Origin of the sequence: Nocardia pseudobrasiliensis NBRC 108224 (genome assembly GCF_001613105.1) — a bacterium.
In the GTDB taxonomy this organism is placed as follows: domain Bacteria; phylum Actinomycetota; class Actinomycetes; order Mycobacteriales; family Mycobacteriaceae; genus Nocardia; species Nocardia pseudobrasiliensis.
The window spans coordinates 1-57671 of sequence record NZ_BDBS01000051.1; the positions used below are offsets into that span (position 1 = coordinate 1).

Below are 57671 nucleotides of genomic sequence, written 5' to 3' on the forward strand. Positions count from 1 at the left end.
CGCCGCGGGCGCGGGCGGCCTGGGCCCGGCTCGGCGAGTACACCTCGGGCTTGGGCAGGCGCAGCAGTCTGCTGAAGCGTCCGTCCTGTCCGGCGTGCAGCGCCGCGACGGCCTCCGGTTCGTGCCGCGCCGCGCTGGCGATGAGCCCGAACATGAACAGCGTGATCGCCAGCGACGAACCGCCCGCCGAAACCAGCGGCAGCTGCAGACCGGTCACCGGCAGCAGGCCCACCACATAGCCCATATTGATCAGCGCCTGTCCGGTCACCCAGACCGTGGCGGTCGCGGTCATCAGGCGCAGGAACGGATCCACCGACCGGCTCGCGATCCGCAGCCCGGTGTAGACGAACAGCGCGAAAAGCCCTAGTACCAGGGCACATCCGAGGAAGCCGAGTTCCTCGCCGATGATGGCGAAGATGAAGTCGTTGTGCGCGTTGGGCAGATAGCTCCACTTGGCCCGGCTCTGACCCAGCCCGCGTCCCCAGATCCCGCCGTCGGCGAGCGAGAACAGCGCCTGCCTGGCCTGATAGCCGATGCCCTGCGGATCCTCACTGGAATTGAGGAACGCCCGCATGCGATCCGAGCGGTATCCGGCGGTCAGCGCCAACACGCCCGCGGCCACGACGCCGGAGATTCCGATCGTCACGAACAGCCGCACCGGCAGTCCGCCGAACCACAGCAGCGCCGCCAGCACCAGACCCACCGCGATCGTGGTGGACAGATTGGGTTCCAGCACGATCAGCAGACACACCAGCAGACCCGCCGGAACCAGCGGCATGAGAATCTCCCTGTAGGAGGACTTCTCCGTACGCCGCGCCGCCAGCAGATGCGCACCCCACACGATCAGGGTGACCTTCACGATCTCCGACGGCTGGATCGAGACGAATCCCAGATCGAACCACCGCCGCGAACCCTGCACGCGCGAACCGATTCCGGGAATCAGCACCAGCACCAGCGCCAGCACCGAGATCGCGAACACCGGAAACGAGATCCGCCGCAGCATGCGCAGCGGAATCCGCAGCGCCACATAGAACAGCACCACGCCGAGCACCGCGAACGCCGCCTGCTGGATGAACAGCGCATACGCCGATTTGTCGGCCGTATACGCCTCGACGCTCGACGCCGAGAGCACCATCACCAGCCCGAGCGTGGTGAGCAGGGTGGCGATGGTGACCACCAGGTGGAAATCCGCGAACGGGCGCGCGAGCCAGGCACCGAACCAGGTGCCGGAGGGCTTGCGCGCCGGGCTCACTGCGGGCTCCCGATATCTCCCTCGTCGAGCGCCTGCACCGCCGCGACGAAACTGCGTCCCCGGTGGGTGTAGTCGGCGAACATGTCCAGCGACGCCGCGGACGGTGCCAGCAGCACCGTGTCACCGCGTCGGGCGTATCCGGCGGCGACGCGGACCGCACGGGCCATCACCGCGTCCGCACTGTCGAATTCGGACGAGAATTCCGCACCCATCCCAGCATCGTCACCCGAAGCCAGCTCGACCACGGGGACATCGGGCGCGTGTCGCGCCAATGCCGCCGCGAAAATCGGTGCGTCCTGGCCCAACAGCACGACCGCGACGAGTCGTTCGGCGACCTCCTCGACCAGATCGTCGATATGCGCGCCCTTGAGCTGACCGCCCGCGATCCACACCACCTGCTGATGGGCCAGGATCGAGGTGCGGGTGGCGTGCGGATTGGTGGCCTTGGAGTCGTCCACGAATTCCACGCCCGCCAGCTCGCGCACGAACGCCGCGCGATGCGGGCCCACCTTGTGCTCCTGCAGGCCCTCCTTGACGAATTGCGGTGCCACGTCGATGGATCGGGTCAGCGCGGCCGCGGCGAGTGCGTCGGCGACACCGGCCGGGCCGGGCGGGCTGATATCGCCCACCTCGGCCAGGATGGCGGCCTTGGTGAAGGCGCGGTCGAGCAGTTTGCCGTCGACCACGCCGAGTTCGCCGTCGGCGGGCACGCCGACGCGGAAACCGACCGTGCGGCGCGCCTTGGACTTTCGCGCCAGCGCCGCGGCGACCGGATCGTCCAGGCCCACCACGCCGACCCGTCCGGTCAGCGCGCGCGCCTTGGCCGCGGCGTAGGCGTCGAGCCCGCCGTGCCAATCCAGATGATCCTCGGCCACATTCAGCACCACACCCGCCTCCGGCCGCACCGAGGGCGCCCAGTGCAGCTGGAACGACGACAGCTCCACGGCCAGAATCTGCGGACCCGGATTGCGCCGCAACGCATCCAGGATCGGCAGCCCGATATTGCCGCAGGCGACGCTGGCGATTCCGGCCGCGCGCAGGATGGCGTGGGTCATCTGGGTGGTGGTGGTCTTACCGTTGGTTCCAGTGATCACCAGCCATTTGCGCACCGGGCCGTAGAGCCGCGCCTGATCCACCCACCAGGCGAATTCGACGTCGCCCCAGACCGGAACGCCCTCGGTGACCGCCGAGACCAGCACCGGCGAATCCGGCCGCCAGCCCGGGCTGGTGATCACCAGCGCGAAGCGGTCCAGTGCGCCGGGCTCGGCCAACTCGTCACCGGTGGCCGTGGCCAGCCCCAGTTCGGCGGCCTCGGCCATCGCCTTCTCGCCGGCGTCGGTGACCACCGGACGGGCGCCGATGTCGCGTAGCGGCTCGATCAGCGAGCGACCCGACACCCCCCATCCCGCGACGAGAACGTCACGGCCACGCAGAAATTCGAGCATGGGCCCCGGAGATCGCAAGGCCCGCGGATTATGTTCGACCATCGCTGCTGTTACCCGACCTGAGAGAGGTATTCGCTGTAGAACAAGCCCAGTCCGACCGCCGAGGCGATGCCGGCCAGCAACCAGAACCTGATGATCACCGTAGTCTCGGCCCATTTGCTGAGTTCGAAGTGATGGTGGAAGGGCGCCATCTTGAACAACCGATTGCGTGTGGTCCGGAAGACCGCCACCTGCAACACCACCGACACGGTCTCGGCGACGAACAGCGCGCCGATCACGATCATCAGCAGTTCGGTGCGGGTGGTGATGGACAGTCCGGCGATCAGGCCGCCGAGGGCCAGCGAGCCGGTATCGCCCATGAAGATCTTCGCGGGAGCCGCGTTCCACCACAGGAATCCGACGCACGCCGCCGCACCCGCCGCGCACACCAGCGCGAGATCCAGCGGATCGCGCACGTTGTAGCAACCGGCCTCGGCCTTGACCTCGCAGGCGTGGTAGTACTGCCAGAACGTGATGATCACGTAGGCGCCCAGCACCAGACTCATCGAACCCGCGGCCAGACCGTCGAGTCCGTCGGTCAGATTCACCGCATTCGACCACGCGACCACGACCAGGCAGACGAAGGCCAGGAAGATGATCACGCTCATCGAGACGGTGTTGATATCGCGGACGTAGGACAGATGCCTGCTGGCCGGAGTTCGCCCGCCCGCGCCCGGGAATTGCAGCGCCAGAACGCCGAAGACGATCGCCGAGGTCAACTGGCCGATGTATTTACCCGCGGCGGTGAGGCCGAGATTGCGCTGCTTGCGGATCTTGATGAAGTCGTCGACGAAGCCGACCGCGCCCAGCGAGGTCGCCAGGCCGAGCACCAGCAGCGCCGAAACCGACGGGCCCTCGGCGCGGTAGCCGATGCCGATCAGATGTGAGCCCAGATAGCCGGCCCACATACCGATCAGGATGGCCACGCCGCCCATGGTCGGGGTGCCGCGCTTGGCCTTGTGGCTCTCCGGGCCGTCGATGCGGATCTCCTGGCCGAAGCCGCGACGGGCGAACATGCGAATCAGCAGCGGCGTCAACAGGATCGATACCGCGAGCGCGATACCCGCGGCGAACAGGATCTGTCTCATCGGGCGTCCTCCGTGCTCGATGACGACGCCTGCGGGCTCTCCACGGTTGCGCGGGCTGCCGCCTCCGAGCCTGACGCGGACGTCGCGGCTCCGATCAGATGCTGGGCCACCGCCCACAGACCGATGGAGTTCGACGCCTTCACCAGCACCACGTCATCGGCGGCCAGTTCGTCGTCCAGCAGAGCGATCGCGGCGGCGATATCGGGAACCAGCACCGACTCCTCGCCCCACGAACCCTCCATGACCGCGCCCTGATGCATACCGCGCGACGGACGCCCGGTACCGACGACGATCAGCCGGTCGACGTCCAGCCGCACCGCCAGTCGGCCGATGCGATCGTGTTCGACCACCGATTCCTCGCCCAGTTCGGCCATTTCGCCGAGCACCGCCCAGCTGCGCCGCGGGCGCTCACCGGCCTTGGACATGGTGACCAGGGCCTTGAGCGCGGCGCGCATGGAATCCGGGTTGGCGTTGTAGGAGTCGTTGATCACCGTGACGCCGTCGGCGCGGGTACGCACATCCATGCGGTGAGCCGAGGCCACCGTCGCACCCGACAGCGCCGCGGCGACGGTCTCGAGATCCGCGCCGCACTCCAGCGCGACCGCGGCGGCGGACAGGGCGTTGCCGACCTGGTGCTCACCGTGCACGGCCAGCTGGACGGCCACGCTGGAACCCTTGGCAGACAAGGTGAATCGCGCCCGCGCCGCCTCGTCGAGGACGATATCGGTCGCCCGCACATCGGCGGATTCGGCCTGCCCGACGGTCACCACCCGCGCCGCGGTCCGCGCGGCCATCGCCGCGACATTCGAATCGTCGGCATTGAGCACCGCGACCCCAACGGCCGGAAGCGCCTCCACCAGTTCACCTTTGGCCTGCGCGATGGCCTCCCGACTCCCGAACTCGCCCAGATGCGCGGTCCCGACATTGAGCACCACACCGATTCGCGGCGGCGCGACCTCGGTGAGCGCCTTGATATGCCCATGCCCCCGAGCCGACAACTCCAACACCAGAAACCGCGTCTCGGTGGTGGCCCGCAACGCGGTCCACGGATGCCCGATCTCATTGTTGAACGACCCCGGCGGCGCCACCACCGGCCCCAACGGAGCCAGCACCCCCGCCAGCAAATCCTTGGTCGAAGTCTTCCCCGACGACCCGGTAATCCCGATAACGATCAGCCCACCCTCAACCAGCCGATCCACCACAACCCGAGCCAATTTCCCCAGCGCAGCCAGAACCGCCGCACCGGAACCATCGGTGTCGTGAGCCAACGCATAAGCCGTGCTGTCCGGCGAGATCTCCTGCTTCCCGCCGGGGAACGGTTCCACCACGATCGCGGGCACGCCCAGCGGGCGGGCGGCCAGGACGGCTACCGCGCCCGCCGCGATCGCGGCGGCGGCGTAGTCGTGGCCGTCGACTCGTTCACCCGGCAGCGCCAGGAACAGGCCGCCGGGTTCGATTCGGCGCGAGTCGAATTCGACCGCACCGGTCACCGTCACCGCGGGATCGGGCACATCGTGCAGCGTTCCGCCGACGACATCCGCAATCTCCCGCAGGGTCATTTCGATCATGAAACCGTCAGGTCCTTCGTTTTCCGAGAGAGGGCCTCCGCCAGCACCTCGCGGTCGTCGAACGGATACTTCACACCCGTAATCTCCTGCCCCGTCTCGTGCCCCTTGCCGGCCACCAGCACCACGTCACCGGACTGGGCCCAGTCGACGGCCGCGGCGATGGCATCGGCGCGATCACCGATCTCGGCGACCTCGCCGCGTTCGGACTCCGCGATGCCCAGCGCGCCCGCGCGGATCGCCGACCGAATGGTCGCCGGATCCTCGCCGCGCGGATTGTCGTCGGTGATGATCAGCAGATCGGCCCCGCGCGCGGCCGCCGCGCCCATCAGTGGTCGCTTACCGGAATCGCGGTCACCGCCGGCGCCCACCACCACGGCCAGGCGACCGCCCGTCTCCTTCAGATGGACGCGCAGCGTCGCGATCACCGATTCGACGGCCTCGGGCTTGTGCGCGTAGTCGACCACGGCCAGGAAATCCTGACCGCGATCCACCCGCTGCATCCGGCCCGGTACGTCGACGTCGGCCAGTGCGGCCGCCGCGGTCTGGGCGGACACGCCCGCCGTCGCGCACACCGCCACCGCCAACAGCCCGTTGGCGACGTTGTAGTCACCCGGAAGCCGCAGGCGCACATCGACTTTCACATCCGGCCCGGTAGCGGTGAACTCCTGGCCGCCGCCGGGCAGCGACACCACGTCGCCGACCGACCAGTCGGGCTCGGCCTCGCCGGTCGGGCTCGGCACGGTCGCCACGGTGGTCACCGGCGTGCGGCCGCTGATTTCGCGGACCAGACGCTGCCCCCAGGGCTTATCGATACAGATCACGCTGACGGCCGCCGCCACCGGTGACTCCGGCTCGAACAGCCGCCGCTTGGCCGCGAAGTAGTCCTCGAAGTCGGCGTGGAAATCCAAATGATCCTGCGACAGATTCGTGAACGCGCCCACCGCGAAATGCACACCGTCCACGCGCCCCAACGCGAGCGCGTGGCTGGACACCTCCATCACCACCGCCTGCACACCCTGTTCGACCATCAGTGCGAACATCGCGTGCAGCTGCGGCGCCTCGGGGGTGGTCAGCGCGCTGGGCACCCGCTGTCCGCCGATGCGGGTCTCGATGGTGCCGATCAACGCGGTCGACAGCCCGCCCGCGGCCAACCCGGCCTCGATCAGATACGACGTGGTGGTCTTGCCGGACGTGCCGGTGATACCGATCACCTGCAGCTGCCGCGACGGCTCGCCGTAGCTGATCGCGGAGATCTCGCCCAGCACCGCGCGCGGATCGTCGTGCACCAGCACCGGAACGTCCAGATCGCCGATCAGCTCCGCCCCGGCCTGGTCGGTGAGTACGGCCACCGCACCCCGCGCGACGGCATCGCGGGCGAATCGCGCGCCGTGCGCCCGCGCCCCGGCCAATCCGGCGAACAGATCCCCGGGCTGCACGGCATTGGATCGCTGCTCGACGCCGGTGATGGTGACGTCACCGATTTCGCCCGCGCTCGGGCGAATACCCGTGCGCTCGACGAGGGTCCGCAGGGCTGTGGTCGGCGGCACGGCCGGACGCAGCACCTGCGGGGTGGGCTGCACGGGCACGAAGCTCCTTTCGATGAAACGACGGTTCCGGTTCGACGGTTCCGGCAAAAACGGATTCGGATCGACGAGTCAGGTTACCGACGCCCGATCACGGCCGGACAACGCGCCTGGCGAGAATTCCCGTCGGCCCCGATCGGGCCTGATGGTCGCACCCGTTCAATCGGCCTGCAACACCAGACGCGGCGCGGGCGGCGACGGCGGAATCCGATCGCGTTGCAGCGCCCAGGACGCGATGCTGTGGAACAGCGGCGCCGCGGACTGCCCACCGCTGCCGTCGGAACTGCGCAGCGGGGCGTTCATCATGATGCCGATGACGTAGCGCGGATTGTCCGCCGGCGCGATTCCGGCGAAGGTGATCCAGTAGCGGTCGTTGGAGTAGCAGCGGCATGACCTATCGATCTGCTGAGCCGTACCGGTCTTCCCGGCGATCTGATAGCCGTCGATCGCGGCCGAGGGTCCGGTGCCGGTCTGACCCGAATTCATCGGATCGCGCTGCACCACGGACTGGAACATCGAACGCAGTGTGCGGGCGGTTTGCGGGCTGACGACGCGGACGCCGTCGGGCTGCGATTCCTGATGGCGATCGCCCTTGGGGTCGACCGTATCCTTCACGATCCGGGGCGGAATGCGCACGCCGTCGTTGGCGATGGCCTGGTACATCCCCGTCATCTGGAGCAGGGTCATCGAAAGACCCTGGCCGATGGGCAGATTGGCGAAGGTGGATCCGGACCATTGATCCCGCGGCGGCACAATACCCGCGCTCTCGCCCGGCAGGCCGACGTTCGAGCGCTGGCCGAGACCGAATCGCCGCAGCATATCGGCATAGCGGTCCTCACCGACGCGCTGCGCGAGCATGAGCGTGCCGACATTCGAGGAGTGACCGAATATGCCGGTCGTGGTGAACGGCACCGTGCCGTGCTGCCACGCGTCGCTGACGTCCACGCCGCCCATATGAATGCTGCCGGGCACCTGCAGCACCTCGTTCGGATTGGTCAGACCGTATTCGATCGCCGCGGAGGCGGTCACGATCTTGTTGACCGAGCCGGGTTCGAAGGCATCGGTCACCGAACGGTTGCCCATCTGGTTCGGATCCCAATGTTTCGGTCCCAGATCGGGATTGAAGGTGTTGTCGTTGGCCATGGCGAGCACCTGCGCGGTATGCGCGTCGAGCACCACCGCCGAGACGTCCTCGGCGCCCGACATCTCCTTGGCCTGCTGCACCTGCTGCTGCACGTAGTACTGCAGATCGGAGTCGAGGGTGAGCTCCACGTTCGAACCGTTCACCGCCGGCTGGCGGTCGCGCTCGCTACCCGGGATGACCGCGCCGTCGGAACCCTTGTCGTAGGTGTGCGAACCGTCGGTACCGGCCAGCACCGAATCCATCGCGGACTCCAGGCCGAGCTGACCGTGCCCGTCCCAGCCGGTCGCGCCCGTGACATTCGCGGCCAGCGCTCCGCCCGGATGCACCCGCGACGGCTCGTCGTCCGCGCCCACCTCCGGGAACTGATCGAGTATGTCGGCCGCGACCCGCGCGTCCACATTGCGCGCCAGATAGACGAAGGTGTCGTCACTGCGCAACTTGCCGAGCAGCTCGTTCTCCGCGGGCGCGTCCTTGCCGAGCTTCTCGTGCACGACCTTGGCGATGGCCTTCAACCGCTCGTCGGGATCGACCGCCTTATCGCTTTTGGCCCGCGCCTGCGCCAACTGCTTACGCACGATAACCGGCTGGAAATGCAGCGATTTCGTCGCGATGCTGAACGCGAACGGCTTCCCGTTGCGATCGGTCAATGCCCCGCGCAACGCGTGATCGGCCTGCCGCACGGTCCGCTGATTGGCCGCCTCCGCCGACAGCGTGGGCGCCGAAATGGTCTGAATCCACAACAACTGCGCCGCCACCACCAACAGCGCCACCAACATCACAACTCGCCCCACCCCGAATCGCAGCCGAAACCCACCCGCACCCTTCCCCCGCTTCTTCGGCCGAGCCCGGGGCCGCCCCGCCTTCCCCACCCGCCCCCGCTGCGAAACCCCACTCCGCCCAGCCATCATCGCCCGCTCTCAACCGCACCCGGCGCGAAGCAACGAACCGCCTGCCCGCCTCCCGACACGTCTCGGTGTGTGAGCCGCCCGCCGCGATCGAACTCGGTCCGCGCAGAACCGACCGTGCTGGCCATCGGCCCACTCCAGTGGGCGGTGAAAACGCCTGCGACGCTGCGTGTGGCCGCCAACATCCGGTTGCCACACGGCGAGCAACTCCGCTGTGCCGCTTCCGCTCGAAGCTCGCCCAAGATCGAACTCGCGCCGCTCCCGGTTCCGGCCGTTTGCCGGTCCGCTCGTTCGTACGCGGATTCCATGGCGCGCACCTGCTTTCGCAGCATCGGCACGATCTCGCCCAGCGGCAGCATGGGGAAGTCGTTGGGCGCGGAGGCGAAGCTCGGCCGCGAGCTGTGCGGCGCACCGCCTCGACCTGGAAATTCGGCTGTAAGGGCCGGAAATGTCGCGTGCCCACCACCCCAGGGCGTGGTGGGACCGGTTGCGGGGCCGAATGATTCGGCTGCGTTCGGGCTCGGGGTCACTGGCCGCCCCCGTCGGGGGCTGGTTGCGGTTGGGTGGGGGTCACGGTGTCCAAGGGAGTGGGCGCGGCTGGGTTCTGAGGGTCGGCCGCGGGGAGCTGTGCCGCTCCCGCGGCCGCGGGGACCTGGCCCGGTGCGGGCGGCGGAACGGGGGCGGCAGCTGGGGCCGGTCCGGTTCCCTGGCCCGGCGTCTGTGTCGCTCGCTGACCCGGAACCGCGGCCTGACCCGCCGCGCCTGCTTGACCTGCAGCTGCAGCCTGGCCCGGTGTCGCACCCTGGCCCGCCGCCGCGGCCTGGACCGCCGGGTTGGGTTGGCCTGCGGGGGCGTTCGGGGCGGGCTTGGGGGTGGTGGTTACGGGGACCACACGTTCGCCTTGGGCTTGGACCAAATTCGGTGGCGGCGCGGCGGCGGATGTGGGTGAGGGGTTCAGGGGCGGGACGGGTGGGCCTTCGGCGGGGACCTCCTTGCCGATGACCGTGACCGTGCCGTCGGGGGCCACGACCAAGCGGACCGGATCCTTGGCGGGGATCATGCCGAGTTCACGGGCGCGGCTGGCCAATTCGGGGGCCGAATCGGCGGCCTCGACCTCGCGCTGCAGGGCCGCGCGCTCGTCGACGAGCTGGCGGTTGAGGCGACGGGCGTCGCCGAGTTGATAGCTGTCCTCGGCGGCGCGAGTGGTCAGCAACAGGGTCAGGGCGAGGCCGCAGCCGAGCAGGGCCATGATGCCGGTGACGAACGGGAGCCGGCCGGCCATGGCCGAGGCTGCCCGGCCCGACAGCGGCGCGCTATCGCCGCGGCTCTGGACACGATTGCGTCGGCGCGCATAAGCCCGTTGGGCCGCACCGGATTTCACTCGATCGGCGGATTCGGCCCGCCGCGGGGCGGCCGGGGCCGCCTGTCGCTGTGCCGGTTGCGCGGATCGTCGCGATCCCCGGTCCGGCGCATCCACCCGTGTGCGCACGCTCATGCTCTCGCCTCCCCTACTCTCACCGGCCCCACCGACGCGCTGGTGCCGCTACGCGGCCCCGTCGGGACCGCGAATACGGTTGCGCCTACGCCGCGCTCGTTCATCCGGCCGCCTCGATCCGCTCCGCCGCGCGCATCCGCACCGGTGCGGCGCGCGGATTTTCCGCGATCTCTTCCTCCGTCGCCTTCTCCGCGCCGCGGGTCAGCACCTTGAATTCCGGTCCCATGCCGGGCAGTTCGACCGGCAGATCGACCGGCGTCCGCGATGCCGACCGCTGTGCGAGCAGCTGTTTGACCAATTTGTCCTCGAGGGACTGATACGACATGACCACGATGCGGCCGCCCACCTCGAGCGCGTCGAGCGCCGCGGGCAGCGCGGCCTCGAGCGATTCGAGCTCGCGATTGACCTCGATGCGTAACGCCTGGAACGTCCGCTTGGCCGGATGACCGCCGGTGCGCCTGGTGGCCGCCGGAATGGTGTCGTAGAGCAGCTCCACCAATTCGCCACTGGTGGTGAACGGCTTGCGCTCGCGACGACGGATGACCTCGCTCGCGATCTTCCCGGCGAAGCGCTCCTCGCCATAGGTCTTGAGGATTCGCGCCAGATCACCGTGGCCGTAGGTGTTGAGCACATCGGCCGCGGTCGGTCCGGTGGTCGAATCCATCCGCATATCCAGCGGCGCGTCGACCGAATAGGCGAAGCCGCGATCGGTCTCGTCCAACTGCATCGACGACACCCCGAGGTCCATCAGGATCGCCCGCACCGAATTGGTCGGCGGCAGACCGGCCTCGCGCAGCGCGTCGGCGATGCCGTCGTAGCGGGTGTGCACCAGGGTGATTCGATCGGCGAACGGCTCGAGTCGCGCACCGGCCAGCTTCAGGGCCTCGGTGTCGCGATCCAGGCCGACCAGCCTGATCTTCGGATAGGTCCGCAGAAAATGTTCGGAATGCCCACCGAGGCCGAGGGTCGCATCGATGAGCACTCCGCCGGAAGTCAGTGCGGGACCGAGGATTTCGTCGGCTCGCCGGAGTAAGACCGGAACATGGCGCGGGCCGGGGTCTTCATGATTCAACCTCGACCTCCCGGATCCTGGGCGATTGGACTCTCACGTCGGTGGGGAATGCCCCGTGGTCTCTGACCGAACGACGGCACCTGGCGTTGGGGAAGTACGTCAGGGTCCGTCGTCGGGCAGAGGCCGCAGGGCACTCGCCTCGCTCGGGGGCTAGAAGATTCCGCCCAGCGACTCATCTCTGGCCAGCGAGTAATCCTCCTCATGTTCGGCGAGGTAGGACTCCCACGCCTGCTTGTCCCAAATCTCGAGGAAGTCGACCGAGCCGATCACCACGCAATCCTTGGACAGATTCGCGTAGCGGCGGTGTTCGGCCGACAACATGATCCGGCCCTGGGCATCCGGACGCTGCTCGTCGGTCGAGGCGGCCAGGGCTCGGACGAAAGCCCTTGCCTGCGGATTACTTCGCGACGCCGCGGCGGCTCGCCGCGCCAGGGCGGCGAACTCCTCCTTGGGATACACGGAAAGGCTGTGGTCCTGCCCCTTGGTGACCATCAACCCTCCCGCCAACTCGTCGCGAAACTTCGCAGGCAACGTCAGTCGCCCCTTGTCGTCCAGCCGAGGCGTGTAGGTACCGAGAAACACCGTCTCGACACCTCCCGTTGATCACCCCGTCTGGTCGGCCTCCTTCAGTGCGCGCTCCACATTACCCCACTTTCCCCCACTTTCAATCGAAAGCCGCGGTGATCTCGGTCCCCGCGTGGCGGATTTCGCAGGTCACACCAGCTATCACCGAGGTGGGGAGATTTTGCCGAGTTCTCCCGACACGCGCAGCCGACACGACGGGCAATCCGGAAACGGCCAGCAAACCCGCAGATCGCAACCGGTTACCCACCGAAGTGGGGACGGGTGGGGGTTCGCGTGGGGAGATGTGGGGTGTTCTGGAGCGGGCCGCCGAGGCCCACGGAAAACAAAACGACACGCCGTGCATCGCACGGCGTGTCGTATGCCGATGAACTTATGTCGTCCGCCCGCGGCCCTGCCTACGGGAGGCGGGACGGATCAGTTGCCGTCTTCGAACCGGCGCCTGAACCGATCCTCCATACGGGCGGAGAAGCCGCCGCCCTGCTTGCGCTGTTTCCCGCGCGCTGCTCCCGCACCGCCCGGACCCGGCGTCGCCTCGCTCCGGCGGGCTCCGCCCGGCATGGCCGGACCGCCCCACAGCAGCAGCACGCCGGCGCCGAACATGACGATGAAACCGAACAGGCTGATGATCGGGAATCCGCCCGGCTTCACCGGCAGGGCGATGCCCGCGACGAGAAGAACCAGGCCGAGGACGAACAGAGCCGCCGCTTGCAGTCTGCGTCTACCGCTCGCCGAACGTAGCCGTCCTCCGCGGACGGTCGAGGCGAACTTGGGGTCCTCAGCATAGAGCGCGCTCTCGATTTGTTCGAGCATGCGCTGCTCGTGCTCGGAGAGTGGCACGGTACCTCCCCCGGCACTAGGTCGTGGTGGTCGCCTCCGGGTAGGCGACTAGTAGCCGACCTTGGCGGCTACCTACGACCAATGATACGAGTTCGATCAGCGTGCTACCACCTACTCCACGATGTTCAGGCCGTGCCGTCGGCAAGCCACCCCGGGATCGGCCGCAACCGGGTCGCGGCGCCGACCAGATCTTCCACGTCGTGCAGGAATGCTCCTACGCGCGAAGCGAACTCATCGGCCCGGGCCGCATCGATGGGACGATCCAGGCCCGCTTCCAGCGCCGCCCTGGTCTCCGAGTGCGCGCTGAAGTAGTCCGACCACATGACGAATTCCGGTGCTGCCTGCTGCATCAGCACCCAGGCATTGCGCGAACGCGCCCGTGGCGCGCGGTCGGCGCCGGTGAGCGCGAGCACCGCTCCCGCACCACGCAATGCCGCCAGATAGGCGGTCCGGAACCGTTCACGCGGATCGGGTTCGGCGGCCGACTGCAGCAGCAGCCCGTCGGCCCGATCGAGCAAATTCCCGGCCCGCCCGGAACGCCCCGGATGGTTCATCCGATCAGCCATGGCGGTTACCTCCACACCCCTCGCATACCGAACAGGTATTCGAATGTCGTTCAGGTGTGAATATAGAGAGGACCACCGACAACTTTTCCGCGTCGAACGAGAGCCGCGCCGCCGAGACATGACCGCCGTCAGACCCCACCACACTCCCGCCCCCGTCGTCGTCGACCTCTCGGCCGCCACCCTGCGCGCCCGCCTGCACGACGCCCTGTCGGTGTACGTCGCGGCCATGGGCTATCCGCGCGGCACCGAACATCACCGCGCCCCGATGTGGACCGAGCACACCACCCGCCCCGGCTGGCAGGCCGTGGGGGCCGTAATGCCCGATGACACCGGGCAATTCGATCTGCGCACCGCACCGCTGGTGGCGATCGCCTACGGCTATCACGGCGCCCCGCATCAGTGGTGGCATCAGCAGGTGCACACCGGTATGCGCCGCTCCGGCTGGCCCGAACACGCCACCCGCGACATGCTGGCCGACTATTTCGAGCTCACCGAACTGCATGTGCACCCGAGTGCCCAGGGTCGCGGCATCGGCGAGACGCTGCTGGTCCGGCTGCTGCGCCATCGCCCCGAGCGGTCCGCGCTGCTGTCGACCCCCGAGGTCGACCACGAGGACAATCGGGCCTGGCGGCTGTATCGGCGACAGGGCTTCACCGATGTGGTCCGGCATTTCGTCTTCTCCGGCGACACCCGTCGCTTCGCCGTACTGGGTCGGCGGCTGCCGCTGGAAGATTCACGCTCGTGACGATTGTGGTCGTCGGCTCCGGCCACAACGCGCTGGTCGCCGCGTGTTATCTGGCGCGGGCGGGTGAGCGGGTCGAGGTGCTCGAGCGCGATGAGGTGCTGGGCGGGGCGGTGTCGACGGTGGAGCGGTTTCCCGGGCATCTGATCGACCGAGGATCCTCCGCGCACATCATGATCCGGCACACCGGCATCATCGAGGAGCTCGAGCTGGGGCGTTTCGGGCTGCGGTACATCGACTGCGATCCCTGGGCTTTCGCGCCCGCGCCGGCCGGTGACGATCGCGCGCCGATCGTGTTCCATCGCGATCTCGAGCGCACGTGCGCCTCGATCGCGGCGGCCTGCGGTGCGCGCGATGCCGGGGCCTATCGGCGGTTCGTGCGGGTGTGGGGTCCGCGTTCGCAGCGGGTCATGCGGGCCTTCGCGGGACCGGCGCGGCCGGATCGGCTGATTCGCTCGTTCTGGGGGCTGGACGCCCGGGCCGGGAGCAGCGCGCTGTCGCGGGAGTTCCTGCAGACCGGTGACGCGCTACTGGACAGCTGGTTCGACGATGAGCGGCTCAAGGCGGCGCTGGCGTGGTTCGGCGCGCAGTCCGGACCGCCGATGTCCGAGCCGGGTACCGCGCCGATGGTCGGCTTCGCGGCGCTGATGCACATCCTGCCGCCGGGTCGCGCGGTCGGCGGTAGCGGCGCGCTGAGCGCGGCGCTGGTGGCCCGGCTGCGCGCCGACGGCGGTGTGGTCACAGCCGGTGACGCGGTCACCGAACTGCGCCGCGCGGGCGCGGGCTGGCGGGTGCGCACGGCCTCGGGGCGGGAGCTGGCGGCCGACAGCGTGATCGCCGGGACCCACATCCTGACCACGCTGGAGCTGTTGCGGCGCGGGGGTTTCGACGCGGCCGTGCTCGACGAGTGGCGTCGCCGCATCCGGGTCGGCCCCGGCATCGGCATGGTGGTGCGCGCGGCCACGACGGCCCTGCCGTCCTATCCCGGCGCCGCCCAGGAGGATTCGGCGCACGGACTGCAGTTGCTGGTCTCGGATCGACGGCACCTGCGCGCGGCGCACGGCGCGGCGCTGGCCGGGGAACTGCCCCCGCGACCGGTGGTGCTGGCCATGAGCTTCAGCGCGTTGGACCCGTCGATCGCCCCACCCGGGGAGCATCAGCTGTCGCTGTGGGCGCAGTGGCATCCCTACCGCCTCGCCGACGGCAGCGACTGGGCCGGGCACGCCGAACGGGAGGGCGATCGCATCATCGCCGAACTCGACGCGCTGGCACCGGGTTTCACCGAATCGGTGCGACAGCGCCTGGTCCAGACGCCCGCCGACCTGGAACGCGAGCTGGGTCTGCTGGGCGGCAATGTGATGCACGTGGAGATGTCGCTGGATCAGATGTTCTTCTGGCGGCCGCTGCCGGAACTGTCGGGCCAGCGGGTACCGGGCGCGCCCGGCCTATATCTGACCGGCGCGTCCACCCACCCGGGCGGCGGCGTGTCGGGGGCCAGCGGGCGAACCGCGGCCCGCCTGGCAATGCGCGGGACCCGGCGAAACCGGTTCGCGCCCTTCGGCCGACAATGAGCGGGCGGCTCGGGAAAGGGACTTCCGCGAGCGCGTCGAGTGGGGACGTGAGCGGTCGACCAGCGGGGAGTCGGCGACTCGACCACGGGGGCGCGTCGGCTGTGGGCGCGGTCGTGCGGGTGCTGCCCGGGGTTGCGGTGGTGGCGTGGGTTGTTGCGCAGATTTGTTATCCGTTGAGTGTGGGGGTGGGGCGGGATCGGGTGACGGTTGTCGTTGTGCTGCTGTCGGTGGGGGTGGCGCTGGCTCATGCGGTGGTCTATCGGGGGGCGCGGTTTGCGATCGGGTTTCTGGTGATCGTTTCGGGGATCGGGCTGGTGGCCGAGATGGTCGGCACCGCATCGGGTTTCCCGTTCGGGTGTTATGTCTATGCCGCGGGTCGACTCGGGCCGGCGGTGGCCGATGTTCCGGTTGTGGTGCCGCTGGCGTGGACCGGTGGGTTGTATGCGGTGTGGGTGGTGGCCGGGCTGCTGGCGCGGCGGGCGTGGGTGCGGATTCCGTGGACGGCCGCGGGTGCGGTCGGGTGGGATCTGTTCCTGGATCCGCAGATGGTCGCCGATCGGCAGTGGTCGTGGTGTTCGGATCTGCCGGGGCTGCCGGGGATCTCGGAGATTCCGTATACCAACTATCTGGGCTGGTTCGGGGTGGCGATGATCATGGCGATGCTGTTGCACCTGCTCGAACGGGGTGCGCCCGCTCGTGACACATCGCCGATCGTGCCGATCGTGGTGCTGCTGTGGACCTGGTTGGGTTCCACGCTCGCGCATGCGGTATTCCTCGGGTTGTCCGCCTCGGCGGGCTATGGATTCGCGGGTCTCGGGGCGCTCGGTATCCCTTTGGTGGCGTCGATGAGTCGACGGGCCCGTCGCGTGCGGCTTCGCTCGGCGTGTCATGGCACGATGTGAGCCGTGCAGCCGAGTCCGACACCATCGACAGCCGACGTGAGGCGCGCGCGGGCGCCACGTCGGCGCCGCCATCGCGCCTGGTCCATCGTCTTTTTGGCGGCGTTGCTGATGCCCATGCTGGCCGGGTGCCTGCGGGTGCAGGTGTCGATGGGCGTGTCGTCCAACGATCGGGTGTCGGGGCGGATCGTGGCCGCGACGGTGCCCGCCAACGACAAGGACAAGGGGCCGCAACTCAAGGCGCCGGAGTCGCTGGTGGCCAAGGTGCGGGTCGAACCCTATTCGCAGGACGGCTATGTCGGCAGCCAGGTCTATTTCGACGATCTGACCTTCGGCGAGGTACAGCAGCTGAGCGGACTGTCGGATCAGACGCAGGGCATGTTCAATCTGCAATTCACCCGCTCGGGTGATCTGGTCACGCTCAGCGGCCGCGTCGACCTGAAAACCGTTCCCGCACAAGGCTCCGACGTTCAGTTCACCGTCGCCTTCCCCGCCCGCGTGGCCACCACCAACGGCACCCGCGAGGGCGATTCGATCGTCTCCTGGAAACTCCCGCCCGGCGACGTCAGCACCGTCCGCGCCGAGGTCAGCTATGCCGACCCCAACACCCGCTCGTTCGCGGGCTGGGCGGGCATCATGGGCGGAGTCACCCTCGCGGTGGCGGCTCTCGTCGCCGTGCTGGCCTACATGAGCCGCAATCCCGCGCCTCCCTGGTCGCGCGAGCACTCCTGAGCGGGCGACCCCTGTCCCGGCGCTGGCGCGCCGGGACAGGGGAAATAAAGGCCTTCGTTCCGGAAGGGACAACAGAGCCTTCGTTCCGAAGGAAGGCGATGGAAGCCTTGGGTCCAGAACGGGGCAATAGAAGTCCTCGGTCCAGAACCGGGCAACAGAAACCCTCAGCCCAAACGGGCAACAGAAGCCCTCGGTTCGCAGGAGCGGGTTGAGAGCCTTCGACTGGGTGATGTGAAGTCTGCGGCCGGAGCGGTGGTGGGGCGGGGTAGGGGGTTGCGCGGTAGCGTCGGGGGCGACAGCGGTAGCCGGGGTGTGGGAGGCTGGACTTCGCATGAATACGGTCACGGCTCGGGGTGTGGTAGCCGCCGCCGCGGTGTTGTCCGGGGCGGGATGCGTCATGGCTCTGGTCAATCGGGTGACGGTGCGGCAGTTGGTGGCCGTGACGACCTCGGTGATCGAGCCGGTGACCGTATGTGTGCCGGCGCGCGACGAGGCCGATCGGCTGCCCGCGCTCATCGCGGATCTGCGGGCGCAGCGCGGGATTCCGCGCATGCGGGTGTTGATTCTGGACGATCGCTCGGCGGACGGGACCTATCACGCGGCCGTCGCCGCGGTCGAGGGCGACGAACGGTTCACCATCATCACCGCCGAGACCGAACCGGCATCCGGCTGGACAGGTAAGACCGCGGCGTGTGCCCGGCTCACCGAGATCGCGGGCGTCACAGGGGGTTCCGACGACGCGCCCGCGGGCGTGCTGATCTTCCTCGACGCCGATGTGCGACTCGGCCCGGGCGCGATCGCGGCCGCGGTCGACGAATTGCGTCGCTCGGCCGCCGCGGTGGTGGCGCCCTGGCCCTATCAGCGGGCCGAATCGCTGAGCGAGGCGTTGGTGCAGCCGCTGCTGTGCTGGTCGTGGGCCACCACGCTGCCCGTGCGGTTGGCCAATCACAGCCTGCGGCCCTCGACCGCGGTGTCGTGCGGGCAGTTCCTGGTCTTCGACGCGGCGGCCTATCGAGCGATCGGCGGACATGCGGCCGTGGCCGCGGATGTCACCGAGGATCTGGCCCTGGCTCGTGCGCTGCGCCGTGACGGTCGACGGACCGTCCTCGTCGCCGCCGGGCGCGTGGCGAGCACCCGAATGTACCGGAGCGCAAGCGATCTCGATGTCGGATACACGCGCTGGCTGTGGTCGGCCTACGGTTCGGTCGCCGGTAGCGCAGCGGTCGGCGCGCTGGCCGCCCTGACCTATTGGACCCCGCCGCTGGCCGCGCTCCTCGGTCACGGCGCGCTGCGCCGCACGGGCGCTCTCGGCTATACCGCCGCCGTCTGCGCCCGCCTGCTGGCCCGCTCCCTGGAGGCGGGCGACGCACCCGGCCCGTCGGATATCGCGGCGGCCCTTGCCCATCCCGTCTCGGTCGCCGCGTATCTGCGGCTGTCCATCCGCTCGCACCGGCTGCACCGGGCCGGACAGCTGACCTGGAAGGGTCGCTCGCTCGTCGCCCGCGCCGGATGACTCAGGGCACCCCGATGATGCCCACGGTCGGCAGGAAGAAGCAGGTCTTCAGGCCGTTGCGGACAGTACCGAACATCATGGCCAGGACCGTGCCCGAACCGGTGTCGACGGGGGCCACTCGAACCCCGCCGAAGGGCAGGGCGCGGGTGAGCATATTGCGGACGACCGATTCGGCCATGGGACGGACGGATTCGGGGACCTGCGGGGGCAGCAGGATCTTCACCAGTTGCGACAGCGGGCCCATCGGGACGAATCCACCCTGCTTGGTGCTGACGTTGAACCAGACCAGCTGCATACCGGAGGTGTCGAACCCATCGGGCCACAATCCGAACGGCACGAACGCGAACAGCGTCTGCCCGGCCTTCACCCCCGACAGCTCCAATCCGGGAATCGCGATGGTGTGCTTGGGCCACGGACCGGGAAACGCGCCCGCCAGGGCCGGGGCGATTCCGGCGTACTCCGGATCGAAGTCGCTGCACAGCGGCGAGAACGTGGGCCACAGGAACGGCTGCGCGCCCAGCCGCTGCAAATTCTGCGCCGTATCGTCGTAGGCCGCGAACAGGTCCGAACCGGCCATCGCCCGATCGGCTCGCGCGATCGCGGCGGCGGGATCGGGCGCGGTGGGCGGTTGGGCCGCGGCCGGTCCCGCACTGCCGAATACGGCCGCCGCGGCCACCAGCGCGGCGAGACGAACGAGCGAAAACGACACGGCCACCGGCATTCTCCTGTCGGACAGCACCACGTAGTCACACAGACGACGTGACGCTACCGTGCCGCGAGGGCGCAAAGCCGTTATCGCCGCGCGAAACGCCGAAGTCAGGCGCTGACGGGCGCGGCCGACATGGTGTAGCCGAGGTTGGTCAGCACCTCGCTGGTGGCCTTGGCGAAGTTCAGGGTGATGAAGTGCAGACAGGGCGCGCCCTCATCGATCAGCCGCTGCCCGAGCTCGGTGGCGATCTCGATGCCGACCGCGCGCACCGCGTCGCGATTGCGCTCGGGATCATTGCCCGCCGCCCGCTCGAGCCGCCGCATCAGCGCCGGGGGCAGCGCACGACCCGACAGCTCCTCTGCCCGCTGCACGGTGCGCAGCGAGGTGATCGGCATCAGCTCCGGAATGATCGGCTTGGCGCCCTCGATCGGATCGCATGCGATCACCCGATCGCGCAGCCGCAGATAGTCGTCCACCTCGAAGAACATCTGGGTGATCGAATATTCCGCTCCCGCACGCAGTTTCGCGCACAGGAAGCGGGTGTCGTGATCCAGATCCGGCGACCGGTGATGCCCCTGCGGGAACGAGGCCACACCGACGTGGAAGTCGCCGAGTTCGCGCACCATCCGCACGAGTTCGTCGGCGTAGGCCAACCCCTCGGGATGCTGATGCCACTCCCCCAGCGGGTCGCCGGGCGGATCACCGCGCAGCACCAGCAGATTGCGGATGCCCGAATCGGCATAGGTGCCCATGATCGAGCGCAGTTCGGCGACGCTGTGCCCGACAGCGGTGAGATGGGCCACAGTCAGCAGGGTGGTCTCGCGCGCCAACTGGCCGGTCACCCGGGCGGTGCGATCGCGGGTCGAACCGCCCGCACCGTAGGTCATGGATACGAACGCCGGATGCATACGCTCGAATTCGCGTGCGGCCCGCCACAATCGGGCCTCGGCCGCGGCATCGCGCGGCGGGTTGAATTCCACGGAGAAGGGAATGGCGCCGTCGGGACGTTTGCGCAGCGCGCCCACGACGGATGGAGTTCCGGAAACCCGGGGCGTGCGGGGCCCTCGGCTCGGGGTCGAAAATCCCTGTACGTTGTCAGAACTCACCAACTCAGTGTAATTGGCGACCTCGAAGACCCCATGACCTCGGGGTCTGCTCACCGCAGTATCGTTTTCCCGGGCGCAGGTGCGCGTCCGACGCGTCGAGTCACCTTGGGAGGTTGTGTTGTCGGCTGGCCCGGGTACTCCGACACGTCCGGTTTCGACGGATGCCGCGACGCTGGTCACCGCGGTGGAAGCGGCGCTCGAGGAGTTCTTCGTCACCCGCCGCGAATATGTCGACGAGCTGGGTCCGGTCTTCGTCACCGCCGCCGAGGCGCTGCGGGATTTCGTCCTGCGCGGCGGTAAGCGCACCCGGCCGGCATTCGCCTGGACCGGCTGGCTGGGCGCGGGCGGCGATCCGACCGGTCCCGAGGCGCCGGCCGTATTGCAGGCCTGTTCCGCGCTGGAATTGGTGCAGGCGTGCGCGCTGGTGCACGACGACATCATCGACTCCTCCCGCACCCGGCGCGGATTCCCCACGGTGCACGTCGATTTCGAGCGCCGCCATCGCGAACGCGGCTGGGGCGGTGATTCCGCTCACTTCGGCACGAGCGTCGCCATCCTGATCGGCGATCTCGCCCTCGCGTGGGCCGACGATATGGTCGCCGCGGCTCGACTCGATCCCGCCGCGTACGCCCGATTCGCCCCGGTGTGGGCGGGGATGCGGACCGAGGTGATGGGCGGGCAGCTGCTCGACATCCACGGCGAGGCGGGCGCCGACGATTCGGTGGAGGCCGCGCTGCGGATCAACCGCTACAAGACCGCCGCCTACACCATCGAGCGCCCGCTGCATCTGGGCGCGGCGCTGGCCGACGCGGATCCGGATCTGATCGCGGCCTATCGCGAATTCGGCACCGATATCGGCATCGCCTTCCAACTGCGCGACGATCTGCTGGGCGTCTTCGGCGATCCCGCGATAACCGGCAAACCGTCCGGCGACGATCTGCGCGAGGGCAAGCGCACGGTACTGATCGCCGAGGCCCTGCGCCACGCCGACGCCGACGATCCGGCCGCCGCGAAACTGCTGCGCGCCAGCCTGGGCACGAATCTGTCCGTGGACGAGGTGATCGACCTGCGCGCACTCATCACCGACCTGGGCGCGGTCGACGACGTAGAGCAGCGCATCACCGACCTCACCGATCGCGGCCTGAGCGCCCTCGAAAGCAGCTCGGCCAGCCCCGAGGCCAAACGCCGCCTGCACGCGATGGCGGTGGCGGCCACCAAGCGCGTGGCGTGATGTCCCCGTCCCAACGCCGTGCGGCGCGGGCGAGCCGCACGCGGCCCGGATGCTCGCATGACCCGCGCCCTGAGGAACGAACGCACGGCACACGACCCGGACTTCCGCACGGCGCACGGCTCGGCATCCCCACCACCCACGTCGTGCGGCCTGGGCGAACAGCATGCGGCCTGATGTCGCCAGGACCCTCGGTGTGCGACGCGGGCGAATGCCGAGTGGTAGTGGGTCGTATGTGGCCGCGCGGGCCGTCTGGGAGGGGAGGCGCATCATTATGAAAACCGTTGCGGGGCCGTCTGATCGGATCGTGGTGGTGGGTGCGGGGCTGTCCGGACTGTCGGCGGCGCTGTATCTGACCGGGGCGGGGCGGGCGGTGACGCTGCTCGAGCGGGCGGATCATCCCGGTGGGCGGGTGGGGGTGTATCGCGGGGCCGATTACGAGATCGACTCGGGGGCAACGATTCTCACCCTGCCGTCGCTGGTCGGCGAGGCGATGGCCGCGGTCGGCGCCGATATGCGGGCGCAGGGGCTGCGGATTCATCGGCTGTCTCCCGCCTATCAGGCCCGCTACGACGACGGCGCCACGATCTCGGTATTCGCCGAACCCGATCGGATGGCCGAAGAGGTCGAGCGGGTGTGTGGTCCCGACGAGGTGCGGCGCTATCGGGAGCTGCGAAACTGGTTGGGGCGCATCTACACCGCGGCCTACGACGAATTCATGGACACCAATTTCGACTCGCCGCTGGATATGGTCACCGTCGCGGACAAGCGCGCGGCGCTGGCGAAGCTGGTGCGACTGGGCGCGTTCGGTCGGCTCGGGCCCCGCGTGGAGCGGATTCTGGGCGATCGGCGGCTGGCCCGGCTGTTCTCCTTCCAGGCGCTGTTCGCCGGGGTGGCCCCGGCGCAGGCGCTGGCGGTGTACGGGGCGATTCCGCATATGGACACCTCGCTGGGCGTGTACTACCCCGAGGGCGGTATGCGCGCGATCACCGCGGCCCTGGCCCGCGCCTTCGTCGCCGCGGGCGGACAGCTCGAGCTGAACACCGAGGTCAGCGGCATCGACTACCGCGACGGACGGGCCCGGCGGGTGCGCTGCGCCGACGGCCGCGGCTTCGACTGCGATGCGGTGGTCCTCACAGCCGATCTCGGTTCGCTGCACCGCTTCGGCATCCGGCGGCGCGGCCTGCGCGCGGCGCCCTCGGCGGTCGTCGCGCACGGCACCGTCCCGGCCGAGGTGGCCGCGGGGTGGCCGGTGCAGGCGCATCACACCATCGACTTCGGCGCGGCGTGGGGTCGGACCTTCGCCGAGATCGCGGGGCGTCGGGGGCGTCTCATGAGCGATCCCTCGCTGCTGCTCACCCGCCCGGCACTCACCGATCCCGGGATGTTCATCGAGCGTGTCAGCGGCCGTCACGAACCTCTGTCAGTGTTGGCCCCGTGCCCGAATCTCGATGCGGCGCCGCTGGATTGGGATCGGCTCGGCCCGGCGTACCTGCGCGAGCTGCTCGCGGTGCTCGAGGCGCGCGGTTATCGGGGCATCGGCGAGCACTTCACCGTTGACCATCTCGACACCCCTAGGACCTGGCAGGACCGGGGCATGATCGCGGGAACACCGTTCTCGGCGGCGCATCTGTTCCGCCAGACCGGACCGTTCCGCCCGCGCAATCTGCCCCGCACCGCCGCCAATGTCGTATTGGCGGGCTGCGGCACGACGCCGGGCGTCGGCGTACCGACTACGCTGCTGTCGGGAAAGCTGGCCGCCCAGCGCATCACCGGCGACCCGCAGCCCACCGGAACGCTCCCCGGACGAACCGGCGCGCTAATGTTCCCGGCGGACTACTAAACTGTCCGGCGACCTATCAACGCGGTCTCGACCGCACCGACTTTCCGGGGGGAAACGACGACCTATGCCGACCCCCGAGCCGGATACCGCTACCGCGGCCCCCACGGTGACTCCTGAGTTGCCCCTGGGCCCCGCGACGGTATCGCACACCCTCAGTCGCTGGACCCGCGCCGGCGACTTCCTCCGCAGCCCCGAAGGACATGCCGCACTGCTCGGCTTCTGGGGCGCGTTGCTGATCACCTTCGGCGGTCTCGGCGCGGGCGCGGTGCGTCGCAACGACCCGCTGCTCGAGGCGACGCATCTGTCCTGGCTGCGCTTCGGGCACGGATATGTGCTGGCGACGATCGTCGTCTGGCTGGGTGTGCTGGCGATGATTCTGGCGTGGGTCCGGTTGGGGCGCATCACGATCGGCACCGGCGGACACGCCGGGACGGTCACGCTCAACGAGCTGCGCGCGATCGTCGGCATCTGGATCTTCCCGCTGCTGTTCGCGGTGCCGATGTTCAGCCAGGACGTCTATTCGTATCTGGCGCAGGGCTCACTGCTGCGCGACGGCTTCGACCCCTACAAGGTCAGTCCGGTGCAGGGATTGCAGCCGGGTGTGCTGCTGGACAATGTCAGCCGGGTGTGGCTGGACACCACCGCGCCCTACGGGCCGATCTTCCTGCTGCTGGGTCGCGCGATCACGACCGTCACCCGCGACAATGTGGTGGCCGGGACGATCGCCATGCGGCTGGTCATGCTGCCGGGTCTGGCGTTGATGATGTGGGCCATTCCACATCTGACCAAACATCTGGGCGGTAAGCCGACCATCGCGCTGTGGCTGGCGGTGCTCAATCCGCTGGTGCTGATCCACCTGATCGGCGGCGTGCACAACGAGATGCTGATGGTCGGTCTGATGGCCGCGGGTATCGCGCTGGTGCTCGAACATCGGCATGTGGCGGGCATCGTGGTGATCGCGATCGGGGTCGCCATCAAGGCGACCGCGGGTGTGGCGCTGCCGTTCCTGGTGTGGATCTGGATGATTCACGAACGCGAACGACGAGCGGCCAAGAACGAAGGGCCGCTACCGCATCCGCTGTGGACGTTCGTGAAGATCGCCGGGCTCGGTGTCGCGGTGTTCGCGGCGGTCTTCGCCGTCGCCTCGGCCACGGCCGGGGTCGGCATCGGCTGGCTCACCGCGCTGTCGGGGTCGAAGAAGATCATCAACTGGCTGTCGCTGCCGACCGTGCTGGCCTACGTGATCACCTGGGTGACGCCGCTGCGGTTCGAGAGCGTGCTGCCGGTGACGCGGACGCTGTGCGCGGGCGCGCTGGTGGCGGTGCTGGTGTGGACGTGGTGGCGGTTCAAGCATTCCGAGCGCCAGGCGGTGCTGGGCATTCTGATCGCCTTCGTCGCGATCGTCATCCTCTCGCCTGCGGCGCTGCCCTGGTACTACTCGTGGCCGCTGGCGCTGGCGGCGGGTTTCGCGCTGTCGAGATCGACGCTGCAGGTGCTGGTCGGATTGTGTACGTGGCTGATGCTGGTGTTCCAGCCCGGCGGTTCGATCGGGCTCTACGACTTCAAACACGTCGCGGCGGCGACCTTCGCCGCGGTGCTGGCCGCGGTGTCGCTGCGCATGGTGGATCCGCTGCGGCTGCGGGCGGACAAAGCCAAGCAATGAACCGTGTCGAGGAGGCCGGTGCGCTATCGGCCTACCGGCGCTGCGCCGAGATCTCGGCCACCCACGGCCGCACCTATTTCCTCGCGGCCCGGCTGCTGTCCCCCGACCGCCGCCGGGCCGTCCACGCGCTGTACGCCTTTGCCCGGCACGTGGACGATATCGTCGATGGACAGGCGAAAGATGCGGCGCTGCAACTGGATCTGATCGAAAAGCGGTTGCGCGAGCGATTGGACATGCGCGATCCCGGACACCCCGGTGACCCGATCCTGTTCGCGGTGAGCCACACGATCCTGCGCTACGACATCGCGCCCGAGCACTTCTGGACGTTCCTGGACGCCATGCGCATGGATGTCCCCGGCTCCGCTCTGTTCCGCAATCGCTACGCCACCATGACCGACCTTCGCCAGTACATGCGCGGCTCGGCGGCCGCCATCGGCCTGCAGCTGCTCCCCGTCCTGGGCACGGTCGTCCCCCTCCACGAGGCCGAACCGGCCGCCGCCGCCCTGGGCGAGGCCTTCCAACTCACCAACTTCCTCCGCGATATCGCCGAGGACCTCGACCGAAACCGCATCTACCTGCCTATCGAAGCCCTCTCGGCCTTCGACGTGGACGAACCCCTCCTCGCCCACTGCCACCACACCGGCATCACCGCCCCTCGCCTCCGCCGAGCCCTCGCCCATCTGATCGCCGTCAACCGCGACCTCTACCGCAGGGCCGATACGGGCATGGCCCAGCTCGATCCCCGGGTTCGCCCGGCGATCCGAACGGCCGCGATCCTCTACGCGGGGATCCTCGAAGAGATCGAACGATCGGACTTTGCGGTGTTCTCCCACCGCGCGGTGGTCCCGACGCGCCGCCGATTACTCATCGCGGCAAGAGAATTCGCGAAGGGTGCGCGATATCCCCGTCGCCCCGCCCTGGGGGCGTGACGACGGGGAAAAGAAAGAGGCGGCCCCATTCTTCTTCCGGATCCCGCCCTTCTTCCGGATCCCACCTTCTTCCGGAGCCCACCCTTCTTCCGGATCCCGTCCTTCTTCCCGATTCCATTCTTCTTCCCGATTCCATTCTTTCCCCGAGCGGAGCGAGGGGTCAGAACGGATCGGCGGCCGCTCGCCGGATCACCTCTCGGGCGAGGGGGCCGTGGATGGCGTCTACCGGGCGGCCGGGGAGGGTGGCGTCCTCGGTGTAGATCCACTCGAGGATTTCCTCGTCGGTGTATTTTGCGTCGCGCATCACAGTGATCAGGCCGGGGAGGAATTTGACGACGGCTCCGGTGGAGTCGAAGAAATCCTTGGGGATTCCGGCTATGCCGTCGCGGCGGACCGCGAGGATCTGGTGATCGCGCAGCATCTGGTGAACCCTGGTCACCGCGATGCCGAGCTGATCGGCCACGTCGGGCAGCGGGAGCAGGGTCACCGCGTCCGGCACAACATCGTCGCTGCATGGAAATGCACTCACATCCATAACGGTAGTGGGTGCCGCCGGGCCCGTCGTGAGACACCCTGATCCGTTCCGCCTATACCATCGGGTGAGCCGTCATGGGGCGGCATCGCTTGTCGCGGCCGAAGCGAGAGGTGAGAGCTTTGTGAAAGTCGGAGGACATCAGTTGATCGGCCAGATGCTGGACGGGCGCTACCGCATCGATGCGCCGATCGCGCGGGGCGGCATGTCGATGGTGTTCCGGGGGGTGGACACGCGACTGGACAGACCGGTGGCCATCAAGGTCATGGATCCCAAGTTCGCCGGTGATCCGCAATTTTTGACCCGGTTCGAGTTCGAGGCCCGCTCGGTGGCCAAACTCAAGCATCCGTCGCTGGTGGCCGTCTACGACCAGGGCATCGACGGCGACTACCCGTTCCTGATCATGGAACTGGTCGAGGGCGGCACACTGCGCGAACTGCTGCGCGAACGCGGCCCGATGCCACCGCACGCGGTCCGCGCGGTCGCCGAGCCGGTACTCGAGGCGATCGGGGTCGCGCACCGGGCGGGATTGATCCATCGCGACGTCAAACCGGAGAACGTGCTCATCTCCGATTCGGGCGAGGTGAAGATCGCCGACTTCGGTCTGGTCCGCGCGGTCGCCGGATCGAATATGACCTCGGCAAGCGTAATCCTCGGCACCGCCCACTACCTGTCGCCCGAACAGGTCACCGACGGCACCGCCGACGAGCGCAGCGACGTCTATTCCTTCGGCATCCTCATCTTCGAAATGCTCACCGGCCGAACCCCGTTCATCGGTGACAACTCGCTGTCGATCGCCTATCAACGCGTCGAGAAGGATGTGCCGAGCCCCAGCCGCCTGATCGCCGGGGTGCCACCGGAATTCGACGCCCTGGTCGCCCGCGCCACCGCCCGCGAACCCTCGCATCGCTTCGCCGACGCCGACGCGATGGCGGCCGAGATGCGCCGCATCGCCGCGGAATTGCGACTCCCCGAGTATCGGGTGCCCGCGCCGAAGGAATCGGCCGAACATCTCTCGGCCCGCTACCGCGTCCAACCCGCCCCGGCCCCGCGCCCGGCCCCGGTCGCGGCGGAGGCGACGACCCGGATGTCCGAACAGCGCGCGCCGATGCCCCAGCCGACCCGGGTGATGACAGCGACGCAACATCTCCCGGAAACCAACGGGCACACCGCGATCGCCGAACCTCCGCCCCCGCCGCAGCAACCGACCTACCGCGGCGAGCGCGACGGCCGCGGCGGATCGCGTCGCCGGGTGCTGCTCTGGGCGGGCATCGTGATCGCCCTGGCGCTGCTGCTCGGCATCGGCGGCTGGTATCTGGGCGTGGAACGCTATTCGGCGGTACCGGCGATCGCGGGCCTGGACACCGCGCACGCCACCACGGCGCTACAGGACGCCGGATTCGACACCGCGGTCCGCAACCGCGCCTCCGACATCATTCCGGTCGGAGGCGTGGTCGGCACCGATCCGCCCGCGGGCACCCGGGCGCTCAAGGGTTCCACGGTGTCGATTCTGGTATCCAACGGCAAACCGCAGGTGCCCCAGTTCAAACCGGGCCAGGACGTGAGCACCGTCGAACAGCTCATCCGCGATGCCGGACTGCGCCCGGTCGACGGCGGCGAGACGGCCAATACCGCCCCCAAAGGCACCGTGGCGCAACTTGATCCGAAGCCCGGAACGGTCCTGCCGACCGGGGCCGCGGTGAAGATTGTGCGCAGCAAGGGTTCTCAGCCGGTGAAGCTGCCCGATGTGCGCGGCAAGACCGCCGAGGAGGCCGCCGCGACCCTGCAGAAGGCCGGACTCACCGTGGGCGACACCAGGACCGAATTCGATCCGAAGATCAAGTCCGGGCAGGTGATCGGCACCGATCCCGCCGCCGGACAGAGCGTGCTGTCGGGTCAGACGGTCGCCCTGATCGTCTCCAATGCCGTGCAGGTGCCCGATGTGACCGGGATGACCGCCGCCTCCGCCCGCGCCCAATTGGAGGGCATGGGGCTGAAGGTGGTGCTCAACAACGTCTTCAGCAATGATCGCGGTACCGTCCGCCTGCAGACCCCGTTCGGGGGCTCGGCCGTCGAACCCGGCGCGACCATCACGCTGACGGTGTTCCTCTAACGAGCCGCGAGTCCGACCGTCGCGCCGCCGAGCAGTTCGGCCTCGGTGATCCCCAGTCGAGTCGCGACCAGGTCGAGCGCCTGCTGCAAGACCGCGCTGGCGCTGGCACCCACGACCTGTGACTGCTCGGTCCGGCTACTGCCGCGCAGCACCCGGACCCGGCAGCGCCAGGCGATTCCGGCCAGATCCACCTCCGGCCGCTCGATCACCACCGTCACCGGCACGCCGTCCATTGTGAACTCGTGCCGGGCCAGCGGCGACGCGACGCGGTCGGGAGCCACTCGCAATTCCCCGGCTACCGCTACCCTTTTCATCAGGCCTCCCAGAACAGATACCGCATACAGCCCATCGCATGAACAACGGGACTATGTCGAAGCTAGTTCAGGGATATCGAATCAGCAACTGCTCAGCAAACAATTAACCTGTGCGACACTCGTCACGCGACGGCCAGCAGCGGCGCTCCGGTCTCCGGATCGTTGATCGCCACCACCGCGGCGGTGGTGAACACATCGACGGGCGCACCGCCGACAGCCGGACTGATATTCGTGGTGACCTGCGCCGATAACGCGGCCGGATCGTAACCCCAGGAGATGTTGAAGATCAGCAGCCGGCTGCCGTCGCGCAGCACGACCTCCGACGGCATCCCCTCGCGGTCGCGATCGCGCAGCAAACGCAGAATCGTGCGATCGGTGGCATCGACCCGCCGGATGCCCTCGGCCCGGAAGACGACGTTCAATTCGCCGTCCGTCACCGCAGCATCTCGGCGACCAGGAACGCCAGTTCCAGCGACTGCTGGGTGTTCAGGCGCGGATCGCAGGCCGTCTCGTAGCGATCCTCGAGGTCCAGATCGGAGATGTCCTGCGCGCCGCCGAGGCATTCGGTGACGTTCTCACCGGTCAGCTCGATGTGCAGGCCGCCGGGATGGGTGCCCAGCGCGTGATGCACCTCGAAGAAGCCCTGCACCTCGTCGACAATGCGATCGAAGTGGCGGGTCTTGTAGCCGGTGGAGGATTCGTGGGTATTGCCGTGCATCGGATCGCACTGCCAGATCACCTGATGCCCGGTGGCCTGGACCTTTTCGATGATCGGGGGCAGCACGTCGCGAACCTTGTTGTTGCCCATCCGGGCGACCAGGGTCAGGCGGCCGGGCTCGTTGTTGGGGTCGAGCCGCTCGACGTATTCGACCGCGAGTTCCGGGGTGGTGGACGGGCCGATCTTCAGGCCGATCGGATTGGCCAGCAGTTCGGCGAAGGCGATATGCGCGCCGTCGAGCTGACGGGTGCGCTCGCCGATCCACAGAAAGTGCGCCGACAGGTCGTAGAGCGCGGTATCGCCCGCGGCATTCTCGCCCAGGCGCAGCATGGCCCGCTCGTAGTCGAGAACCAGCGCCTCGTGGCTGGCGTAGATCTTGGCGGCCTGCAGGCTCGGATCCTGGACGCGGCAGGCGGTCATGAAGCGCAGGCCGCGATCGATTTCCTGGGCCAGCTGCTCGTAGCGGGCGCCGGCCGGTGACTGGGCGACGAAGTCGCGGTTCCAGTCGTGCACCTTGTGCAGATCGGCCATGCCCGCGCCGGTCAGCGCGCGCACCAGATTCATCGCGGCGCTGGCATTGGCGTAGGCGCGGACCAGGCGCGACGGATCGTGTTCGCGCAGACCGTCTTCGGCGACCAGGGAGTTGATCATGTCGCCGCGGTAGGACTTCAGGCCCAGTGAATCGGTATCCGACGAGCGGGGTTTGGCGTACTGACCGGCGATGCGGGCCACCTTGACCACCGGCAGACTCGCGCCGTAGGTGAGCACGACCGCCATCTGCAGCAGGGTGCGGATATTGCCGCGGATATGCGGTTCGGTGTTGTCGGCGAAGGTTTCCGCGCAGTCGCCGCCCTGCAGGAGGAAGGCCTCGCCACGCGCCACCTCGGCGAGCCGCTGACGCAATTCCTCGACCTCGGCGGGCACGCAGATGGGCGGCACGCTCTCGAGGACGGTGCGCATCTTCCCGGCCAGATCCGGATCCCAGGAGGGCTGCTGCAGGGCCGTGCGGGACAGGGCATCGTCGAGGCGCCGTCGCAGCTCGGCGGGCAACGGGGGAAGTTCCGGCAAGCGATCGATCGGTACGTCGACGGTCCAGTTCACCAGATCAGAATAGTGACCGTAGTGCATCGTGGGTAACCCGGAGGTATGGGGGCCGGTGAGAAGGGCGCGTCCGGTACGTCCGTAGTCTCGGATGGACCGTCGAATCAGTCGTGTCGGTGCGCGATCACCGGCACGACCGCACATGAGGAGAAGACCGATCTCGCTCCGATACTTTTATGATTGCGAATTCATCGAGGACGGGGTCGTCATCGACCTGGTCTCGATCGGCGTGGTCTGCGAGGACGGTCGCGAATACTACGCGGTCTCAACGGAATTCGACCCGGAGAAGGCGGGCCCGTGGGTGCGGCGCAATGTGCTGCCCAAACTGCCCTCCCCCGCCTCGCCGCTGTGGCGCAGCCGCGAGCAGATCCGCGAGGACCTCTACCGCTTCTTCCTGCCGCGCCCGAGCGTCGAACCGGAACTGTGGGCCTGGGTGGGCGCCTACGATCACGTGGCGCTGTGCCAGCTGTGGGGTTCGATGGTCGATCTGCCGACCTCCATGCCGCGCTACACCAACGAGCTGCGGCAGTACTGGGAGATGTCGGGACGACCGACGCTGCCGCCGGTTCCGGCCGACGCCCACGACGCGCTGGCCGACGCTCGGCACAATCTCGCCAAGTTCGAGGCCATCGAGGCGTATCGGCGTCGGCAGGCGTCGTAGGGCACAACGGGAAACGCCAGGGCCGATTGCTCGGCCCTGGCGTTACTCACAACCTTTGTCTCAGCATGCGCTTCGTTCGGATCAGCTCGCGACGCTCTCCGGAATCCGATCGGCGTCGGGGCGGCTGCCCGAGGGCGCGCCCTTCTTGAGGCTCGAGGCGTACACGTCGACGTACTCCTGGCCCGACATCCGCATGAGCTCGTACATGATCTCGTCGGTGACCGCGCGCTCGACGAAGCGGTTGCCGCCCATGCCCTCGTAGCGCGAGAAGTCGATGGGCTTACCGAATTTCACGGTGACCTGCTTGCGGCGCCAGCGGAACGGTCCGGGCGGGCAGACTTCGTAGGTGCCGATCAGCGCGACCGGGATGACCGGAACGCCGGTCTCGAGCGCCAAGCGGGCGACGCCGGTCTTGCCCTTGTACAGGCGGCCGTCGGGCGAGCGGGTGCCCTCGGGATAGAGGCCGACCAGGCGGCCCTCCTTCAGCAGCCGGCGCGCGGTCTCCAGCGCGGCCTCGGCGGCCGAGGCGCCACTGCGATCGATGGGGTACTGACCGGTGCCCGAGAAGAAGAACTTCTGCAGCCTGCCCTTGAGACCGGGAGTGGTGAAGTATTCGGCCTTGGCCAGGTAGGTGATTCGACGCGGGCTCATCAGGGGGGTGAACAACCAGTCGGTGAACGAGAGGTGATTGCCGGCGAGAATGGCTGCGCCCCCGGCCGGGATGTTCTCCACCCCTTCGACCTTGGGTCGATTGTAGAGATGCATCAAAGGTCCGACCAGCACGAACTTCAGCAGCCAGTAGAACATTGCGTCCTTTCCCCTGTGAGAATTCCCGGGACCGGCCTCTTTGCGCGGGCACCACCGTCCGCTGCCGACTCTACCGCCGCGACCGAGCTGTGACCAATCCCGCATCCGGATTTCACGCAGGACAGGGGCCACATTCTCACCTGCGGGCCCCGGCTTTGCCGTCCGGGCTCGCGGCCGCCTTGGCCGTGCGATTGGCGCCGGGCTTGGCCCGGCGGCTCGCGGTGGACTTCGCGGCGCGCAGATCACCGGATCGCTCCGGCGCCAACGCCGCTCGCGCCAGTTCCGCCGCGCCGATCATGCCCGCCGCCTCGCCGAGCTGAGTGGTGCGGATGCGGGCCAGTGGCCGGTGCCGGGCGCCGGTGATCGAGGTCGCGTAGTGTTCCCGGGCCTCGTCGAGGAACAGTGCGGCCGAGGAGCTCACGCCGCCCGCGATCACGATCAGGTCGGGGTCGAAGATATCGCTCACGAAGGCCAGGCCCAGGCCGAGCCAGCGGGCGAAATCGGCCATCACATCGAGGGCGACCGGATCGCCGTCCTGGGCGGCCCCGGCCACCCGGCGACCGGTCAGCGAGCCCGGATCGCGGAACACCTCGCGGGCCAGGATGGTCGAGCGCGCCGGATCGGTGGCCAGCATCTCGATCGCGGTGTCGACCAGAGCCGTTCCACTGCAATAGCGTTCCCAGCAGCCGCGCTTGCCGCAGGGGCACGCGCGCCCGTTCGGCACCACCTGCAGATGCCCCAGTTCCGGCGCCACGCCGTAGCTTCCGCGATACAGCTCGCCGCCGACCAGCAGCGCCGCACCGATGCCGGTGCCGATCGCGACCAGCACGCCGTTGTGCGCACCGGCCGCCGCGCCGAAGCGGTACTCCGCCCACATCGCGGCATTGGCGTCGTGCTCCAGAATCACCGGCAGCCGCAGCCGTTCGCCGAGGCGATGCGCGACCGGGGTGTCCTCCCACGGCAGATGCGGCGCGAACCGCACCGAGGCCCGGGTCTCGTCCACGAATCCCGCCACGGCCAGCCCGACCGCCCCGATTTCGTGCCGCCCGCACAACTCCCGCACGGCCCGCTCGAGTCCGTCCTCGAGCGCCTGCTCGGAATGCGGCGTGGGCGCCTGCACGGTATCGAGCACCTCGCCCGCGCCATCGACGACAGAGGCCCGAATATTGGTGCCGCCCACATCGATTCCGACGGTCAGGGGCGCTTCCCGCCCGATCCGCGTCGTCATCGCTTGATCTGCACCGGGATCGAAACGTACCCCGACCGCCCGGCCCCGGACGCCCCCGCACTCCCCTGCCCACCGGCCCGGCCTTGTCCCGACCCACGGGCCTCGCTGCGTCCCGCCGCCCCCGCACTGCCCTGTCCGGACGCGCCCGCGGTGTCTTTTCCGGACACATTCGCCCTGCCGTGCCCGGGCGTGGTCGCCGCCCCACGGCCGGGCGCGCCTGCACTGCCTTGCCCAGGCGCGCTCGCCTTCTCATGCCCGGGCGCGCTTCCACTCTTTTGCCCGGGCGCGCTTCCACTCTCTTGTTCCCGGCCTGCTTTCGGCCGGGAGCCGCGAGGGGACGTGCGGCCGGTCATGGCGCCCAGCAGGGTCGCGCCGAGGGTGGGCTTGGCGGGGCCGGGGCGGCGGTCCGCGGCCGCGGAGTTGTCGGAGGGATCGGACACTCGGCCAATCGTGCCAGGGTCGGTCTCGGGCGAATCATCCGCATCGGGCCCGCTATCGGGTCCTGCGGGGGGTGCTGGCGAATCATGCTGCGGCGCTTCGTGATCGAGGTCGGGGGGCATGACCGGGTCGACCGGGACCCCGGCCAGCGCCTCGCGCAGGACGGTCACGATGGCGGTGCCGTTCTCGGCGATGGCGGTGAGCACGTCGTGATGTTCCCCGCGGACCAGCGCGGCCGCCGCGCAGACCGGACACCACGTGCACGCGTCCCATTCCGGCCGTCCGTCGGCGGCCGCGCGGCGCAGCACCGGCTCCACCCGTTCCAGGACGGCCTCGGCCAGTAGCCGCAGTTCCTCGGCGAACTCGCCGAAATGGTCCTCGTGCCGATCGGAGTCGGTGGTGGTCATCGCGGCCATACCTCGGGGTCGGGACGGAAGCGCACGACCAACTGTTCGCCGTCGAGTTCGGCGCCCTCGACCGTGCATCGCCGCAATACCGGCGCCAGCGGCAGGCGGCGCCGGACCCCGTCCGCTCCCACGATCAAATCGTCCTCCACTCGTCCCAGTCGCAGCGTCGCCGGGTCCACCACGGGCAGGGGCATCCGAAGAGTGAACACCGACTGCAGTCCCGCGCCCGATTCCAGCCGTACGCTCGGCGCACCGCCAAGCATAGGGTCTGCCTCCGGAACTACCCGGTTAGCGCGCGAATCCACCAGCCGCGCCAGAGTTTGCAGCGCCGCCGTCCCGACCGGTTCCGGACCGCTGTGCGGTGCGATGGTCACGGGTACGCCGGGCAGTCTGCGACGCAGGTCGGCGATGACGTCGAGCTGTTCGGCGCGGCGTTCCAGATACCAGCGCGCCGCGGGATGGTCGGCCTCGCTCTCGGCAACCGCGGGCAGCACCTTGTTCACCACGATGCCGTCCAGCCGCAACCCGAGCAGCGCCGCGGCCGAGCGCATACGCGCGGATTCGGCGACGGCCACCCGTTCGGGTCCGGTGATCAGCCGAGCGCCGGTGCGCTCGTGGTCGGCCAGCAGATCGCGCACCGATCGCACGGCGGCGGCGATGCGCTCGACAGCCGTGGCCAGCACGACCCGGCGCAGATCCGGCCCGGCGACGCTCAGCGCGCGCGTATGCGCGGGCCAGATGCGATCGAGATAGCCCAGCAGCGTGTCGGGTGCGGTGACGATGCGCAGCAGATCGGCCGAGGGCGGGCAGTCCACGACGATGACGTCCCAGTCGTCCTCGTCGGCGAAATCGGCGATCTCGATGAGCATCAGCAGTTCCTGCACGCCTGGCAGGCCGGTCAGCTCCGCCGGATCCAGTGCGGCCAGGTCGATTCCGTGTTCGTGACCGCGTCCGGCCAGCATTCGCACCGCATCGCGGAAGCGATCCTCCAGCAGCGCAAGGGAATCGATCTCGATGACGTCCAATCCCGGCGCGACCGTGGTGATTCCGGCGACCGTGCCCGGATCGTGCGGGAAGCGGAAGCCGAGCGCGTCACCCAGGGAGTGGGCCTGATCCATCGATGCGATCAGCACCCGCTGTCCGGCCCGTGCGTAGGACATGGCCGTGACACAGGCCAGGGTCGTCTTTCCCACCCCGCCCTTGCCTATGAACAGCTCCAGACGTGTCAGCCTTCGACCCGTTTCTTGAGTTCCTTGAGCGCGGTGTCGGTGATCACCTTCTCGGCCTTGCGCTTGAACATGCCGATCATCGGGATCGTGAGGTCCACGGTCAGCTCGTAAATCACCTGGGTGGTGCCGTCGGGCTGGTCGATCAGCTCGTAGGTGCCGTCCTGCGCCTTCTGTAAGTCACCGCTGACCAGCTGCCAGGTGACCGCTTTCCCGTCGGGCCGCCAGGTGTAGGACAGCACGTAGGTGTCCTTGACGACCCCCGCGTCGAGCACGAACCGCGCGTTGCGGGCCCGGCCGTCGGGGAATTTGTCGAGCACCTCCACCGATCGGGCGGCCGACACCCACTCCGGATACGCCCCCAGGTCGGCGATGACGGCCATCACCCGATCCGACGGGGCGTCGATGATTATCGACCTCTGGGTCCGGTCGGCCATGGCTGGAAGCGTTTCCTTTCCGACTGCGAGACAACGGGTTCCGGTTCAGGGCACGGGGACCGGGGTGACGCCCGCCGGGCGACCGGCCTCGAGACGCGCCTTCACCTCGAACGACATCTTCCTACCCGCCACCCGCCGCTCGCGATTGGCGGCCAGCAGGGCGCGCGGGGACATCCGGGCCGCGTTCCACGGTTCGGCGTGCAGGAAGTAGTGCAGGATGACCCCGTCCAGCGACGGTTCCAGCCAGACCTCCATGGTGCCGGTCAGCGGGCCCGCGACGGCCCATCGAATTCCCTTGTCGCCCCGATCCTCTCGAACCTCGAGCGTCAGATCGGGCCACCAGCCGCGCCACCGGTCGCGATCGCCCAGCACTCCCGCCACCTCGGCGCCCGAGGCGGCGACGAATGTCTGGTCGGCAACCTGGATCGAACTCATGCCTGGCCCTCGCTCCCGCTCATGGGCCCGAGCCTAGCTCGAGAAGCCGCCACTGCTCGATCGCACAGTCCCGTCGAGCAGTTCGCGCAGCCGGGAGCCGAGGACGTCCCAGCGCCAATGTTCGCTGACCCAATCGCGTCCGGCGGCGCCCATGCCCGCCGCGACGTCCGGATCGGACAGCAGGGTGACGATGGCGTCGGTGATCTCCTGATGCGAGCGACCGTCGACGACGGTGCCGGTGCGGCCCTCCTGCACGGTTTCCGGGGCGCCGCCGGAATTGCCCGCGACCACCGGAACCCCGGAGGCGGAGGCCTCGAGGAAGACGATGCCCAGACCCTCGACGTCCAGGCCCGCGCCGCGGGTGCGGCACGGCATGGCGAAGACGTCGGCGATGGTGTGGTGGGCGGCCAGTTCGGCGGCGGGTACGCGACCGGTGAAGACCACATCGTCGGCCAAGTCCAGGGCGGCGGCGAGACCGCGTAATTTGTCCTCGTAGGGGCCGCCTCCGGCGATGACCAGAACCGCGCCGTCGACGCGCTTCTTGATCTCGGTCATCGCGATGATCAACATGTCCTGTCCCTTGCGTGGGACCAGTCGCGACAGGCACAGCACGGTGGGCCGCTCGCCCAGGCCGTAGCGGGCGCGCAATTCGGCGCGGGCGGCCGGATCCGGGCGGAACACCTCGGTGTCGACGCCCGGGGGCAGATATTCCAGTCCGGCGTTTCGGCCGAAGGCCGCCGAGAACCGCCGTCGGGTGTACTTGCTGACATAGGTGATCGCATCGGTGTGATCCCCGATCACCCGCAGCGCCTGCCGCGCCGCGGGCAACATCGACCAGCCGACCTCGTGCCCGTGCGTACTGGCCACGATCCGCTCGGCCCCCGCCCGCCGCAGCAGCGGCGACAGCAGCGCCAGCGGCGCGGCCGCCCCGAACCACACGGTGTCGCACCGCTCGTCCCGCACCAGCTTCGCCGCCCGCCGCAACACCAGCGGCGTCGGCACCATCAGGGTCGTAGGATGCCGCACCACCTGAAACGGCTGCTCGGCATCGAATTTCAGATGACTGTCCCCCCGCCACCGCGGCGCGTAAACCACCAACTCATCCGCGGGCAACCGCATAGCCAGCGCATGCAAATACGACTGAATCCCGCCCGGCCGAGGCGGAAAGTCGTTGGTAACCAGCAGGGTGCGAGCCATGAGCCGAGTCTATTGCCGCCCCACCGGCCGCCGATCCCGGGCCCTGACCAGCCCGAAAGCCCCTGCGCCCCAACCCTCGCCCCGGCGCTGCGCGCCGGAACAAGGGAAGGAGCGGCGGAACGAGGGAAAGGAGCGGCGGCGCGAAGGGTCCGGGCAAGGGTCAGGAGATTCGCGACTTGATCCAATCTCGCCATTGGGTGACGAAGGATGTGTGGCCTATGCCGAGGGTGTCTTCGAAGGCGTCGTCGAGGGCCGGTTTGTCTTGGGGGCCCTTGGCCAGGCGGTGGTAGAGGTCTACCAGTTTGGGTTCGCCGAATTGGGTTGCGGTGAAGGCGTTGGCGGACCAGGCCTGTTCGTAGGCGAGGGCGGCGTTGTTGCCGGGGGTGGGGGCGAAGGCGGCGTCGGTGGGGAGGTCGGTGGGGAGGATGCCGGAGCGGGCTCGGGCGGTGAGGGTGGGGGCCAGTTGGGCGAAGGGGCGTTGTTCGGCGCGGTGGGCGGAGTATTCGGCGAAACCCTCGAGCACCCATTGCGGTGAGCCGTCGAGGGTTTGGGCGCGGGCGGCCACGTGGGTGAGCTCGTGGCGCAGGGTGTCGCGCAGGCCGTCGGTGCCCAGGCGGCGTCCCGCGTCGGCCGCGAACACCACGCGCTGGCCGGTGGGTCGCTGGCCAGGCAGGAACGGATCCGAGACCGAGGCCGCGGCGACCTCGCTCGACACCGATCCGGTCGCATGCGTCAGCGCCGCGAATTCCGCGGTCGAGGACGACACCGCGACCACCGCCGTCCGCGACCAGTCCCCGCCCCACAGCGTCGTCACCGAATCGACGGCCGGGCCGATCTCCCGCGCGAGGGTATCGACATCACCGCGCTGATACGGATGCCCGAACACCACCGACAGCTGCCCGTCCTCCCCCGAAACCTGCTGGGCGACAACGGGACCGTAGGACTCCATGACCCGACGCACCTCCGCCAGCTGCGGATCGACCGGAGCCGCGGGCGCGGCGTACTGCGCCGCGGCCGGTTCCGGCCGCACCTTGGGCAACGCCGACTTCGGTAGTAACACCAATGCTCCGGTAATCGCGGTCAATGCGATCACCGTGGCGACGGTGGCGACGAATTCGAACCGCCGCCGTGCCGTCAACCAAGTACGGATCCGCTCCAGCGCGTTCATCCTCACCTCGGTCGAATTACGGCATACCGATCCAATAGCGACGCGCCGAGTGGTACGGGGTCGAGCCCAACGGAGCCACCTGGACCGGAACACCGAAGGTCGAGGCGTGCAGCATCAGACCGTTACCCGCATAGATTCCCACATGCGAAGCGTCGGAATAGAAGAAGACCACATCTCCGGGTTGCAAATTGTTCTTGTCGACGGGAGTGCCGACCGCCGCCTGTGCCTGACTGGTGCGCGGCAGATCGATACCGACCCGATGAAACGCCCACTGCACCAGACCCGAACAGTCGAACTGATCCGGACCGGTCGCACCCCAGACATAGGGATCGCCGACCCGGGTGAGCCCCGCCGCCAGCGCACTGGTCCCACTGCCCGGCACCAATCCGCGCAACAGGGTGTCACGATCGAATCCGGCCGGGAACAGCGCCCCGGCCAACGAGGCCTTGTCGCCCGCCGACAGCGAACCCCACTGCTGGATGACCTGCGCGATCGCGCCCTGCAGATCGGCGCGTTTGCGCTCCAGCTCCGCGCGCACCTGATCGGCCTTCGTCGAGGCGTCCCGGGCCGCGTCGGAGGCGGTGCGGGCGATATTCTGCGCCGAGGTGGCGGCGTCGGTGGCCTTCTTGAACTGCGCGAGCTGATCCTGCGTCTGCGCCGAGAGCACATCGAGGGTCGACATCTGATCGAGCAGCTGCTGCGGCGAATCGCTGACCAGTACGGAGAACAACCGATTGGTGCGCGCGCCCTGATAGGCGGCGACAGCGGTGCGATCGACCGCGGGCTGATACTTGCGAACCTCGGCCTGTGCCACGTCGACCACCTGGGTCGCACCGGCCAGTTTCGCGTCGGCGTCGCGGGAGACGGCCTGTTTGGCGTCGAGATCCTGCTGCGCGGCGAGGGCCTGCTGATTGAGCTGTTCGGACTGATGGGACAGGTCGATCAGCTTCTGCACGGCGTCGCTCGCGCTGGTGGGCGCGGCGACCGGATCGGCCGTGGCGCCGTTGATCGGGATCCCGAACATCAGGACGCCCACGGCCAGCGAGCCGCCGACCAAGCGTCTGGTTCTGTTGTTTCGGTGCTGCGCTGTCACTGCCTGCCGTGCCCCGTTTCCGCGGTATCCGAGCTGGTCATCACGAAGGTCTCGAACAGGTTACGGAACGGCGACCGTCTGTGTCCAGCAGGCCACAAAATGATCACGGCCGCCGTCCCGTTTGACCGAAATTTTCAGTAGCGGCGAGCACCCGCAACGGGCATCGAGGACATGGCCGCGATGGCGACGGGCTGGCCCGCGGTCGAGGCGTGGACGACATTGCCGTCACCGACGTAGAGGCCCGAGTGGCTGCCGCCGTAGAACGACACAACATCGCCCGGCTGCAGATCGTCCATCGAGACCGGCGCACCGGCATCGAGCTGGGCGTAGCTGGTGCGCGGCAGTTCCAGACCGGCCTGCTCGTAGGACCACTTCACCAGACCCGAGCAGTCGAAGGCGTTCGGGCCGGCGGCGCCGTACACGTAGGGCGCGCCCAGCTTGGACATCGCGGCGTCCACGGCACGCTGACCGACGGTCTCGATCGGCGCGGCCGGGGCCGGCGGATTGATGCCCGGAATCTGGAAGCCCGGGGGAAGGATGTTGGCCGGGATCGCCCCCGGCGGGATCTGAGCCAGAACCTGATCGGGGACATCGAAGTTCCCGACGCCCGGAACGGTGACCGGCGCCGCCGAAGCGGGCGCCACGGGCAGCAGCAACGCGCTGAGGGTGGCAGCGCCAACGGCTCCGGCCGCAACGGCCCGATGGGCGTTGCGATGCAGCCCCAGGACCTGTCGCTTGATCGCCATGATGCGGTACTCCTCATCTCATCTGCCCCACGACGTGCACCCGGCGGTGCGCCGGACTCCGTGAGGTCTCGAAAAGATTACGAGCGCATAACGGTGGGTTGTAAAGCGGCGAACACCCAAAACGAGCTGGTCAGCAATTCCAACCCTTGCAACATGCGAGATAAATCACACCAATCACAAACAAATAACGATGGTGTCCGACCTGCAGGTTTCTCGAGCGACACGAGTGCGTCAAGCCGGGCGGCATCGGGACGTTTCAAGGTCTGACTTAAGGGGAAATCAGCACGTAGGCTAGAGCCTTCGGCTCCGAAAGCGACCGATCAGTTCCCTCCGAGCCGTTGATCATGACCGCCGAACCGGTCGTTGCGGCATCTCCGCCCGGGCAAGCCGCCGGATTGATACCCAAACCGAATTAATGTGACCCTGGCCACATTTGGGTGTAGATCTGCCGCGCGCGCCCGTTCCCGCCGACTCCGCAACTTGTCGTACCCCCTCTCTACGCTGCTGCGCGTGCGCCAGACCACGGCGGCCCAGCTGGCCTTCGACGAGCTCGACACCCCGCTGTACGACACCACCTTCGTCGTGGTCGACCTGGAAACCACAGGTGGCAGCCCCGATGGCGATGCGATCACCGAGATCGGCGCGGTGAAGGTGCGCGGCGGCGAGGTGCTCGGAGAGTTCGCCACCCTCGTCGATCCCGGCTGCCCGATCCCGCCTCAGGTCGTCCAGATCACCGGCATCACCACCGCGATGGTTCGCGACGCGCCGCGCATCGAGGCCGTGCTGCCCGGGTTCGTCGAATTCGCCTCCGGCTCGGTACTGGTCGCCCACAACGCCCGCTTCGACACCGGATTCCTCAGGGCCGCCGCCGCGCGTTGCGAGATCGCCTGGCCGACTTTCCAGGTGCTGTGCACGGTGCAGTTGGCCCGGCGCATCCTGCCCCGCGACGAGACGCCGACCGTCCGGTTGTCCGCGCTGGCACAGCTTCTGGGCGCGCGCACCATCCCCACCCACCGCGCCCTCGACGACGCCCGCGCCACCGTCGACGTGCTGCACGCCCTCATCGAACGCGTCGGCAATCAGGGCGTGCACAGCCTCACCGAACTGCTCGACTATCTGCCCGAGGTCACCAAACGCCAGCGCTCCAAGCGTTTCCTGGCCGCCGACCTGCCCAGCGGGCCCGGCGTCTATCTGTTCCGGGGCCCCTCCGACGAAGTCCTATATATAGGGACGGCCGTGAATCTGCGCCGCCGCGTGCGCAACTACTTCACCGGCTCCGAAACGCGCACCCGCATGCGGGAAATGGTGGCGCTGGCCACCCGGGTCGATCATGTGTCGTGTGCCCACGGTCTCGAGGCGGGCGTGCGGGAACTGCGACTGCTGGTCGCCCACACCCCGCCCTACAACCGCCGCTCGAAATTCCCCAAGCGCGCCTGGTGGCTCACCCTGACCGACGAGCCGTTCCCCCGCTTCGCGGTCACCCGCACCCCCGCACCGGATGCGCTGGGTCCGTTCAACTCCCGCACCGACGCCGCGGAACTCGCCGCCATCGTCGCCGAATTCTGTGGCCTGCGCACATGCACTACGCGCATACCCCGCGGCGGGCGGCACGGCGCGAACTGTCCACCGGCCGTGGTCGGCGGCTGCCCCGCCGGAGTCTCGGGCCGATTGCTCGATCCGACCGAATACGCCCCCGCGCCCCGACTGGTCCGCGATCTGTTCACCGGCGTCGGCGACGCACCCCTGCACACCATGTCCGACCGGATCGAAACCCTGGCCACCGCGCAGAATTTCGAGGCCGCCGCCCGCCTGCGCGACCGCGCGGTCGTCGTCGTGCGCGCCCTGCGACGCACCCAGCGCCTCGCCGCACTGGCCCGCATCGCCGAACTGGTCGCCGCCCGCCCCGACGGCTCCGGCGGCTGGGAATTCGCGATCATCCGCTACGGCCGCCTCGCCGCCGCCGGCACCGCCATCCGCGGCATCGCCCCCATGGCCGTGGTCGAATCCCTCACCGCCTCCGCCGAAACCGTCCTGCCCACCCATCCCCCACTCCATGACGCCCCACCCGAGGAGACCGCCCTCATAGCCCGCTGGCTCCATCAGCCCGGCACCCGCATCGTCCGCACCACCGACGGCTACCACGAACCCCGCCTCGGCGCGGGCCCCTGGCTGTCCTGGGTCGAACGCGCCGAGGCCGCCGCCCGCGCCGATTGACGCGGCCGATCTACTCGTCTCCGTTGAACATCCGCACCAGCGCGTGGGGTGCGTCGTCTCCGAACATGAACTCGAGAATCCGGTGCCCATCGGTGGCCGACGCGGCGCTGCGGGGAAACATGGCTCGCTCGTATTCGGCGAGTGCGGCCTCGATATCTCTCGGACGCGCCGCGAGGGCCGTACCGAGTTCCGCGCCGTCCAGCATGGCCAGATTGGCGCCTTCGCCGTTCGGGGGTGCGACATGGGCGGCATCGCCGATCAGGGTCACGCCGGGCACTCGATCCCAGCGGTGCTCGATCGGGAGTGCGTAGAGGGGGCGCAGGATCGGGGCGCTGTCGCCGTCGGTGATCAACGCGGTGAATTCGGGTGCCCAGCCGTCGAATTCACGGGCGATGTGCGCGGTCGCGGCGGCCGGGTCGGCGAAGTCGACAGCGGCGAACCAGTCTTGTGATCGGGTGAGCGCGGCATAGGTGTGCAGGGTGTCGCCGCGCTCACGGTGGGCCGCAATTCCCTTGCCGGGCGCGAGCGCCATGAACGCTCCGCCGCCGACGGCCCGCGCCGCGGCGCGGTGGCGGGTGTCGCTGTCGTACAGCCAGGTCTCGACAAACGACATGCCGGTGTATTCGGGTGTCGCGGCGGTGAGCAACGACCGGACCCGCGACCATGTCCCGTCCGCACCGACCAGCAGATCGGCGACGACAGCGCTGCCGTCGGCGAAACCCACCTCGTGACGGCCGTCGCCGAGGGCGCGAACACCGACGACCTTGTGATCCCACCGAACGGCATCGGCCGGAAGCGAATTCAGTAGTAGCTGCCGCAACTCACCACGCAGCACCTCGGGACGCCCACCCGTGCCATCGTCGGCCCGATCGAACAGGACGGTCCCATCCGGGGCGACGACCCGCGATTGCTGACGTCCCTCCAGGATCAGCGCGCGGAACTCTTCGGTGAGACCGGCGGCCGCGAGGGCGAGTTGCCCACTGGTTTCGTGGATGTCGAGCATCCCGCCCTGCGCTCGGGCCGCGGGCGAGGACTCCGCCTCGTAGACCGTGGCCGGGATGCCGTGGACATGCAGAACGCGGGCGAGGGTGAGACCACCCAATCCGGCTCCGATAATTGTGACCTGGATGTTCATGTCGGCTCCTTGTTCTGGGCAGGTTCGAGCGCGCGCCGACGGATGCCGGCACGGCAGAAGGTGTGGGACGCGCGGCCCGGCCGCGCGGATGTCAGGACCGAGTCGGTTTCGGCAGGTCCGCGGTGATCTTGGTGAGCAATGCGCGCAGGGCCGCCCGCTCGTCCTGGTCGAGCGGTGCCAGAATCGTCTGCTCGACCTCGGTCATCATCGTTTCGAATCCGGCGATGAGCTCGGCGGCGGCCGGGGTCGCGTAGACGCGCTTGCTGCGCTCGTTGCCGCCCTCGATCCGACGCTCGACGAGCCCGCGCCGCTCGAGGCCCTGCAGCAGGCTCGAAACGCTGGCCGCACTCGTGCGGCTCATCTCCGCGAGATCGCGCTGGATCGCGCCGGGATTCCGGATCAGATAGACGATCGCGACGCTCTGCTCACGGCTGAGCTCACGGGCGCGGGTCCACTCCTCGCCCGCCTTGATCTGCGCCCAGCCGACCCAGTTCATCATCTCCAGGATGGTCGGCTCATGTCCGGATGCGTTCATAGTTAGAAATCTAACCATTAGAGTTCTAACTGTCAATGACCTAACTGAAACGCTCGCCCGCGACTCGCACACAGCGGCGTCGCCCGGATCAATAGACTCACCCCCATGATTACCGCGATCGTATTGATCCACGCCGAGGCCGCGCGCATACCCGAGACCGCGCAGGCGCTGGCCGATCTCGAGGGTGTGGCGGAGGTGTATTCGTGCGCGGGCGACGTCGATCTCATCGCGGTCGTGCGGGTCCGTGATCATGAGCAGATCGCCGAGGTGGTGACCGGCCGGATCAACAAGACGGCCGGGGTGCTGCGGACCGATACGCACATCGCGTTCAAGTCGTACTCGCGCGCCGAACTCGAGGGCGGATTCTCGATCGGGGAATGAAAGCTCGCTCAGTCGAGCAGAACCGAGGCCCCGAAGGGGTGCGCTCGATGGCCCGCGGGGACGAGCCGGGTGACGCCGCCGCGGCAGCCGGGTAGCAGATACACCCGCGCCCGCAGGGTGGTGTCGTTGGTGATATCCAGTCGCTGGGGGAATGTGCGGACGGTGACGCAGCCGGGCGCACTCGCGTAGGTGCGCCCATCGATGCGGAACGGACCGGCCTGGGCGGGCGCCGCCGCCGATACCGCCGCGGCCGCGAACACCCCGGACACCACGAGAGCCTTGCGAATCACGCCCGAACTGTAACCAACGTCCGGACAAATGCGAAGGCCCCGAGTCGGATTCGACTCGGGGCCTTCGCTGCGCTCAGGCAACAAGGAGAGGCGCTCAGGCAACAAGGAGAGACGCCCAAGCAACAAGGAGAGGCTCGGTCAACAAGGAAAGCTCAGGCAACGAAGAACGAGCCTCGAGCGACCGCCTCAGTGGCCGTTCTTGTCTCCGTTGCTGTTGCGCTCCTGGTATTCCGCCAGGACCGCGAGCTGCTTGTGCTCCTGCTCGTGCTCGTAAGCGACCAGCGCGTCGGCCTGCTGGGCCGGGTCGGCGCTGAGCAGCGAGCCGATGCCGGGCTTGCCCGCCCAGCCGAGCTTGTTCATCTTCTTGGGCACCGGGGCGCCCTGGTACTCCAGCGGAATCGGGTGGCCGTGCTCGTCGACCGGGCCCAGCGGCTGGTGCACCTCGATGTACTCACCGTGCGGCAGGCGCTTGATGACACCGGTCTCGATGCCGTGCTCGAGCACCGCGCGGTCGCTGCGCTGCAGACCCAGGCACATCCGGTACGCCAGGAAGTAGGCGATCGGCGGGGCCACCAGCAGCGCGATCCGGAAGAACCAGGTCGTCGCGTTCAGCGAGATGTCGAACTTCAGCGAGACGATGTCGTTGACACAGGCCAGCGTCAGCACCAGGTAGAACGCGATCGCCATCGCGCCGATCGCCGTGCGCACCGGCACGTCGCGCGGACGCTGCAGCAGATTGTGGCGCGCGTCGTCGCCGGTCAGCTTCTTCTCGATCCACGGGTAGGCGATCAGCACCGTGAACACCAGACCCATGATCAGCGCGACCCAGAACGGCGCGGGCACGGTGTAGCGGCCCAGATACAGCTCCCACGGCGGCATGAGGCGGGCCATGCCGTCGGTCCACATCATGTAGAAGTCCGGCTGCGAACCCGCCGATACCTGAGAGGGGTTGTAGGGACCCAGATTCCAGATCGGGTTGATCTGCAGGACGCCACCCATGATGGCGACCACGCCGAGGGTGAACATGAAGAACGCGCCCTGGTCGGCGGCGAACACCGGCACGATGCGCGCGCCCACCACATTGTTCTCGGTGCGGCCCGGTCCGGGGAACTGGGTGTGCTTCTGGTACCACACCAGCGCCACATGCGCGGCGACCAACGCGAGCATGATGCCGGGGAACAGCAGCACGTGCGCGATGAACAACCGCGGGATGATGATCGTGCCCGGGAAGTCACCGCCGAAGATCAGCCAGTGCATCCAGGTGCCGATCACCGGAATACCCATGGTGATACCGCCGAACGCGGCCCGCAGACCGGTGCCGGAGAGCAGATCGTCGGGCAGCGAGTAGCCGAAGAAGCCCTCGAACATCGCCAGCACCAGCAGCAGCGAACCGATCACCCAGTTCGCCTCGCGCGGCTTGCGGAACGCGCCGGTGAAGAAGATGCGGAACAGGTGGATGATGATCGACGCCGCGAACAGCAGCGCCGCCCAGTGGTGCACCTGGCGCACGAACAGACCGCCGCGCACCTCGAAAGTGATGTTCAGCGCGGTCTCGTAGGCCCGCGACATGGTCACGCCACGCAGCGGCTGATACGCGCCGTTGTAGACGACCTCGCTCATCGACGGATCGAAGAACAGGGTCAGGTAGATACCCGACAGGATCAGGATGATGAACGCGTACAGCGCGATCTCGCCCAGCAGGAACGACCAGTGGGTCGGAAAGACCTTGTTGATCGACCGCTTGACGAACGCCGCCATGTGGTAGCGCTCATCCATTTCATTGGCCTGCGCGGCCGCTTTAGAAGGACTCATGAACGACGCTCCCAGTAAGCCGGGCCGAGGGGCTCGATGAAGTCGTGCTGGGCGACCAGGTAGCCCTCGGTGTTGACGGTGATCGGCAGCTGCGGCAGCGCGCGAGCGGCGGGGCCGAAGACCGGCTTACCCCACTCGGTGGCCGAGAACTGCGACTGGTGGCAGGGGCACAGGATCCGGTTGGTCTGCTGCTCGAACAGCGAGGTCGGGCAGCCCAGGTGGGTGCAGATCTTCGAGTAGGCGAAGTAGTCGCCGTAGTTGAAGCTCTCCTGGCCCTTGCGCTTGATCGCGGACTGCGCGTCCTTGGTGCGCAGGCGAATCAGCATGACCGCGTTACGGATTCCGCGCAGCGACTCGAGCGTCTCCTTCTCGTTGCCGCGCCACTCTTCCTTCCACGGGAAGACGGTCTCCATGGCGCCGGCGTCCAGATCCTCCGGACGCACGAGCACGATGTCCTCCGGGCGACCGGTGTCCTTGCGCAGGTAGATAGTCTGGCCCGGGTAGTCCGGGGTCCAGCCGGAGACCCACAGCGGGGACTTGTCGCCCTTGGCCCACGGGTTCTTCACCAGACCGCCGACGAACATCAGCAGCGCGCCGATGCCCAGCGCGCCCACGCCCAGACCCGCGGTGCGGGTGATCAGCTTGCGCCGGCCCAGCGTGGAGGTCTCCAGCGCGTCGGACAGCTCGGCGACCAGCGTGCGCCGATCGGTCTCGGAGGACTTGCCGTCGTGGCGATCCTGGATCGAGATCTCGGCGGGAATGAACTTCTTGCGGATGATCACCGCGGCGATACCGATGGCCAGCACCGCGACACCCAGCAGCACGCCGTACAGCGGCGTGGTCAGCGAGTAGATGCCCGCGCCGTCCTGATCGCGACTCTTGTACTCCCACGGCCAGAACAGGAAGACGCCGATCAACGCCACACCGGACAGCGCCGAGATGACGAACCACATCGCCACCTGTCGCTCGGCCCGCTTCTCCGCGCGCGTGCCAGGGACCGGCCAGCGCGGGGCGCGGTAGGCGACGTCGACGCCGTCGAGTTCGGTACCGAGCTTGACCAGATCGTCGCGCGACATCGCGTCGAGCTGGTCGTCGGTGAGGTCCATGTCCTTTGGCTCCTGTCCACTCATGAGCGAGATCCGATCCACATCGCCGAGCCGACCAGGACCACGATTCCGACCACCCAGATGGCCAGACCCTCGGTCGCGGGACCGAAACCGCCGAGACCGTAACCGCCCTCGGGGTGCGACTCCGTCCGGTTCTTGACGTAGGCGACGATGTCGCGCTTCTCCTCCGGCGTCAGCTGACGATCGGAGAACTTCGGCATGTTCTGCGGACCGGTCAGCATCGCGGTGTAGATCTGCTGTTCGCTCGCCGGGGTCAGCGGCGGGGCGAACTTACCGGAGGACAGCGCGCCGCCCTTACCGGTGAAGTTGTGGCACGACGCGCAGTTCATGCGGAACAGCTCGCCACCGCGGGCGATGTCGGCGTTCTTGATCAGCGACTCCTCGGCCACCTTGCCGTCCGGATCGCGCACGACCGTGGGACCGCCGCCGTTCGCCGCGATATAGGCGCCCAGGGCATCGGTCATGTGCTCGTCGAACTTGGGGTCCTTGCGCTGGATCTGCGCGCCGTTGGCCGCGGCCGGCATGCGACCGGTGGAGACCTGGAAATAGACCGCCGCCTCGCCGACGCCGATCAGGCTCGGGCCGCGATCGGCGACACCCTGCAGGTTGGCACCGTGGCAGGTGATGCAGGAGGTGTCGTAGATCTGCTTGCCCTCGCGAATCAGCGCGGACTGGTCCTCGTTGGCCGTCGCGACCTGTGCGTGCGGGGTCAGTGCCGATGCCGCGAAGCCGGCTCCCACGAGACCCATCAGCAGCACCAGACCACCCGCCAGCTTGCGCCGCAACCGGCGCTGCTTACGCGACTTGGTGGCCTGAACGTTGTTCGCGCGCTCGACCCCGGGGCTGATGGGGTCCGGCGCTGACGGGGGAGATGAACTCATCTGTGTCCCTTTTGGAGGTAGACGGAACCGGGCTGCTGGTTCTGCTTCAGCGGACGAAGTAGATCGTGGCGAACAGCCCGATCCACACGATGTCGACGAAGTGCCAGTAGTACGAAACGACGATCGCCGCCGTGGCCTGTGCCGGGGTGAACTTGCTGACCGTGGTGCGCACGAGCAGGAAGATGAACGCGATGAGACCGCCGATGACGTGCAGACCGTGGAAACCGGTGGTGATGAAGAACACCGAGCCGTAGATGCTGCTCGAGATCGAGGTGCCCTCGTTGTACAGGTTGTGGTACTCGTACCCCTGGCCGAGCACGAAGAACAGGCCCATCAGGAAGGTGAGCACGTACCAGCGCCGCAGGCCGAACACGTCGCCCTTCTCCGCCGCGAACACACCCATCTGGCAGGTGAACGAGCTCAGGACCAGCACCGTCGTGACCGGCACGGCCAGATACATGTTCAGCTCGGTCGGCTCCGGCGGCCAGTTCCCGTGCGCCTGCGCGCGCGCGACGAAATACATGGCGAAGAGGCCGGCGAAGAACATCAGCTCGCTCGACAGCCAGATGATGGTTCCGACGCTGACCATGTTGGGCCGGTTCAGCGAGTGCACACGCTGAGTAATGGCCGATCCTGGGGTCCCTACTGCGGTCGTCACGCCGGTAAGTATGACTCGTCGTAGTACGACAGGCGTACCCGGGTGCGAATCTTGATGTTCCGTGTCGGAAACCGCACGGCGAGACCGAGTCTCACCGGGGTACCGGCGTGTCCTACGAACGCGCAGTTCGGGGCGTGCGAGCGGGGTTCCTATTGTTGAAGTCGGATGTTCGCGGCCCCCGGTTCCCGGCGCGCGAAAAAAGTTTCCGGCGAGGAGATTCACATGGGACTACGGGAGGCGTGGCAGCGCCTGACCGGACACGCCACCCCGACGGACCTGGACCCCGACCGCCCCGATCTGGTGGTCGTCGTGTCCAGTTTCGACGACGCCGAGGCCGCCTCGGCCGCCCTGGCCCGCGCCACCGACTGGACCCCCGATGCCCCGGCCGTCCTCCGCCACCACCTGCGCCTGCCCGCCGACCGCGCCGACCAGGCCGTCGCCATCGCCGCCCAGGACGGCTACTCCCCCGCCCACACCGAATACCGCGGCGACACCGTCGAATTGGCCCTGCGCCGAGTCCAGCCCCTCGACGCCCTGCACTGCTCCCAGGAGCGCTCCCGCATGGCCGGGTTGGCCCAACGCCACGACGGGGTAGCCCTCGGCTGGGATGCTTTGCAGCCGGGGGGTAAAGAAATTGCCCGACCGCACTAGGCTGCTACATCAGATCCACAGCGGACAGGAGAAGTTGGTCATGAGCGCGCGCAGCTGGCCCGAGATCCTCGGGGCCCTCACCGACGGGGTCGATCTGACCGCGGAGGAGGCGGCGTGGGTGATCGATGAGATCTTCTCCGACAACGCCTCCCCCGCCCAGATCGCCGCCTTCGGCGTGGCCATGAAGATGAAGGGGCCCACCGCGACCGAGCTGAGCGGGCTGGCCCAGGGCATGCTCGGGCACGCGCGGCGGGTGACGCTGGATGTGCACGCGGTCGATATCGTCGGCACCGGCGGCGATCGTTCGGGCACGGTCAACATCTCCACCATGTCCTCGATCGTGGTCGCCGCGGCCGGGGCGCCGGTCGTCAAGCACGGTAACCGCGCGGCCTCGTCGAAGAGCGGCGGCGCGGATGTGCTCGAGGCGCTGGGTGTGCGAATCACCCTGGGGCCCAAGGCCGTCGCGCAATGCGTCACCGAGGTGGGGATCGGGTTCTGCTTCGCGCCGCTGTTCCACCCGGCGCTGCGCTACGCCGCCTCGGCGCGCAAGGACGTGGGCATTCCGACCGTATTCAACGTGCTCGGCCCGCTCACCAATCCGGCACAGCCGCGCGCCGGACTGATCGGCTGCGCCTTCCCCAATCTGCTTCCGGTCATCGCCGGGGCGTTCGCCGAACGCGGCGCCAACGCGCTGGTGGTGCGCGGTAACGACGGCTTGGACGAGATCACCACCGCCGACACCTCCGAGGCGTGGGTGGTCACCGGCGGCCATCTCACCCACACCGTCATCGATCCGACCCGCCTGGGCATCGAGCGCGCGCGGCCGGACGCGCTGCGCGGCGGCGACGCCCAGACCAATGCGGTGATCGCCCGCAATATGCTCGGCGGCGCTCCCGGCCCGGTTCGCGATGCGGTGCTGCTCAATTCGGCCGCCGCGCTGGCCGCGGTCGAGCTGAGCCCGGAGACCGCCGACCGGGATCTGCACGAAGCGCTGGCCGTGGGGCTGGAGCGCGCCACGCACGCGGTGGACAGCGGCGCGGCCTCGACCCTGCTGGATCGCTGGGTCACCGTGAGCAACGGTCTCGGCAAGGACTGAGCCGATAGGGGTCTGCGTTCGGCCCCCGGGCGAACTCGGAGCGAAAATACCGGCGCGCCCGTATCTTTCGGGCGACCATGGGTGCGATGTGCTGACCGCCGCGCCGGTGGTTCCGGTGCGCCGTCCGGGGAGGTCCGATGTTCGAACAGATCCGTCCCACCGTATTCCTGGCGAAAACCGTTGCCGCCGTGACGCTCATGGCCGGTCTACTGGCCGTGACCGCTGTCGAGGCCACACCGCGCCCCACCGAATTCACCCTGCCCGGACTGCCTTTGACCGCCGGCCTCGGCCCGGACACCGCGGTCGTGGTGCTGGGTTACGGCCTGTTGCCCGACGGCGGTATGCGCCCGGAACTGCTCGCACGGCTGTCCGCGGGCTATGTGCAGGCCCTGCTGTGCCCGGCCACCCCGATCATCGTCACCGGCGGCAATCCCGAGAACGGCGTCACCGAGGCCCGGGCGATGGCGGATTGGTTTGTCGCGCACGGCATCTCCCCCGCGCGCGTCCATATCGAGGACCGCGCCGAATCCACGGTGCAGAACGCCGAGTACTCGGCCCTGCTGATGCGCGCGATCGGCGCGGTCGACGCCGTCCTGGTCACCTCCGCCGACCATGTCCAGCGCGCCCAGGGCGAGTTCCTCGCCGCGGGCATCCGGGTGGTGGCCACGCTGACTCCGGATCAGACCCCGTCCTCGGCGCTGCCCTTCGGCCCACGCTGAACGGGTCCGCCGATCAATTCAGATAGCGCACAAGACTTTCGGCGACGCAGGCGGGTTTGTCCGCGCCCTCCAATTCGACGGTGACCGTACGCTGCGCCTGCACCCCGCCCGGAATGTCGGATACCGAGTCCAGGGTCACCCGGGCGCGGATGCGCCCACCCACCGGCACCGGCGTGATGAATCGAACCTTGTTGAGCCCGTAGTTGATTCCCATGGTGATCCCGTCGACCGAGGTGGCCTGGTTGACCAGCGGCACGGTCAGCGACAGGGTGAGGAATCCGTGCGCGATGGTCCGCCCGAACGGCCCCCGCGCGGCCCGCTCCGGATCGACGTGAATCCACTGCGGGTCGTCGGTGGCCGCGGCGAATTCGTCGATCCGGTTCTGGTCGATGGTCAGCCACTCGCTGACACCGATCTCGGTTCCCACTGCGGCGCGCAGCGCCTCGAAGTCGGCGAAATGCGTCATTCAGCGAGACTAGCCGGTGTCAGCCCAGCCGGAAATACTCTTCGACCTGTGCCTCGGTCAGACCGTAATCGGCCAGCGAATAACGGTGCACGGGTTTGCGATCGCCGGTGCGACTGTCCTCGTCCAGTGCCGCCATGGCCGCCCGCGCCGCCTCGGTGAGTTCGATGCCGAAGGTGCGGTAGATGTTTTCGACAGTACCCAGGGGATCGGCGCGCAGATCGCCGAAATCGACGTCGATGAACTGCGATCGGTCGTAGCGCGCCCGCGCGGCGGTGAATTCGCGCAGGCCCCGCGACCACAGCTCCAGCTGCGTCTCCCCGATCACTTTGCCGGAGAACGTATTCGACCAGCCGCGCGCGGCATGTTCGGAGAGGCTGCACGCCGAGGCGAGTACGGTCGTCGGGGCGCGATGGGTCTGGATGACCAGCGCGTCGGGATAGACGGCCATCAGCGCGTCGAGGGCGAACAGATGGCTGGGGTTCTTCAGGATCCAGCGCCGCGCGTCACCGAGCCCGATCAGCTGCAGATTCTTGCGATGCCGCGCGTAGACGTCGGTCCAATCTCGCCCACGCAGCCAGTTCGAATAGGTCGGCAGATACGAAAGGCATTCGTAAGAAACCGATTTCACCGTCTGGCGCAGCAGCTGCCAGCACTCCTCCACCTCGGCGGCATTCATGAAATGCAGACCCATGAACTCCGGATTCTCCACATGATGCTGCGCGAACCCGGCGTCGATGCGCTGATAGATCGGATTGTCGGCCCAGGTCTCGCGCGGCGGGCGCGGCTGCGGGAATTCGGTGAGCCACATCTCGAGCGCCTGATGGCGCGGATCGGCGGCCAGCAGCCGGTGCAGCGCGGTGGTGCCGGTGCGCGGCAGTCCGGTCACGAAAATCGGCCGGGTGACCGGGGTTTCGGCGTACTCGGGATGCGCTCGCCAGGACGCCTCGCTCAGCGCCCGCGCCACCAGCGCCCCGCGCAGGAAGTACCGGTTCATCTTCGAGCCGAGTTCGGTCAGATCGGCATCGCGGCGATAGGACTCGAGCAGCACGCCGAGCGCCTCGAGATAGTCGTCGGATCCGAAATCGGTGAGGCCGCAGGCCTTGGTCGCCGAGGCGTGCAGATCCTCGATCGTGCCTACGTCGGTGCGTACGGTCATCAGTTCTTCCTATGCGTGGTATTCGCCGCAGTTCACGTCGAGGGTCTGGCCGCTGATGGCGCTGGCCCAGTCCGAGGCCAGAAACACCACCGCGCGGGCGATCTCGTCGGGTTCGGGCAGTCGTTTGAGGTCCGAGCGCGCGGCGGTCTGCTCGTAGACCTGTTCGACGGTGGTGCCGTACTTCGCGGCGACCTTGCCGAAATACCACTTCAGCTGGTCGCTCCAGATATAGCCCGGCGCGATGGTGTTGACCCGAATTCCTTTGGGGCCCAGCTCGGTTGCCAGCGTCTGCGACATCGCCAGCAGGGCGGCCTTGGACAGCTTGTAGCTGCCGTAGCGGGGTTCGGAGTGGCGGATGGCGGCCGAATTGATCATCACCACGGCGCCTTTGGTCTTGGCCAATTCGTCGGCGAAGGTCTTGGTCATGCGCAATCCGCCAAGCACGGTCAGATCCAGGCTGTCACGAATCTGCTGAAAATCGGTGCGCTCCAGCGATTTCATCGATGGCACCGAGAAGGCATTGTTCACCAGGGCGTCCACCCGCCCGAAGGTCGAGACGGTGCGGGCGAGCAGATTCGCCACGGCCGCATCGTCGGTGATATCGGTGGGCACGCTCAGCGTCTGCCCGCCCGCGGCCTCGATCTCGGCGGCCACCTCGTGCAGCCGCGATTCGGTCCGAGCGGCCAATACCACCTTCGCCCCGGCCGCCGCGGCCTCCGTGCAGATCGAGCGCCCCAAACCGGGCCCGACCCCGCTGACGACCACCACCTTGTCTGCGAGCAGACTGGGCCCTCCGTGGTTACGCTCCGCTGCCGCCTCCGGGCCCTGACCGCTCATGCCAACATCCTTTCCGCGAACCCACGCTGCCGCTCGGCAATCCTTGCCCGCCAGCCTTTTTCATCGATCCGATTGCTGTCGTAGTGCGGCAGTCGCGCGGCCACCTCGTCGATGGACACCAGCGCGACCGTCGGCCCGTCCTGCGGTGTCAGCGCGCGATCGGTGCGCTGCCAGCGGAACTGCAGAATGCCGCGGCGACGGCCGGTGGTCTCGATCCAGTTGGCGATGCCGGGATCGCGCGCCGAGACGACCATGCGGATCACGCCGTCCGGATCCACCTGCGCCTGTGCGCTGTTGAGGCTGGTCTGATGGTTGACGTAGTCCAGCGAGATATACCAGCGGCTGCCGAGCTGGAAACCCTGGTACGGCGCATCGGATTTCGGCACCGTGATCACCAGCGCCTGATCCTCGGCCAGATCGAAATGCCCCACCGAGGAGTACTGCGTGCTCAGACCGCCCGGGGTGAGCCGCGGTTCGGTCAGGGTGTTGACCGGCAGGTCCAGATAGAACCACTTGGGGAAGTTGAACCAGGTGTGCACGCGCTGCACCAGCATCCGCCCGGCCGCACGATAGCGCTTGCGCAGCCCGTCCAGATCCGGTTCGGCGGGTGCGGTCCCCACCGTGTCCACCCGTTCGATACGAATACTGCCCTTACGCTCGGCGTTCCAATCGCCGTACACCTCGCGCACCGCGAGCATGGACGCGCCCTCACCGAGCACGAAATAGTTCGGGTCCGGATCATCCTTCGGCGGGCCGAATCTCAGCCGATAGCTGCCGTCGGGCTCGATGCGCACCCGCCGGTCGTCGAAGGCGTCGTCGCCGCCGGGGACGGTGGTGGCGGTGTAATCACCCTTGAGCACTTGGAAACTGAGATCGACGGTGCTGCCGCGGTGGCCGGTGACCAGGTATTCGCCGGTCGGCTCGACATTCGCGTGGTAGTAGAGCGTATCCGGATTGTCCAGGCCCATCTTGGTATACGGCCCGGTCGAACTGACGAAGTAGGGATGACTCGTGCCGTGGGCGCGCGCGAGCTGCAGCACCGCGGCCATACCACCGGCCAGATAGTCGTAGCCCTCCGCCAGATCCCGCTCGTCGTCGACGAAATCCGCTGCGGTGATGAGCTTCTCGGCCTCGGCGACGGCGGCCAGGAAGGGTTCGGTCAGGGGTTGTTCCATGGATGTCCTCACTACAGTCGCAGGTCGCGGCGGATGGCGGCGGCGAGTTCGGTTGGTGTGCCCCGGTCGGTGGTCACCAGCAGATCCGGATGTTCGGGACGCTCGTAGGGGGAGTCGATCCCGGTGAACTGCGGTAGCTTCCCGGCGCGCGCACGGGCGTAGAGGCCCTTGGGATCTCGCCGCTCACACGCCTCGAGCGGGGTGTCCACGAACACCTCGTGGAAGGGCAGTTCGCGGCCGTCGTGGATCAGCCGCGCCTGTGCGCGCTGCGCGGCGAACGGGCTGATCAGCGACACGATGGCCACCACACCGGCATCAGCGAACAGCGCCGCCACCTCGGCCACGCGCCGGATGTTCTCGCGGCGATCATCGTCGCCGAAGCCGAGATCGGCATTGAGGCCGTGGCGCAGATTGTCCCCGTCGAGCAGATAGGCCGGGCGGCCCTCGGCCACCAGCTGACGCTCCAATTCGACGGCGATCGTGGACTTTCCGGAGCCGGACAGCCCGGTCAGCCAGACCGTCGCCCCGGCGTGCGCCCGGCCCGCGCGCCCGACCGAGGAGCTGTGCCAGACGACCTCGCGCGCGGTTTCCCGGCCGGTGTCGCGCGCCAGGATCATGCCCGCGGCGACGGTCTGATGGGTCGCGTCGTCGATGAGGATGAAGCTGCCCGTGCGGCGGTTGTCGCGGTAGGGATCGAACATCAGCGGACGGCGGCTGCGCAGCGTCAGCCGCGCGATGTCGTTGAGCGCCAGGGTTTCCGCGCCCGCCTCGCGGTGCAGGGTATTGACGTCGAGCCGATAGTCCAACGCCGTCACGCGCACGCCGGTGCTCTGCGCGGCGGTGCGGATGGTGTATTCGGCCCCCGGCCGCAGCACGGCGTCGTCGGCGAACCAGCAGACCATGGCGTCCAGATCGTGAGCCAGATGCGGCCGATTTCCCGGGCGCGCCAACATATCTCCGCGTCCGACATCGATCTCGTCGGTCAGGGTCAGCGAGACGGCCATACCCGTGAACGCCTCGTCCACCTTCGTCCCGCCCGGACCCCACACCCGGTCCACCCGCGTCGCGCGTCCCGAGGGCAGCACCACCACATCGTCGCCGGGCTTGAAGATGCCACCCGCGACCGTGCCCGCGTAGGCCCGGTGGCCGTCGCCCGGACGGATGACGTACTGCACGGGCAGGCGGGCATCGATCAGGTTGCGATCCGACGCGATATGCACATCCTCGAGGTGACGCAGCAGCGGCGGGCCCGCGTACCAGGACATATGCGGGGACGGATCGACGACATTGTCCCCGAGCAGCGCCGAGCACGGCACGAAACTCAGATCGCCCACGGTGAGTTTGGCGGCGAAATCGGCGAATTCGTCGCGGATCTCGTCGAAGCGCTCGCGCGACCACCCGAC

Annotated in this window: 55 protein-coding genes (1 of these 55 running past the window's edge); 16 read left to right on the forward strand and 39 right to left on the reverse strand. The window is 68.3% G+C overall.

The genetic code is table 11. The features are described 5' to 3' along the window. The 11 genes from ftsW to NP4_RS32915 form a co-directional block, all read right to left on the reverse strand. Nucleotides 1–1252: putative lipid II flippase FtsW (gene ftsW, locus NP4_RS32860; protein ID WP_068006285.1), on the reverse strand; the 1252-nt coding region annotated here is incomplete at its 3' end. Then, the gene (murD, locus tag NP4_RS32865) at nt 1249–2697 is read right to left on the reverse strand and encodes a UDP-N-acetylmuramoyl-L-alanine--D-glutamate ligase (protein ID WP_068006288.1); all 1449 of its coding nucleotides are present in this window, start codon (nt 2695–2697) and stop codon (nt 1249–1251) included. The genes murD and ftsW, both read right to left, overlap by 4 nt. A 50-nt stretch (nt 2698–2747) precedes the next feature. Beyond that, the gene (gene mraY / locus NP4_RS32870; protein ID WP_062513944.1) at nt 2748–3824 is read right to left on the reverse strand and encodes a phospho-N-acetylmuramoyl-pentapeptide-transferase; all 1077 of its coding nucleotides are present in this window, start codon (nt 3822–3824) and stop codon (nt 2748–2750) included. Continuing rightward, entirely contained in the window at nt 3821–5392 is a 1572-nt protein-coding gene (locus NP4_RS32875) for a UDP-N-acetylmuramoyl-tripeptide--D-alanyl-D-alanine ligase (RefSeq protein WP_068006290.1), read from the reverse strand. The genes mraY and NP4_RS32875 overlap by 4 nt, the downstream gene beginning before the upstream one ends. Beyond that, nucleotides 5389–6978, reverse strand: a complete 1590-nt coding sequence (locus tag NP4_RS32880; RefSeq protein ID WP_068006293.1) for a UDP-N-acetylmuramoyl-L-alanyl-D-glutamate--2,6-diaminopimelate ligase — start codon at nt 6976–6978, stop codon at nt 5389–5391. Before NP4_RS32880 ends, NP4_RS32875 begins: the two co-directional genes overlap by 4 nt. A 156-nt stretch (nt 6979–7134) precedes the next feature. Further along, nucleotides 7135–9024 carry a peptidoglycan D,D-transpeptidase FtsI family protein gene (locus NP4_RS32885; protein ID WP_156524961.1) on the reverse strand — a complete coding sequence of 630 codons (1890 nt, stop codon included), beginning with the start codon at nt 9022–9024 and terminating at the stop codon, nt 7135–7137. Nucleotides 9025–9550: 526 nt separating this feature from the next. Continuing rightward, complete coding sequence (ftsL, locus tag NP4_RS32895) at nt 9551–10519, reverse strand: cell division protein FtsL (protein ID WP_245997896.1); 969 nt, start codon at nt 10517–10519, stop codon at nt 9551–9553. A 100-nt stretch (nt 10520–10619) separates the two neighbouring features. After that, complete coding sequence (gene rsmH / locus NP4_RS32900) at nt 10620–11591, reverse strand: 16S rRNA (cytosine(1402)-N(4))-methyltransferase RsmH (RefSeq protein WP_068006299.1); 972 nt, start codon at nt 11589–11591, stop codon at nt 10620–10622. A gap of 150 nt (nt 11592–11741) precedes the next feature. After that, nucleotides 11742–12173, reverse strand: a complete 432-nt coding sequence (gene mraZ, locus NP4_RS32905; protein ID WP_062506774.1) for a division/cell wall cluster transcriptional repressor MraZ — start codon at nt 12171–12173, stop codon at nt 11742–11744. 417 nt (nt 12174–12590) lie between these two features. Then, nucleotides 12591–13013: an SCO2097 family morphological protein gene (locus NP4_RS32910; RefSeq protein ID WP_068006301.1), complete on the reverse strand. Its 423-nt coding sequence runs from the start codon at nt 13011–13013 to the stop codon at nt 12591–12593. A gap of 125 nt (nt 13014–13138) precedes the next feature. Then, on the reverse strand, nt 13139–13579 hold the full coding sequence (locus NP4_RS32915) for an SAV_6107 family HEPN domain-containing protein (RefSeq protein ID WP_245997895.1): 441 nt from the start codon (nt 13577–13579) through the stop codon (nt 13139–13141). A 118-nt stretch (nt 13580–13697) separates the two neighbouring features. On the opposite strand from NP4_RS32915, the gene NP4_RS32920 reads away from it, so the two are divergent. The 5 genes from NP4_RS32920 (at nt 13698) to NP4_RS32940 (ending at nt 19036) form a co-directional block, all read left to right on the forward strand. Further along, nucleotides 13698–14324, forward strand: a complete 627-nt coding sequence (locus NP4_RS32920; protein ID WP_068006304.1) for a GNAT family N-acetyltransferase — start codon at nt 13698–13700, stop codon at nt 14322–14324. Continuing rightward, nucleotides 14321–15892 carry a phytoene desaturase family protein gene (locus NP4_RS32925; RefSeq protein WP_068006306.1) on the forward strand — a complete coding sequence of 524 codons (1572 nt, stop codon included), beginning with the start codon at nt 14321–14323 and terminating at the stop codon, nt 15890–15892. The genes NP4_RS32920 and NP4_RS32925 overlap by 4 nt, the downstream gene beginning before the upstream one ends. A 101-nt stretch (nt 15893–15993) precedes the next feature. Then, nucleotides 15994–16794: a carotenoid biosynthesis protein gene (locus tag NP4_RS32930; RefSeq protein WP_373863883.1), complete on the forward strand. Its 801-nt coding sequence runs from the start codon at nt 15994–15996 to the stop codon at nt 16792–16794. Nucleotides 16795–16902: 108 nt separating this feature from the next. After that, a complete protein-coding gene (locus NP4_RS32935; RefSeq protein WP_245997949.1) occupies nt 16903–17523 on the forward strand; it encodes an LppM family (lipo)protein in 621 nt (206 codons plus the stop codon). 331 nt (nt 17524–17854) lie between these two features. Continuing rightward, entirely contained in the window at nt 17855–19036 is a 1182-nt protein-coding gene (locus NP4_RS32940; RefSeq protein WP_068006311.1) for a glycosyltransferase family 2 protein, read from the forward strand. Nucleotide 19037: 1 nt separating this feature from the next. On the opposite strand, the gene NP4_RS32945 is transcribed toward NP4_RS32940, so the two are convergent. Then, nucleotides 19038–19751, reverse strand: coding sequence for a hypothetical protein (locus NP4_RS32945; RefSeq protein ID WP_245997894.1), 714 nt, complete (start codon nt 19749–19751; stop codon nt 19038–19040). A 101-nt stretch (nt 19752–19852) separates the two neighbouring features. Next, entirely contained in the window at nt 19853–20851 is a 999-nt protein-coding gene (locus tag NP4_RS32950; protein WP_082876429.1) for a methylenetetrahydrofolate reductase, read from the reverse strand. A 118-nt stretch (nt 20852–20969) separates the two neighbouring features. Here NP4_RS32950 and NP4_RS32955 point away from each other — a divergent pair, with 118 nt between their 5' ends. From NP4_RS32955 to NP4_RS32970, 4 genes are all read left to right on the forward strand, one after another. After that, nucleotides 20970–22082, forward strand: a complete 1113-nt coding sequence (locus tag NP4_RS32955) for a polyprenyl synthetase family protein (RefSeq protein WP_373863882.1) — start codon at nt 20970–20972, stop codon at nt 22080–22082. A 271-nt stretch (nt 22083–22353) separates the two neighbouring features. Continuing rightward, complete coding sequence (gene crtI / locus NP4_RS32960; RefSeq protein ID WP_082876431.1) at nt 22354–23922, forward strand: phytoene desaturase family protein; 1569 nt, start codon at nt 22354–22356, stop codon at nt 23920–23922. A 64-nt stretch (nt 23923–23986) separates the two neighbouring features. After that, nucleotides 23987–25585, forward strand: coding sequence for an alpha-(1->6)-mannopyranosyltransferase A (locus tag NP4_RS32965; RefSeq protein ID WP_082876432.1), 1599 nt, complete (start codon nt 23987–23989; stop codon nt 25583–25585). Then, nucleotides 25582–26514 (forward strand): phytoene/squalene synthase family protein, encoded by a 933-nt coding sequence (locus NP4_RS32970; protein WP_068006321.1) that lies wholly within the window; start codon nt 25582–25584, stop codon nt 26512–26514. The genes NP4_RS32965 and NP4_RS32970 overlap by 4 nt, the downstream gene beginning before the upstream one ends. A gap of 160 nt (nt 26515–26674) precedes the next feature. Here the strand turns inward: NP4_RS32970 and NP4_RS32975 are convergent, their stop codons facing one another. Then, on the reverse strand, nt 26675–27043 hold the full coding sequence (locus NP4_RS32975; protein ID WP_068006427.1) for an Rv2175c family DNA-binding protein: 369 nt from the start codon (nt 27041–27043) through the stop codon (nt 26675–26677). Nucleotides 27044–27170: 127 nt separating this feature from the next. On the opposite strand from NP4_RS32975, the gene pknB reads away from it, so the two are divergent. After that, on the forward strand, nt 27171–29159 hold the full coding sequence (gene pknB, locus NP4_RS32980) for a Stk1 family PASTA domain-containing Ser/Thr kinase (RefSeq protein ID WP_114755679.1): 1989 nt from the start codon (nt 27171–27173) through the stop codon (nt 29157–29159). Here the strand turns inward: pknB and NP4_RS32985 are convergent. The 3 genes from NP4_RS32985 to NP4_RS32995 all read right to left on the reverse strand — a co-directional run bounded on the left by NP4_RS32985 (nt 29156) and on the right by NP4_RS32995 (nt 31292). Next, nucleotides 29156–29473 (reverse strand): hypothetical protein, encoded by a 318-nt coding sequence (locus tag NP4_RS32985; RefSeq protein WP_068006325.1) that lies wholly within the window; start codon nt 29471–29473, stop codon nt 29156–29158. The genes pknB and NP4_RS32985 overlap by 4 nt on opposite strands. Nucleotides 29474–29595: 122 nt before the next feature. Next, the gene (locus tag NP4_RS32990) at nt 29596–29910 is read right to left on the reverse strand and encodes a hypothetical protein (RefSeq protein ID WP_068006328.1); all 315 of its coding nucleotides are present in this window, start codon (nt 29908–29910) and stop codon (nt 29596–29598) included. Next, nucleotides 29907–31292: a class II 3-deoxy-7-phosphoheptulonate synthase gene (locus tag NP4_RS32995; protein WP_068006429.1), complete on the reverse strand. Its 1386-nt coding sequence runs from the start codon at nt 31290–31292 to the stop codon at nt 29907–29909. Before NP4_RS32995 ends, NP4_RS32990 begins: the two co-directional genes overlap by 4 nt. Before the next feature lie 142 nt (nt 31293–31434). On the opposite strand from NP4_RS32995, the gene NP4_RS33000 reads away from it, so the two are divergent. After that, nucleotides 31435–31953 carry a polyadenylate-specific 3'-exoribonuclease AS gene (locus tag NP4_RS33000; RefSeq protein ID WP_068006330.1) on the forward strand — a complete coding sequence of 173 codons (519 nt, stop codon included), beginning with the start codon at nt 31435–31437 and terminating at the stop codon, nt 31951–31953. A gap of 81 nt (nt 31954–32034) precedes the next feature. On the opposite strand, the gene NP4_RS33005 is transcribed toward NP4_RS33000, so the two are convergent. The 10 genes from NP4_RS33005 to NP4_RS33050 form a co-directional block, all read right to left on the reverse strand. Then, nucleotides 32035–32760: a lysophospholipid acyltransferase family protein gene (locus NP4_RS33005; protein WP_068006332.1), complete on the reverse strand. Its 726-nt coding sequence runs from the start codon at nt 32758–32760 to the stop codon at nt 32035–32037. Nucleotides 32761–32896: 136 nt separating this feature from the next. Continuing rightward, on the reverse strand, nt 32897–33988 hold the full coding sequence (locus NP4_RS33010) for an ROK family protein (RefSeq protein WP_082876433.1): 1092 nt from the start codon (nt 33986–33988) through the stop codon (nt 32897–32899). Then, nucleotides 33985–34833 (reverse strand): hypothetical protein, encoded by an 849-nt coding sequence (locus tag NP4_RS42935; protein WP_245997893.1) that lies wholly within the window; start codon nt 34831–34833, stop codon nt 33985–33987. Before NP4_RS42935 ends, NP4_RS33010 begins: the two co-directional genes overlap by 4 nt. Then, complete coding sequence (locus NP4_RS33020; protein ID WP_255285609.1) at nt 34830–36062, reverse strand: ArsA family ATPase; 1233 nt, start codon at nt 36060–36062, stop codon at nt 34830–34832. Before NP4_RS33020 ends, NP4_RS42935 begins: the two co-directional genes overlap by 4 nt. Continuing rightward, nucleotides 36059–36496 carry an SRPBCC family protein gene (locus NP4_RS33025; protein WP_068006337.1) on the reverse strand — a complete coding sequence of 146 codons (438 nt, stop codon included), beginning with the start codon at nt 36494–36496 and terminating at the stop codon, nt 36059–36061. The genes NP4_RS33020 and NP4_RS33025 overlap by 4 nt, the downstream gene beginning before the upstream one ends. Nucleotides 36497–36541: 45 nt before the next feature. Beyond that, complete coding sequence (locus NP4_RS33030; protein WP_068006339.1) at nt 36542–36931, reverse strand: polyketide cyclase / dehydrase and lipid transport; 390 nt, start codon at nt 36929–36931, stop codon at nt 36542–36544. A gap of 33 nt (nt 36932–36964) precedes the next feature. Further along, nucleotides 36965–38128 carry a glycosyltransferase family 4 protein gene (locus NP4_RS33035; protein WP_062506792.1) on the reverse strand — a complete coding sequence of 388 codons (1164 nt, stop codon included), beginning with the start codon at nt 38126–38128 and terminating at the stop codon, nt 36965–36967. A gap of 160 nt (nt 38129–38288) precedes the next feature. Further along, entirely contained in the window at nt 38289–39296 is a 1008-nt protein-coding gene (locus NP4_RS33040) for a hypothetical protein (protein ID WP_068006341.1), read from the reverse strand. Nucleotides 39297–39312: 16 nt separating this feature from the next. Then, nucleotides 39313–40320 carry an NlpC/P60 family protein gene (locus tag NP4_RS33045; RefSeq protein WP_068006432.1) on the reverse strand — a complete coding sequence of 336 codons (1008 nt, stop codon included), beginning with the start codon at nt 40318–40320 and terminating at the stop codon, nt 39313–39315. A gap of 203 nt (nt 40321–40523) precedes the next feature. After that, entirely contained in the window at nt 40524–41135 is a 612-nt protein-coding gene (locus tag NP4_RS33050) for a C40 family peptidase (protein ID WP_068006344.1), read from the reverse strand. A 510-nt stretch (nt 41136–41645) separates the two neighbouring features. On the opposite strand from NP4_RS33050, the gene NP4_RS33055 reads away from it, so the two are divergent. Continuing rightward, entirely contained in the window at nt 41646–43349 is a 1704-nt protein-coding gene (locus tag NP4_RS33055) for a DEDD exonuclease domain-containing protein (protein ID WP_068006346.1), read from the forward strand. A 10-nt stretch (nt 43350–43359) separates the two neighbouring features. Here the strand turns inward: NP4_RS33055 and NP4_RS33060 are convergent, their stop codons facing one another. Together NP4_RS33060 and NP4_RS33065 are read right to left on the reverse strand one after the other, a co-directional pair. Then, complete coding sequence (locus tag NP4_RS33060; RefSeq protein ID WP_068006349.1) at nt 43360–44484, reverse strand: FAD-dependent oxidoreductase; 1125 nt, start codon at nt 44482–44484, stop codon at nt 43360–43362. Nucleotides 44485–44575: 91 nt separating this feature from the next. Continuing rightward, complete coding sequence (locus NP4_RS33065; protein ID WP_068006351.1) at nt 44576–45019, reverse strand: MarR family winged helix-turn-helix transcriptional regulator; 444 nt, start codon at nt 45017–45019, stop codon at nt 44576–44578. A 105-nt stretch (nt 45020–45124) separates the two neighbouring features. Here NP4_RS33065 and NP4_RS33070 point away from each other — a divergent pair, with 105 nt between their 5' ends. Next, the gene (locus NP4_RS33070) at nt 45125–45400 is read left to right on the forward strand and encodes an Lrp/AsnC family transcriptional regulator (RefSeq protein ID WP_068006353.1); all 276 of its coding nucleotides are present in this window, start codon (nt 45125–45127) and stop codon (nt 45398–45400) included. Nucleotides 45401–45408: 8 nt separating this feature from the next. Here NP4_RS33070 and NP4_RS33075 read toward each other — a convergent pair whose 3' ends face one another. The 5 genes from NP4_RS33075 to ctaE all read right to left on the reverse strand — a co-directional run bounded on the left by NP4_RS33075 (nt 45409) and on the right by ctaE (nt 50168). Next, nucleotides 45409–45690: a hypothetical protein gene (locus NP4_RS33075; protein WP_068006356.1), complete on the reverse strand. Its 282-nt coding sequence runs from the start codon at nt 45688–45690 to the stop codon at nt 45409–45411. A 186-nt stretch (nt 45691–45876) separates the two neighbouring features. Next, nucleotides 45877–47502, reverse strand: coding sequence for a cytochrome bc1 complex cytochrome b subunit (gene qcrB / locus NP4_RS33080; RefSeq protein ID WP_068006358.1), 1626 nt, complete (start codon nt 47500–47502; stop codon nt 45877–45879). Beyond that, complete coding sequence (gene qcrA / locus NP4_RS33085) at nt 47499–48632, reverse strand: cytochrome bc1 complex Rieske iron-sulfur subunit (protein ID WP_068006435.1); 1134 nt, start codon at nt 48630–48632, stop codon at nt 47499–47501. Before qcrA ends, qcrB begins: the two co-directional genes overlap by 4 nt. Next, nucleotides 48629–49510, reverse strand: a complete 882-nt coding sequence (gene qcrC / locus NP4_RS33090) for a cytochrome bc1 complex diheme cytochrome c subunit (protein WP_082876435.1) — start codon at nt 49508–49510, stop codon at nt 48629–48631. Before qcrC ends, qcrA begins: the two co-directional genes overlap by 4 nt. 46 nt (nt 49511–49556) lie before the next feature. Next, nucleotides 49557–50168: an aa3-type cytochrome oxidase subunit III gene (gene ctaE, locus NP4_RS33095; RefSeq protein WP_082876436.1), complete on the reverse strand. Its 612-nt coding sequence runs from the start codon at nt 50166–50168 to the stop codon at nt 49557–49559. A gap of 222 nt (nt 50169–50390) precedes the next feature. Here ctaE and NP4_RS33100 point away from each other — a divergent pair, with 222 nt between their 5' ends. The 3 genes from NP4_RS33100 (at nt 50391) to NP4_RS33110 (ending at nt 52634) form a co-directional block, all read left to right on the forward strand. Continuing rightward, a complete protein-coding gene (locus tag NP4_RS33100) occupies nt 50391–50819 on the forward strand; it encodes a hypothetical protein (RefSeq protein WP_068006437.1) in 429 nt (142 codons plus the stop codon). 40 nt (nt 50820–50859) lie between these two features. Then, a complete protein-coding gene (gene trpD / locus NP4_RS33105; RefSeq protein ID WP_068006361.1) occupies nt 50860–51915 on the forward strand; it encodes an anthranilate phosphoribosyltransferase in 1056 nt (351 codons plus the stop codon). A 137-nt stretch (nt 51916–52052) separates the two neighbouring features. Then, nucleotides 52053–52634: a YdcF family protein gene (locus NP4_RS33110; protein WP_068006362.1), complete on the forward strand. Its 582-nt coding sequence runs from the start codon at nt 52053–52055 to the stop codon at nt 52632–52634. A 13-nt stretch (nt 52635–52647) separates the two neighbouring features. On the opposite strand, the gene NP4_RS33115 is transcribed toward NP4_RS33110, so the two are convergent. The 5 genes in view from NP4_RS33115 to cysC are tightly spaced (at most 19 nt apart) and all read right to left on the reverse strand, a layout consistent with a single transcriptional unit that may run on beyond the window. Next, nucleotides 52648–53100, reverse strand: a complete 453-nt coding sequence (locus NP4_RS33115) for a MaoC family dehydratase (RefSeq protein ID WP_068006363.1) — start codon at nt 53098–53100, stop codon at nt 52648–52650. A 19-nt stretch (nt 53101–53119) separates the two neighbouring features. Continuing rightward, a complete protein-coding gene (locus NP4_RS33120; protein ID WP_068006365.1) occupies nt 53120–54256 on the reverse strand; it encodes a sulfotransferase family protein in 1137 nt (378 codons plus the stop codon). A 9-nt stretch (nt 54257–54265) separates the two neighbouring features. Continuing rightward, entirely contained in the window at nt 54266–55093 is an 828-nt protein-coding gene (locus NP4_RS33125; protein WP_068006366.1) for an SDR family oxidoreductase, read from the reverse strand. After that, complete coding sequence (locus NP4_RS33130; RefSeq protein ID WP_114755678.1) at nt 55090–56268, reverse strand: hypothetical protein; 1179 nt, start codon at nt 56266–56268, stop codon at nt 55090–55092. Before NP4_RS33130 ends, NP4_RS33125 begins: the two co-directional genes overlap by 4 nt. Nucleotides 56269–56279: 11 nt before the next feature. Then, nucleotides 56280–57671 carry the 3' portion of an adenylyl-sulfate kinase gene (cysC, locus tag NP4_RS33135; protein ID WP_068006370.1) on the reverse strand. 456 nt of this gene lie beyond the right edge of the window, so the window shows 1392 of its 1848 coding nt (coding positions 457–1848); its start codon lies beyond the right edge, outside the window; it ends in the stop codon at nt 56280–56282.

Coding starts and splice junctions, on each gene's coding strand:
- NP4_RS33000 (WP_068006330.1), top strand. CDS start 31,435: ATGAGGAGAAGACCGATCTCGCTCCGATACTTTTATGATTGCGAATTC.
- NP4_RS33010 (WP_082876433.1), bottom strand. CDS start 33,988: ATGACGACGCGGATCGGGCGGGAAGCGCCCCTGACCGTCGGAATCGAT.
- NP4_RS33120 (WP_068006365.1), bottom strand. CDS start 54,256: ATGACCGTACGCACCGACGTAGGCACGATCGAGGATCTGCACGCCTCG.
- NP4_RS33070 (WP_068006353.1), top strand. CDS start 45,125: ATGATTACCGCGATCGTATTGATCCACGCCGAGGCCGCGCGCATACCC.
- mraY (WP_062513944.1), bottom strand. CDS start 3,824: ATGAGACAGATCCTGTTCGCCGCGGGTATCGCGCTCGCGGTATCGATC.
- NP4_RS33065 (WP_068006351.1), bottom strand. CDS start 45,019: ATGAACGCATCCGGACATGAGCCGACCATCCTGGAGATGATGAACTGG.
- NP4_RS32985 (WP_068006325.1), bottom strand. CDS start 29,473: ATGAAAAGGGTAGCGGTAGCCGGGGAATTGCGAGTGGCTCCCGACCGC.
- NP4_RS32970 (WP_068006321.1), top strand. CDS start 25,582: ATGAACCGTGTCGAGGAGGCCGGTGCGCTATCGGCCTACCGGCGCTGC.
- murD (WP_068006288.1), bottom strand. CDS start 2,697: ATGCTCGAATTTCTGCGTGGCCGTGACGTTCTCGTCGCGGGATGGGGG.
- NP4_RS33050 (WP_068006344.1), bottom strand. CDS start 41,135: ATGGCGATCAAGCGACAGGTCCTGGGGCTGCATCGCAACGCCCATCGG.
- NP4_RS32920 (WP_068006304.1), top strand. CDS start 13,698: ATGACCGCCGTCAGACCCCACCACACTCCCGCCCCCGTCGTCGTCGAC.
- crtI (WP_082876431.1), top strand. CDS start 22,354: ATGAAAACCGTTGCGGGGCCGTCTGATCGGATCGTGGTGGTGGGTGCG.
- NP4_RS33045 (WP_068006432.1), bottom strand. CDS start 40,320: ATGTTCGGGATCCCGATCAACGGCGCCACGGCCGATCCGGTCGCCGCG.
- qcrA (WP_068006435.1), bottom strand. CDS start 48,632: ATGAGTGGACAGGAGCCAAAGGACATGGACCTCACCGACGACCAGCTC.
- NP4_RS33100 (WP_068006437.1), top strand. CDS start 50,391: ATGGGACTACGGGAGGCGTGGCAGCGCCTGACCGGACACGCCACCCCG.
- qcrB (WP_068006358.1), bottom strand. CDS start 47,502: ATGAGTCCTTCTAAAGCGGCCGCGCAGGCCAATGAAATGGATGAGCGC.
- NP4_RS33130 (WP_114755678.1), bottom strand. CDS start 56,268: ATGGAACAACCCCTGACCGAACCCTTCCTGGCCGCCGTCGCCGAGGCC.
- NP4_RS33035 (WP_062506792.1), bottom strand. CDS start 38,128: ATGGCTCGCACCCTGCTGGTTACCAACGACTTTCCGCCTCGGCCGGGC.
- NP4_RS33060 (WP_068006349.1), bottom strand. CDS start 44,484: ATGAACATCCAGGTCACAATTATCGGAGCCGGATTGGGTGGTCTCACC.
- NP4_RS33115 (WP_068006363.1), bottom strand. CDS start 53,100: ATGACGCATTTCGCCGACTTCGAGGCGCTGCGCGCCGCAGTGGGAACC.
- NP4_RS33025 (WP_068006337.1), bottom strand. CDS start 36,496: ATGGCCGACCGGACCCAGAGGTCGATAATCATCGACGCCCCGTCGGAT.
- ftsL (WP_245997896.1), bottom strand. CDS start 10,519: ATGAGCGTGCGCACACGGGTGGATGCGCCGGACCGGGGATCGCGACGA.
- trpD (WP_068006361.1), top strand. CDS start 50,860: ATGAGCGCGCGCAGCTGGCCCGAGATCCTCGGGGCCCTCACCGACGGG.
- NP4_RS32935 (WP_245997949.1), top strand. CDS start 16,903: ATGCCCATGCTGGCCGGGTGCCTGCGGGTGCAGGTGTCGATGGGCGTG.
- NP4_RS32915 (WP_245997895.1), bottom strand. CDS start 13,579: ATGGCTGATCGGATGAACCATCCGGGGCGTTCCGGGCGGGCCGGGAAT.
- NP4_RS32965 (WP_082876432.1), top strand. CDS start 23,987: ATGCCGACCCCCGAGCCGGATACCGCTACCGCGGCCCCCACGGTGACT.
- NP4_RS33040 (WP_068006341.1), bottom strand. CDS start 39,296: ATGAACGCGCTGGAGCGGATCCGTACTTGGTTGACGGCACGGCGGCGG.
- NP4_RS32885 (WP_156524961.1), bottom strand. CDS start 9,024: ATGGCTGGGCGGAGTGGGGTTTCGCAGCGGGGGCGGGTGGGGAAGGCG.
- NP4_RS33005 (WP_068006332.1), bottom strand. CDS start 32,760: ATGTTCTACTGGCTGCTGAAGTTCGTGCTGGTCGGACCTTTGATGCAT.
- qcrC (WP_082876435.1), bottom strand. CDS start 49,510: ATGAGTTCATCTCCCCCGTCAGCGCCGGACCCCATCAGCCCCGGGGTC.
- NP4_RS32875 (WP_068006290.1), bottom strand. CDS start 5,392: ATGATCGAAATGACCCTGCGGGAGATTGCGGATGTCGTCGGCGGAACG.
- NP4_RS33110 (WP_068006362.1), top strand. CDS start 52,053: ATGTTCGAACAGATCCGTCCCACCGTATTCCTGGCGAAAACCGTTGCC.
- NP4_RS33125 (WP_068006366.1), bottom strand. CDS start 55,093: ATGAGCGGTCAGGGCCCGGAGGCGGCAGCGGAGCGTAACCACGGAGGG.
- NP4_RS33030 (WP_068006339.1), bottom strand. CDS start 36,931: ATGAGTTCGATCCAGGTTGCCGACCAGACATTCGTCGCCGCCTCGGGC.
- NP4_RS42935 (WP_245997893.1), bottom strand. CDS start 34,833: ATGACCACCACCGACTCCGATCGGCACGAGGACCATTTCGGCGAGTTC.
- NP4_RS32940 (WP_068006311.1), top strand. CDS start 17,855: ATGAATACGGTCACGGCTCGGGGTGTGGTAGCCGCCGCCGCGGTGTTG.